This is a genomic window from Calothrix sp. CCY 0018 (genome assembly GCF_963920925.1).
Lineage (GTDB): Bacteria > Cyanobacteriota > Cyanobacteriia > Cyanobacteriales > Nostocaceae > Rivularia.
In genome coordinates, this window is sequence record NZ_CAWUDI010000024.1 from 57672 (window position 1) to 115342 (window position 57671).

A 57671-nucleotide genomic window follows, 5' to 3' on the forward strand; every position below is an offset into this window, starting at 1 on the left:
TATCCTGCATAAAAGTATTGAATGCTGAAGGATTTCTCTTTAAATCTCCAATAAATATCGGTACATTGGTTTTTTTCAATTGAATTTTGTTTTCAGCTATCCAACGGTTAGCAACTTTATCGAATTGTTCGACTCTGGAAGTATCGCGATTAATTCGGAAACGCTCGAATATTAGTTTGGAATTGCCTACACTAGGGCATCCACCGCCATGTTTTTCATGTACGATGAAATCAAAAAATGAAGTGTTCGAGTCAACCGTGACAAATGAAAGACAATTCATTTTTACGTTGCCATATTGACTGTCATTTAATATTCGTGCGGCAACAGTTTGCAAAGCAGTATTTTTATCTAGCAATCGGGATTGAGCCTTAGCTGAGATTGCTGTGGAAAGTAAAAAAGGCAGAACGAACAATGATGTTAATTGGCGATTCATATTGACTTAATATCGTTTTAAAATAATGGTAGTAAATCCAGTAGTTTTACTGATACCACATTCATTTTAATTAAACAAGTTTTACAATTAATTTATATTTAAGGCGATTATGTGAAAATTTGGTAAACTTATACTTATCTTATACTTAAAAACCAGCTTAAATCATGAACATAAAACAACATCTTTCTACGTTAACGCAATATCATTCTTGGGCTTTTCAGCGTCTTTACGAATATTTAGAATTTGTATCTGAAGCTGATTATTGTCGTGAATGCGGTTTATTTTTCAAAAGCATTCACGGTACGCTCAATCATAGTTTGTTAGCTGATAAAATTTGGTATGGGCGCTGTATAAGTCAACCATTTACTGTTTCTGGGTTAGATGAGGAATTATCTTCGGATAGAAAACAGCTTGAAACTGAAATTAAAAATCAATCAGTTAAATGGAACGAATTTGTGCTGCAAATTGATGAAAATAAATTAGAAAATCTGATCGAATATCGAACTACAGAAGGTAGTGAAAAATCTTTACAACTTGCTTATATATTGAGTCACATAGTTAATCATGGAACTCATCATCGAGGGCAAGTTTCCGCTGCTTTGACTCAATTTGGTTATCCGGCACCAGAAATTGATTTACCTTTCTTTATTGCAGCGCAGAATAAGTGAAAGTTACTGTTTTATGAATAATATTCGTTTAAAAATTCAGATAAATGGGAATCTTTGATTATTATGTCGATGTTAAGAAAAGATTATTTTGAGATAGAAGTTATGCATCCTACACATTGAGATCCCCCCAACCCCCCTTCAAAAAAAGGGGGGCTTTTTGTAAGTAATAATAAATTTAGCGTTTTTTTGTCTTGGCATGAGACAATTTTTTTATAACCATATACTTACTCAATAAAGTGACACAAAACAACTTTGGCAGACGGGAATTACTTATCGCCAGCTTGACAGCAGGATTTGCAATGGCAGTACAGCCGATTTATGCTCAAGTTATCAAAACGGAAACCTCTGGATTAATTGCTGGTGAAGTTAAAATTCCCGTTGCTGATGGAGTTATTCCTGCTTATCGTGCTATGCCCCTCTTAGGTGGTAACTTTCCAGTAGTGCTGGTAGTGCAAGAAATATTCGGCGTGCATGAATATATTCAAGATGTTTGTCGTCGTTTTGCTAAGTTGGGTTATATGGCGATTGCCCCACTATTATTTGCCCGTTATGGCGATGTTTCTAAACTAGATAATATTCAAGAAATCATCAGCAAAGTTGTTTCTAAAGTTCCCGATACACAGGTACTTTCGGATTTAGATGCAACGGTAGTTTGGGCTGATAATTCTGGTAAAGCCGATACAGAAAAACTCGGTATTACAGGCTTTTGTTGGGGAGGCAGAATCGTTTGGCTATACGCAGCACATAGCCCGCAACTGAAAGCAGGTGTGGCTTGGTATGGAAGATTGACGGGTGATAGCAATCCTTTACAGCCACAGTATCCCATCGATATCGCACCATTACTTAAAGCACCAGTACTTGGGCTTTACGGTGGAGAAGATAAGAATATTCCCGTCAGCGACGTGGAAAAAATGCGAGAAGCCTTGAAACAAACCAAAACAGCAACTCAGATAAATGTTTATCCCAAAGCACCCCACGGATTCCACGCCGATTATCGCCCCAGCTACAACGAAGAAGCGGCGGAAAATGGTTGGTTGTGGTTGCAATATTGGTTTAAAAAATATGGTGTAGTTTAAGTAGTGTAATAATATTATCTTTAAGTATCTAAAAACCCGGTTTTTTGAAAAAACCGGGTTTCTGTATTTTCACAAATTATTTATGATTGCTATATAAATAATCACAGAGAAACAGGCTCAGTAGAATTAGTCAAAATTTGCTGAGAATTATTATTTGTTTTCCTCTTAATCATCTGTTTTAATACTCCGAAAATAATACCGGGAGCAAACAATGCTGTAGGCTTTTTTATCATGTGCATGACTTCCGCAAAAACTTTATACACTTGGGGTTTATGCACCGCTAATATAATTACTTCATCCATATATTTGTGCATGAATTGAGTTATTTTATCGGGCTTTCCACCTTCAGTCGTTTCCCAGCGAAAATCATCGCTCGTTGCCATTAACCACGGCGCTTTTAACACTTTAGCTAACTCTTTTTGATAATTTTTGGTAAATCCCTTACCTATATATTGAGAATTAGTAAATGATGAAGGCAAACACTTTTGTAGAGTTAAAGCCCCTAGAGCCGCAGTTGTCATTCCTTGCCCATATATTGGATTAAAAGCACAAGCCGCATCTCCAACTATTACTAAACCTTCCGGTAAACGCGCTAATTCATAATGCAGCCAGGAATTTTCTGTACGACGATAACTGTGTACTTTGGAAATGGGTTTAGCATCTTTAATCGCATCATAAATCGCCGAATCACGTAAATTACGCGCACATTCTAGAAAACCTTCATTATCTGATGGTGGATAATCTCTAGCAATACCAGCCAAAGTTACAGCCCAACGATTACCTTCTACAGGAACTATTACTCCTCCATGTTTATTGTGAGAAGCTTTATAAAAAATCGCCATCGCTTTCCAATCTACTTCTAAATTTTCAGGGCATTCAAACCAACAGGTACTGTATCCCAAAAACGAATTAATCTCTGTCTTCTCTGGTGGTTGATAACCCATTGATTCCAACCAATTAGGCATTTGAGAATTACGCCCAGAAGCATCAACAACCAAATCTGCAACTAATTCTTCTTCAAAATATTCATCTAAATCATAAAGTTTGACTCCCGTGACTTGAGAATTTTGACTATTAGTTAATAATCCTCGCACTTGAGTTTTTTCGCGAAACTTAATATTTTTGAAATCTGAAAGACGACGGCGTACTAAGCATTCTAAAAACGCACGACTGCTAGTATGAGTAATCAAATCCGATTCAATACGTGGATGCCAACCCCAATAAGCAAACAAAGCATATTCCTTACCCCAATTTACTTTCGGCGCTCCGGCTTTGCTTAATTCTGCATCTATCCCAGGAAATAATTGTTTTAAAATTCTGTACCCTTGAGTAAGCAGTACATGAACGTGATTTGCTTGGGGAACACCCTTACGAGTTTGCGGTTGCTGCGGTAAAGCATCACGTTCAACTACAATAACTTGAGTAAAATAATCTGCTAAAACCCTTGCATTTAAAAGTCCAGCCATGCTGCTACCGATAACTACAGCAGTATGACTTTTAGTTTTGTATTGCGATGTTGATAAGTGCATTTAATCGATTAATTCAATCTATTTCACATCTTGCAATATTATTTTAACGATAATTACTTAGCTTCACAGCAATCTAAAATGAAGCTACAAATCTTACTTTTATTTCTTGATTTTTTATAGTCTTATTTACCTGACATCTTGCACCATTCTCAACAAGCCCAAAGAAACCCGGTTTCTATTCGTGAAAGCATTATTAATTCGTTATGAGACGAGCAAGAAACCGGGTTTCTAAAATTGGTGCAAGATGTGAAATTTATACAACTTTTGCTATGAGACAGGGAATAAATTTCCCCACAGTGCCGTAGAATAGTACAATATGTATGTTAAATCAACCCCTTCACGCCATAAAAAATACAGGCACCTGAACCAATTAAATATACAAACCAAGTTAGGAAAAAACCAAAAGCCCTACCAGGAGAAGGGCCATATGTTTTAATTAAACCCCATGCGTGAGCAATTCGAGCTATAGTTAAACAGCTTCCTAAAAGCCAGATTAAAAAAGAAGCTGCATTCATCAATTCCAAAGTAATAATCAACAGCAATGCTAAGGGTACATATTCTGTAAAATTGCTATGAGCGCGGACTTTACGTTGTAAAACACCATCATCTTTAGCTTTAGTTTCAACCAGCTTTTGAGTTAGATTCTCGAAAAAAGCAGCCCATGCATTCGGTTTTTCTAAATAATCAGGTTGCTCTTTTACATCAATGTTTGACTCACCATGCCAAACCCTGGTTTTTGTGCGTTCCATTGCCACAATATAAGAAAGTACAAAGGCAATAAAACCATTTATTCCGATAAAAAGTGTTGATATTGGAATTAGATTTTCGTTCATATTAAATTTGTTGATATAAATGGAGTGCAATCCTAAACTGTAAAAATCTTGTGGGATGGGCATCCTTGCCCGTCGGTTCAAATATACTTATTATAAGCGTCACACACCTTACAATAAAATATACAACTAACCTCTAACACTATGAAACCAAACTTACATTTAACCCGTCGCAAATTATTACAAATTTCTGGATTATCAAGCATTAGTTTACTTTTAGGTGGCTGCGGCACTCCCGTATTTGAAGGTGTAATAGGTGCGCTTTCCGAACCGCTAAATGAAAATTTTCAATCTTTATTATTAAAACCTCAAACGCCAGTACCGGAATTTTCTCTTAATGAAATTGAACCGGATGCTTTGATAGTAAATACATATAGATCCACACCACTTATCAACCAAGAAAAATTTCGATTAATTATTGATGGTGAGGTAGAAAATCCCGTTAGTTTGAGCATGGATGATATCAAAAATTTATCATATACTTCTACAATTATTCGTCATGTATGTGTAGAAGGATGGGCGGCAATTGTGCAGTGGGGTGGCATTCGCTTACGGGAACTTGTGGCGATCGCCCAACCCAAACCAACAGTTAAATATGCTTATTTTCAATCTGCCGATGGTTACTATTCAAGTTGGGATATCGCTTCAACTTTGCATCCTCAAACTTTATTAGCTTACGAAAAAAACGGCGAACCTTTACCAGTTGATAACGGTGCCCCTTTACGTTTAGCTTCCCCGATTAAACTTGGTTACAAGCAAAGTAAATGGGTGACGAGAGTGACTTTAACTAGTAATTTATCACGATTTCAAGGCTATTGGGAAGACCAAGGTTATGAATGGTTTGCGGGATTGTGATAATTTTCCCGACACCCGCTTATGGGTGCGGCTACACAAACGAAGCCCCAGGCTTACAGCCTGCGGGCTTTTTGCCTACATTGGGATGCTCCCAATTACTTTGAGTTAGAATTTACTATTCCCTATTCCCTAATCAAAAAATAATGCAATATAAACATCAGCATTCTAATAAGTTAATATTAATTCTGACAACTTATCTGTGCTGCTTACCTTTATTTGCTTGTAATTCTCAGCAACAAGTCAGCCAAGAAAACCAGATACTATCCGCACAATCTCAAACAGCTGAAACTCAGCCACTTCTGTTATCACAAACATCACCACAAGATGATACATATTTTCTCGACAATCAAATTTGGGGTGAAGCTGGAGATAAAGAGAATTTACTCAAAGCAATTGACTATAGTTTAAGCTATCTGCAAACACCACAAGCTCAAGCAGTTTATCAAAAATATATTGTTGCCGATATCACGCGAGAAAGAGTTGAAAAAAGCCTGAAAAGATTTCGTGAATTAGTTGTTAATTCTCAAAATGCCCAAGAATTACAAGACGCTGTTAACAAAGAATTTGTATTTTATAAATCTATCGGTTCCGACGATCGAGGTACTATTTTATTTACTGGTTATTACAAACCAATTTACCAAGCGAGTCGCAAACCAACGGCAGAATATCGCTATCCTGTTTATCGTTTACCCGACGATTTTAATACTTGGAGTAAACCCCATCCCACCCGTTTAGAATTGGAAGGTGCAGACGCTTTACAAGCAGACAAAGGCAAACTTAAAGGGTTAGAATTATTTTGGCTGAAATCCCGTATAGATGCTTTTATAGCTCAAGTGCAAGGTTCTGCCGTCTTGGAATTTTCAGATGGAACTACTACTTCAATTAACTATGCAGCAAATACCGACCACGAATATGTCAGTCTAGGTAAAGAATTAATCAAAGATGGGAAATTGGAACAAGAGGGAATTTCCTTAGAAAAAGTTATTAATTACTTAGAGCAAAATCCCCAAAGCCAAAATCAATACTTACCTAGAAACCCCCGTTTTATCTTTTTTAAAGATACTAAAAATGCTCCCGCAATCGGCAGCCTTAATGTGCCAGTCACTCCAGAAAGATCCATTGCTACAGATAAATCCTTGATGCCTCCTGGTGCATTAGCCATAATTCGCGCTCCTTTTCCATTTATCGATGGAGACAAAATCGAACAGCGTCTTGTGAGCCGGTACGTACTCGATCAAGATACAGGAGGTGCAATCAAATCTCCCGGTAGAGTTGATTACTATATCGGTGTCGGCAAACAAGCAGGCGATCGCGCTGGTGCTATTGTCAACAAGGGTGAGTTGTATTATTTATTACTGAAGGATTAATGTGTATAAAAATCCCCCAGTATCGCTACCAGGGGTTAAAAGAGTTATTACCATTTCATACACCGTTTGCCTAAGTATATTCTCTACGTTTCCCAAAGTTGTATTTTTACTTCTTCTTTTCCAGAACGGGCTGAAAACCCGTTCGCTGGAAATATAGAAGTTTCTATTTTTACAAGGGGGTCGTATCAGTATGTTACCACTAAAAATTATTTTGGTATAACTTTTAGCTGACATTGGCAAATTCTAGTTCGGATTTCTCCACTTTAACAACTTTGACTTTTCCGTCGTCGTCAACGTCAATAACTGCTGTATCGCCTGCGCCAATTTGACCTGAGAGCATTGCTTCTGCTAATGAATCTTCTAAGAGGTTCATTATTGCTCTACGTAGTGGTCTGGCACCGTAGCTGGGGTTGTATCCTTCTTGCACTACTAAGTCTTTGAAGCTTTCGCTGATTTGCAAGGTAATTTCTTTTTCAACTAAGCGAGCAGTAACTTCTTTGAGCAAGATTTCGGCGATTTCCTTGATTTCGTCTTTCTGAAGCTGAGTAAAGACAATAACTTCATCTAGACGGTTGAGGAACTCGGGACGAAAGTAATTTTTGAGTTCTTCGTTAACCAAGGTTTTGATGCGGTTGTAGTTAGCTTCTGCTTCGTCTTCTACGTTGAAGCCTAAACCACCACCACCTTTTTCAATTACTCGGGAGCCAATATTGGAAGTCAAGATAATCAAAGTATTCTTGAAGTCTACTTTCCTACCTTTAGCGTCGGTAAGATGACCTTCATCCAACATTTGCAGCAACATATTAAATATGTCGGGGTGCGCTTTTTCGATTTCGTCGAATAGCAATACCGTGTAAGGCTTGCGGCGCACTGCTTCGGTTAATTGTCCGCCTTCGTCGTATCCGACAAAACCCGGAGGTGAACCGATTAGTTTGCTGACGGTATGACGTTCCATGAATTCGGACATATCCAAGCGAATCATGTTTTCTTCAGAACCGAAGAAGTATGAAGCCAAGGATTTTGCTAATTCTGTTTTACCAACTCCCGTAGGCCCTGAGAAAATAAAGCTAGCAATTGGACGATCTGGATTCTTCAAACCGACGCGAGCGCGGCGAATTGCCTTAGATACTGCGGTAACAGCTTGCTCTTGTCCGATCAGCCTTTGGTGAAGGGTATCTTCTAAATGCAGTAACACTTCAGATTCCGATTCTGTCAGCTTGTTGACGGGTACGCCAGTCCAAGAAGCTACGATGTGAGCGATATCTTCTTCGCCAACAACGGCTCTAATCATCTGTTCGCCAGATACAGCATCTTTAAGCTGTACTTCCAACTCCATTTCTTTGTCGCGGAGTTCGGCAGCTTTGTCAAAATTCTGTAACTTAACCGCTTCGTTTTTATCTTTGCCAATTGCTGTTATTTTGCGCTTCAAATCTCGGTCAGTAGAAGCCATCGAATGATTTAAACGCACGCGAGAACCAGCTTCATCAATTAAATCGATAGCTTTATCCGGCAAAAAGCGGTCTTGGATATATCTATCGGAAAGTTGAGCGGCTGCAACTAATGCTTCGTCAGATATTGTTAAATTGTGATGCTGCTCGTAAGCACCGCGCAATCCCTGTAAAATTTCAATCGTTTCGTCTACTGAAGGTTCGCCAATCTTAATTGGCTGGAAACGACGTTCTAAGGCTGCGTCGCGCTCGATGTGCTTGCGATACTCGTCAAGAGTGGTGGCTCCAATACACTGGAGTTCTCCTCTGGCTAATGCTGGCTTCAGGATATTAGCGGCATCCATACCGCCTTCCATACCACCCGCACCAACTAAAGTATGAATTTCATCTATCACGAGGACGATATTACCCGCAGAGCGGATTTCCTCCATGATTTTCTTCAGACGTTCTTCAAAATCACCACGGAAACGAGTACCTGCTACCACTAAGCCCATATCAAGGCTGATAACCTGCTTATCCTGCAAGATATCGGGTACATCGTTATTAAAAATTCGACTAGCCAAACCTTCGGCGATCGCAGTTTTACCAACTCCCGGTTCGCCAATTAAAACGGGGTTATTTTTGGTGCGTCGTCCCAGAACTTGAACGGTACGCTCAATTTCCTTTTCACGACCAACTACAGGGTCTAATTTGCCCTCTGCTGCTAGCTTAGTAAGATTTCTACCAAATTCTTCTAAAGTTGCCATTTGGTTGCGTCTGGTGCTACCACCGCCAACGCCAGCGCCGACAGATGCGACTTCACCCAAGCGGCGGATAACGGCAGTGCGAAGCTGCTTCAAATCAACATCTAAATTTTGTAATACTTTAGCAGCAACACCTTCACCAGCTTCGGTTAAACCAAGAAGCAGGTGTTCCGTACCAATATAATTATGTCCAAGAGAGCGAGCTTCCTTAAAAGACTGCTCAAATAGAGTTTTAACTTTAGGAGTAAAAGGAATTTCTGGTGGAACAAAACCAGAACCTCTACCAATAATTTTTTCGACTTCGCGGCGTGCATCTCTAAGAGTTACACCCATGTCCGTCAGCACTTTAGCAGCAACACCCGTGTCTTCTCCCAGCAATCCCAAGAGAATTTGTTCCGTGCCTACAAAATTGTGCCCCAGGCGACGTGCCTCCTCCTGGGCGAGCATAACTACTTTAATTGCTTCGGAAGTAAAGTGTTCAAACATAATGGGTTCTTGCTCCCTCGCTGAACGGTTAACAGTGAAATTAAATTCACTTTTTTCTAAACATTTGTCTACTTTTCTTAAGGATAATGTATCTTTATTTCACACGCATCGGCAGTGGGGAGAGCCGTAAGGTATTAGGTGTAGTTGCCGTCCGTTTTTTTGGGAGGGGGAGAGGGGGAGATGGGGATGGGGAGAGGGGGAGGAGTTAGGAGTTATAAATAATCATATTTAACTAGTTATGAATACTGTTAATGCCCTATTACTAATTCCCAATTACCCATTACCAATGCCCAATTTCCAATGCTCAATGCCCAATTCCCAATGCCCATTCATATCCCAATTGCTTTGTTAAATCGCATCATTTCAAAACTGCGATCGCCATATACTGATTCTATCTGCTGGTGACAGCATTCGATGGCAAAGTCGTTTAATTCTTCGGGTTCGATATCAAATAAATCTTTAAATACTTTTGGCTCTACACGGCAAAAGCGCGGACGCTCAGCATAAATACTGCATTCTCTTTTCTCATGGTCGTAATTTATGCACCATCCATCAGCCCCTACCATACTGAGATATTTTTCTAATTCTTCCGGAGTCAAATATTCGTCTATTTCGGGACGCTCTGCTGGTTCGAGATAACAGCAGGCTCCACACCGCTTTACACATTGCCAAGTTGCCATTGTTTCCGTTTTTGTTTAAGTTAAAAAAGCTACGAGATATTTTAAAAGATATGGAAATGGGCGAATGTTAAAGAATTGATTGATTGTGTTTACCATCCACCGCGTTTCTGTAAAAAATGGTAATGCAAAATACTCATTCATCTTAAAATCATTTTGCGTTTTTTCATTTTTTATCTCTTTTTCTATAATTTTGTTAAGTAAATTAAAATTTGGCGCTAATTTTCGGATACGATCTATATCCAGGAAAGATTATTCTTTTTATTCAATTTTTTTAAGGCAACTGGGAGAATGATATGGAAGCTTTAGCCAATATCAATTGGGAAGTTATTTTACAGCTCGGCTCTGTAGCGCTAATTATGTTAGCTGGACCTGCGGTAATCGCTGTATTAGCATTTCGTGGTGGCGATATGTAACGCTTTTTAATGGAGTTATGAGTTTGCCTCGTGACTCCTTTTTAAGGTTAAAGGTTAAAAATTGTTAACTCTTCACTCCTAACTCCTAACTCCTTCTAAGGCTTTCAAAGCAGCTTGAATAATATCGCAGTAAGGTGGTTGAGATATATCAACCTTTTGGGCTTGTTCGCGACTGATTCCTAGTAAACCTGTATCCTGTCCCGATTGAACGGCTAAAATTTTGTTTTCAGGACTTTTAATTCTTAATTCTGCTGACGAACCTTTTTGATAGATGCCGCAAATATATTGGCGATCGCCGTATTCAAATGTGGTTCTAACGGGTTGATTGTCGTAAGTAAAAAAGTTAGGAGAATCTGTTGGCAGTCTAACTCCTATTACTTCTAACTCGATAGAAGTATTGCCGTTAAAGTTGTTTTCTTTAAGCTTGTAGGCAATATCTACTCGCGTCGGTAAAGGAAAATAATCGCGCCATCTCCAAGCTATACCTTTGATTTTATACTGTTGACCGTTAACCGTTTGACCAACTGCAAACTTAATATGCCCTTTGCCAACGATTTGCTGTTCGAGTACTTTAACGTTGGGAGTCCAAAAAACCGGATTCGGGTTTTCAATTCCGCAGGGTTCTAAAGCGTTAATTTGTTGGTAAAGTTCTCGATTCACTTCATTGAGATTAGCTAAAGTGTCAATTTTAAGTAAGGGTTTGAGGTGTTGGAGTTCGAGACATGAGCAGGCAAACTCGCTCAAACGTTGACGCACTGCTTCTAAGTTTTCTGCTGGTAAAGAAAATCCCCCTGCTGCTTTATGTCCTCCGTATTTACCCAGTAAGTCATCGCAATATTGCAAAGCGTCAAATACATTAAATTCGGGAATTCCCCGCGCCGAACCCCGAATATGGTTATCATCTTCATAAGTACCGATAAATACCGGCACCCCGTAACGTTCTAGCAACCGCGAGGCAACAATACCAATTACCCCATGATGCCAGTTTGGTTGAACTATAACTAATACTCTGTCATCTTTTAAAGAAGCGACGTATTCGGCTTCTACTAATGCAATAGCTTGTTTTTCAATTTCCTCGCACATCTCCCGACGACGTGCATTAGTCGCTTCACACTGCATTGCGCGTTCGAGTGCTATCCCTACATCGTCAGTAGTTAATAATTCTATAATAATTTGGGGGTCGCCAATTCTACCAATAGCATTAATTCGCGGCCCCAAACGAAAACCAATATCATCAGGTTTGAGGGATTTTAACAACGGATGCGTTTCTTTTGGATTTTGGATTTTAACAACGGATGCGTTTCTTTTAGATTTTGGATTTAGAAAGTTATTGCCTGCTTCTTGACTTCCCAAGGCTTGTACGCCAGCCATTTGAATTAATGCTTGTATTCCTGCTAATTGAGATTTGGGTAATAACCGTAAACCGCGTTTTACCCAGGTACGGTTAACCCCCACTAACGGAGCCAAATCTGCAATTGTTCCCAGGGCAAATAATTCTAACATCGTATCCGATATCTCTTCGGCTCTACCCAATTTTTCTGCTAGAGACATCGCCAAAATATAGGCTACACCGACACCAGCAACACCGCGATAAACCGACGATTCCGGTAGTAATTTAGGATTTAAAATCGCGTCAGCAGGAGGTAATTTTTGGGGAATATCGTGATGGTCTGTAATAATTGTTTTTAATCCTAATTCCTTGGCTCTAGCAATGGGTTCAAATGCGGAAATACCATTATCTACAGTCAGAATAATTCCTACACCTTCATCATGAAACTCTTCAATAATTCGCTTGTTAATCCCATAACCTTCGTGCATCCGACTGGGGATAGCATAATCGACATCAGCGCCAAAAGTCCGCAAACTCCGTAAAAGTAAAGCGGTGCTAGTCATCCCATCAGCATCGTAATCGCCACAAATAGCTATTTTTTCTTGAGTTGCGATCGCATTTTGCAGCAATTCTACACTCATTGCTAAATCTGGAAATTCATCTAACGGTTCCGGTAAACTTAACGATTGTGGATTTAAAAATATTTCTGCGGTATCGGGTAAATCAAAGCCGCGATTGATTAATAACTGATTAATTAAAGGTGACATATTATTCACCCGTGCGAGTTTTTGCGCTAATTCAATTTTTTGAGGATAAATTTGCCAACGCTGTAATGGTAAACGTCGATCGCGGGAAGATGTAGGTTTGATTTCGTCTAGCATAGGTCGATTTAGTTAGGAGTTAGGAGAAAGTAGGATATTTTAATTAACCTACGAATGCGACAACACTTTCAAGATGGTTAAAGACATTGTGATTAAAGTTATCAACTTTAAAATTCCTGTTTTAGCCTAAAATATGTTACTTGCACAAATACTTGCACAAATTAAAAATTCAAATCAAAATGTATATTCTTGCAATAAAAACCCGGTTTATCTATAGATAGCGATAAATCAATAAACCGGGGTTAGCATTAGCTAGCTAAAAGCTTGACCAACTTTACCAAACGTTACCCAACTTTACCCATGATTTAATTGTAAGTGAGGCATCATGTAGAGAGGAATGGTTGTGGCTAACATCAATAATCAAGTACCTAAAGTAGTTCGTGTTGAGAAGGTATCGAATCAGCCATTACTACCCAGCGATTGTCTTCCGATGGCGCTTAATTGTTAAAGATAATCGGAATTGGTATTCTAATTAATAATTAAATTAACTTATATTTGTTTATTTATGACCCCAACAACTTTTGTGTTCTTAATAGCAGGACTAGTATTGCTGGTAATCGGTGCTGAATTTCTGGTCAAAGGTGCATCTCGCATTGGTGCTATTTTAGGAATTCCTCCTTTAATTATAGGATTAACTGTTGTCGCTTATGGTACAAGCGCACCAGAAATGGCGGTTAGTATTATGTCGAGTTTTGCAGGACAAACAGATATTGCCATCGGTAATGTAGTCGGCAGTAATATTTTCAACGTTTTATTTATTCTTGGTATATCTGCTTTGGTTGCTCCTTTAATTGTGAGTCGGCAATTAATTAGGTCTGATGTACCAATTATGATCGGGGTGTCCTTGTTGCTCTTATTATTTAGTTTAGATGGGCAACTAGGTCGAGTTGATAGTATTATTTTGTTTGCTGGTGGGATAGCCTATACTTTGTCTTTAATCTATCAAAGTAGCAAACAAAAAAATGATCCCAATAATTCAGAAGATGATGAATTTGCTAGAGAGTACAGTAATTCAGAAGCAAGCACACGGTTAATTTGGCTCAAAAATCTAGTTTTTGTTGTTGGTGGTTTGGGGTTGTTGGTATTAGGTTCTCGCTGGTTGGTAGACTCGGCGATCGCCATAGCCAGAAGCTTGGGATTAAGTGAACTAATTATCGGCTTAACAATTGTTGCTATGGGAACATCTTTACCAGAACTTGCTACCTCTGTTGTCGCTAGCTTGCGAGGAGAAAGAGATATTGCAGTCGGCAATGTTTTAGGTAGTAATATTTTTAATATTTTAGCGGTTCTTGGAGTTTCAGGAATAGTTGCACCAGAAGGTATTCCAGTTACTATAGAAGCAATTCAATTTGATATTCCAGTGGCGATCGCCGTTGCCTTTGCCTGTCTGCCTATTTTTTATTCTGGGAGACGAATCGATCGTTGGGAGGGAGTATTATTTTTATTTTATTACGTAGCTTATACAGGATATCTTGTTTTATACTACACTAAGAATCGCGACGTTTTATCTACCTACATAGATATAATGCTTTGGTTTGTTTTACCCCTAACTGCTATTACCTTGATTGTTATTACTATTCAAGAGAAACGAGCAGCTAGAAAAAGAAGAGAAAGTTCTTCTTAATTGGGCGTTGCTGATTAAAAATATGACGTACAAAATATTAATATTATTGTGCGTAGTTAAGTAGCCAGGCAGAATTAAATAAAAAACGCTGGGTTTAAAAATTTGAATGAACTATGATGACTTCGTAAAAGTTATGTAGCGAAATTCTAGGGAGCTTTCCGGCTCCCAATACCAACTCCTAACTCCTAACTCTGTTAAAGCAACTGTACGCGCCCATCATCTTTTACATAAATACCTCTATCGCCACCGATGCGCCATTCGGGACGTAATTCGACTTGTAAGGTTGCAAAGTTGGGTTTGGAAAGGTTGGCTTTTAGAGATAATCCGTTTTCGTTCCAGAAAATTACAGATATATTTGGTTGCGTACCATCTCCTTGTTCTAATCGTACTTGCTGTCCGGGTCGTAAAGCAATTGGGTTGGTACCTTGTGGTTTCTCTATATAAATTAAATTTGGTGTTTTGTTTATTACTTCTAATCGGATGCGTCTACCTGGTGTAAATTGAAGTGGTTTTGCACCGCATTGGGAAGCACAGGTTCCGGCGATCCCACTTCTTGGGTTTTCGTTAAATCCCAATAATAGGGCTGTTGTTATTAAGCTTGCAGATAATAATTTTGACATGGCTGACTTAACTGGTAGAAGTATAATTATGTAAATTTGAATACTTCAGGGTAACATCAGCTTAATTGTTTTGGGTAGTCTTTTTGTGCTTAATAATACTTTTTCTCTGCTGAGATGAGTCATAAAGGTTTGTAGTAGCGCCGTCTAGCCTACGAACAATGATTTACCCCGCAAAATTAATGTGGTGAAGTACTACGTACTGATGTTGGGTTACGACACGATTAACTGATATCTTTGTTGCCTTGTTATTTCTATAGGTGTCTAACCCAACCTACAACCTACGTACTGATGTTGGGTTACGTAAATGAAGTAACATTTTTATTTGGAATAAATTAGAAATCATCAAGACATAGCCTAAAAAATGTCAATTTTCAGCTTTATTCTTTAGTATCTAGCAATTTTTATCGGAAAATAAAATATTTGCGTTTTGGTATTTAATAAACAATTTAGCTAAGAGTTATTTTTATAGCTTTTATATTAATAATGCTGTCAAGACTTACTGAAAAATATTTTTGATAGGTTGCAACCTATACTATTGTTGTAGTATCTTCACGATTTATTATTGTTTTTATACCTTTGATTATAATAGTTAGATACATAAGAATAAATTTTAATATAAAATTCACAATAGAACTTTTTTAAGTGAATACGACAACAAACAATAAGAAAGATGTAAAAATAATATCTACAAATATTTGGCTTTGATGATTTTTAATATCTCGTTTTCTTTGATTTTTTTATTTGTTCAAAAGATGACGCGCTAACATTGTAAAATGTATACCTGATTACGAAATAAAAAATATGTGCGGAATTACTGGTATTTGGGGTCAAACTAATCCCATCTTAGTAAAAAGCATGATGGATAGCATCGCTCATCGAGGTCCTGATGCTGAAGGATTGTATGTTTCTCCGAATCAATCTGGAAATTTGGGACATCGCCGTTTGAGCATTATGGACCCCAAAGGTGGGGATCAACCAATTTATGGGGAAGTGCCTACTCGTGCAATTATCGCGAATGGCGAAATTTATAATTTTTCTCAATTACGTTCTAATCTACAAAAGCAAAGCGATTTTGTAACTAGTAGCGATAGCGAAGCAATTCTCAGACTTTACGAAGATAGGGGAGTTTCAGCTATAAAAGAACTTGATGGAATGTACGCATTTGCTATAGCTGATGGAGATAATTTATTAGTAGCTCGCGATCCAATTGGTATCAAGCCTTTGTACTATGGGGAAATAGAGGGAGCTTGGGTGTTCGCTTCTGAATTAAAGGCAATTTCTCAACATTGCAAAAATGTCAAGGAGTTTCCCCCCGGTAGTTACTATCATTCGGATAAAGGTTTTTCTACTTTTTATAGCGTTCCCGATTTATACCCGGATACCAATATTGATGTAGAAGCTTTAATTGCCCGAGTACGCAAAACAGTAGAAGAATCTGTAATTAAGCGCTTGATGAGCGATGTACCTTTGGGGGCTTTTCTCTCTGGCGGACTTGATAGCAGTATTATTGCAGCAGTTGCCAAGCAGCATCAGCAAGAGCTACATACTTTTAGCGTTGGTATTGGTGACAGTCGCGATTTAGAAGCCGCTAGGAAGGTTAGCGCTCATTTAGGAACAATTCACCATGAATACGTAATTACACCTGAAGAAGTAAACGCCAAACTTCCCGAAATTATTTATTATTTAGAATCTTTTGACCAAGATTTGGTTCGCAGCGCCATTCCTTGTTATTTTACTTCTCGCATGGCCGCCGAGTATGTCAAAGTCATCCTAACGGGAGAAGGTGCGGACGAGTTATTTGCAGGCTATACCTATTACAAGGATATTCCCGACGAAGATGTGCTGCATAAAGAATTGCGTCGCTCGGTTTCGAGCTTGCACAATATTAATTTACAGCGAGTCGATCGCATGACAATGGCACACGCTATTGAAGGAAGAGTGCCATTTTTGGACTTAAACATGATTGAGTTAGGTCAACAAATCCCCGCTAATTTGAAATTAGTTGGAGAACCCTTAGTAGAAAAATGGATTTTACGCAAAGCTTTTGAGGATATGCTGCCCTCGGAAATCGTCTGGAGAAAGAAAGAGCAGTTTGACGAAGGAAGTGGAACTGTAGATATGCTCGAAGAACTACTTTCCCACAAAATGACCGAAGCTCAAGCAAGAGAATACCAAGCAAAACACCCCCAAATAAAATTGCGATCGCCAGAAGAATGTTTTTATCACAACATTTTTATAGATGTGTTTGAAAATTCTGAGGTTGTATCAAGTAATGTGGCTCGTTGGTCAGAACGTCCTGTATAAAAGTTCATAGCCTGATTTAATAGTTGTTTGTAATGCCGGAAAGTCTTGTCCAGCGGAACATTTAGCCGCTGGACGTAAAAAATATTTTAATGAACTAAAATACGTATAGATCAGTATCAAAACAGGTTGCAGCAACTAAGTAGATCGGTTGTAAAACGGTGAAATTACCCCCAGGAACATCTTAGAGGATTTTGTATAGGGTATAGCCTGTGAGAGAATGAGTTTGAATTCTCTCTTGATAGAAATTCTTTCTATAGGGCATATGAATCAACATACTGTATTGAACAACGTATTAAACAACTATGCAAAAGCAGTTGAAGTTGGAGCCTACGACAGCAAATTACTAGGTCTAGGTAGTAAATGCGATAGCGTGCGGCAGTATTGGGAAGACCGTTATACCCGTTATGTCCTTAGCCCTCCTATTCGGCGTTTGCTTGAAAGAAAGCGAGCCGAAGATCGTGGAATTCGCATCATGGATCTTGGATGCGGTGCGGGAGAAGGCTGGAATATTCTGACTACTTTGCCCCGTACAAGTCCGACTTTAGATGCTCAATTCAGTTCACTCATGAATGGTTCGGATATTGAATTTTACAAAGGAGTCGATATCAGCCCTGCAATGATAGGCAAAGCTGAGAGTATTCACGCTCACCACGACCAAACCCAATTCATGGTGGCAGATTTAGACGAGGGACTTCCTATCGAATCAGGCGTTGCTCCCTTCGATCTTTATTACTCATCATATGGATCTTTGTCTCACCTCTCTGACGATAGTCTCGGTCGTTTAGTTGCAGATATTTGTCAGAATATGGGCGATCGCGCTATTTTTGTCGCCGATTTGCTCGGTCGTTATTCCTATGAATGGCCCTGCTATTGGGGAGAAGTTCAAGGAAAAAGCGATATGCAGACTTACTCGATGTCTTATCTTTATCCTCCAGACAAACGAAATACTGACTCGGTTGAGAGATTTCCCATTCGTTACTGGGGTGGAGAAGAACTCGACCGCTTTTTAAGAGTAATTGCCGAAAAAATGAATGTGAAAGTCGGAGAATTCCATTTGTGCGATCGCTCTATTTTAGTAGGTCGTCATACAGATACTGCTGAATTTAACCCCGAAGCTTCCCCACTTAGAAGTGCTATCAACTCTTTACACGCTCAGGATGTACGCACTGATTTAAGCACATTAATTTTTGACTATCAGCCTCATCCCAAGCACCCTCACATCAATCGCTTTTACCAAAACTTACAATCTGCTTGGAATGCCTTAGTCTACGGCTGCATGGAAAGCTTAGATATGTGGCGAAAACCTGAAAAACTACTTTCAGAACCACCAATTGAGCATCCACCGATTGTTTTAGATAGCATTCGCATTTTACGTCGTCTGATTCATCAAGCCCCGAATTTGCACTTTGACGATCCAAGAGCTAACTTAATTGAACCCCAGCTAGCTTACCTATTGCGAAACCTAGAATGGAACTTCCAACAAGGCTTAGGAACTTCTCATGGTTTGCTCGCGATATACGAATTTCGCCGCTAAATCATAAATCGTAACAACGGAAATCGAATTACTGTTTCAAATTGGAAATAGACTTAAATAACAATCCATATCCATAGGAAACGTTTTTGTGCTTGGTGGATGGTTATTTGGTTCTATATAGTCTAAATGTTTCAAAAGCGTCATTTTATTGAATGTCGAATTATTATGGACGCTTCAATTAACAACTTAGACAAGCGTTGTAAATGATTTAAAGTCAAAAAGTGCCTTCATCGGGGGCTTAAAATGCCCCTACGGCTTCTTTTTTTTTAATAATTGATCGGGAAATTGGCAAATAGTCAAAGATAAAAAAACCTCTAATTACTTGATATAGCATAAAGTCAGTTCAATTAATGAAATTAATTAAGATATTTTAAAATTTAGATTCCACAAGAACGTTTTAACAACTTTATCATCACCTCATCGCCTTTTGCTAAAGCTAGATTTAGTGGTGTTTTTCCTTGATTATCTCGAATATTAACTTTTGCTTTTCGAGTGATTAAAAATTCAACTAGATCGTAAGGAAAGTAGTTTTCTGCGAGAACAGCAGTATGTATTGGAGTTCTACCGGCGTTATCCCTTGCGTTAATATCTGCACCTGCCGCTACTAGCAGCATTCCAGATTGTTTCATCGCGTAGTGTAAAGGGGTTCTACCCAAATTGTCCGTATTCTTGATATTTGCACCTTTAGCAATAAGTATTTTTGTTAATTCTTGGTTAAGAGCATGGTGGTGTAGGGGTGTTTTACCATCAGGAGTTTTGAAATTAACATTTGCACCCTTTGCAATCAATAATTGTAATATTTCCGGTTTCAAATCTGGGTCATTGATTACGGCTACTCCTCGATCGTTGATAATATTAAAATCGGCACCACGATTAATTAGTAGTTTAGCTACATTTGGACGTGAAGTAGCATAATGTAACGGTGTGAAATTTTGATTAGAACGAGCATTGACATCCGCACCTTTATTTATGAGTAGTTCTGCTATATCCTGCTGAAGTGCTAAATGCAAAGGTGTAAGAAGTTCTTTGCTTCTGGCATTAACATTTGCTCCTTTGGCTATTAATAATTCAGCAACTTCCTTAGTTAATTGATTGTAGAGATTATGTATAGGAGTAATATTCGCGTTATTCTTAGCATTAACATCAATACCACCATCAATTAACAGCTTTGCTAATTCTGTAGAGCCAGCAATATGATGTAATGTAGTATTTCCTTGAGAATCTCTAACTTTAATATTGGCACCTTTAGCAATTAATAATTTTGCCAAATTAACGTCATTGCTGGCAACAACAGAATGAAGTAAAGGAAACTTACGAGAACCAAAATCGCATACCTGATTTGGATTACCACCATTTTGTATAAGCTTTTTAACTTCATCTAACTTTGCGAACATTAATTGCTGGCAAATTGTTGATGATTGAGATAAAGATTTTGTAGGAGTAGATACAATTGAAATAACCGATAGCGATGTTAGGAAAATAGCAGAAATAAATTTCATGTATATTTTTTAGATAGATTCAAGGAATACATCTAAAATATAGCTTTAAAACGAATTAAATTAATAAATGAATATACACTTTTTATACTGTACGTTTCTAGGAACAAAATAATTATCAATGAACAATTATCAATGAACAATTTACTGATAATTGATAATTGATCGTTGATAACTGATTCTAAATTCCGAACCAGGAAAGAAAACTTTGCCATAACGAAATACTTGCTTCTCCATCAAGCTTCATCTTTTGGCGAATATCTTGAATATTCCAGTTAGTTAATTTAGCCAAAGTTTGCGCTTCTGTTTCCAACCGTTTTCTCAAAGTCCTTTTATATTGTCTGCCAGCGTTACAGTCAGCTTTACCAGTAAAAGCGTGTTGTAAAACGTAACGTCCTTGAAAATTGTCGCGGTTGGAAGTTTCCTGAAACATCAAATCTTCGGGGAACTTATCGCGGGTATAGCGGACGTGCAAACGAGTTACAAACACGTTGCTAGAAGGTGGACGACGGAAACCGGGAGGTGCAATTTCATTAGAAGAATTATCATCTAACCAAAATACGCCAGCATCTTTAAGTTCTTCTCGATTAAGCGGATCGGCAGAACAAGGGTCGCAATTGCCCATGTCCCAAGCGTATTCTAAGAATGCAACCTTTTTGTCTTCTTTTGTATAGGAAGTTTGGAACATCGATTTATAAAAGTCGCCAAATTCTTCTTTGACATAAACCGGAATATTAACGTTAGAGGGAATTTTTGCCGTGCGGTAGTTAGTCAGTTCCGCTTGTCCTTTTGGTGAAAGAATATAAGCAATTAAATCTTGTTCGGATGTTGAGTTAACCATTCCCAAACGAATCGGCAACATGAATTTAGGGGATTCGTAGGAAATTTGTAAAGGACGAAGTTTTTGATATCCTTTTTTGTCAAACTTTTCTAAATTAACTTTGGCAACAAAGAATTTCATCTGTTGACGAATATAAGGATTTAGTAACTGTTTGGCACCTCTAGGAATTTTATAACCGTTACCGCGCAGCCATCTTTCCAAACCTGTGGATTCCTTGGCGCTGAGGATAACAATATCGTATTCACCGACATTAAACTGCGCTTCCACCGTCACACCCAAACTGCTGCTACTTCTTTTTATTGGTTGATTTGCTGTTGGTGCTGAAGGCATAGCTCTACTTTCTAATGCTCTGTCATACATAACAGACGCACAAGGATCTTCATCAAAATATTCAACCAATCGCGGAGCGCTAAAAGCATCCAAACGTTCGATTATTTTAGGTTTGGCTACGATTACCTGTTGTTCTTTTAATACGGTAGGTACGGGAACAACCATCGCAAAATCTTTAACATCACCCTGATAATCATTCGCCATAGTTAATACTGTGCGATTATCCTTACGAGCAATTACCACCTGAGAAGCCTTGTTATACAGCTTTGAATCCGCCTTGGCAACATAAAAACCGCAAAAAGCCAAAGCTGAAGGAGTAAAGCCAATCAAGATGACAAAAGCTAACAATACTGAAATTAATGCGCGAAATAGTCTCATAAGAGTTGTTAGTTGTTAGTTGTTAGTGGTTAGTTGTCCATTGCTCCACGAAAACCGTGATGCTTTCCAAACCTGGTCAAATAGAACCGTTAACGGTGCTAGGGCAAATAATGCCCAAAATACTGCTGTGGGAAGATAAAAGTTGTTTTGCAAAATAAATGTAACTAGGGCAATGCAGGCTGCCCATGTTAATCTTCCAGTCCGGGAATTGGGGATGGAACGGGGGTCAGTTACCATGAACAAGGCAAACAGCAGTAATGAACCACTCATCAAGCGATGCAGGTAAACATCCCACGTCCAATCCAGCCATAAATTACGCACAGCCTCTAATAAAGCGTAAAACCCCAAAAATGCTGCTGTTGTGTCCCAACGTCCGATACGGTGCAAAATCATCCCGCCAGTACCTATAAATAGAAATGCATACCACCAGTCTTCTCCCCATTGTCCTGGAGAAACCCAAGCGTCAGGGGTTAGTACTAATGCAGAAATAATTCCGAAATTAGCGGGATTGAAAAAATGTTTATCCTCGAACTTGAAAACAAACTTACTGGCGATCGCCATTGCAGCAGCAAAAAACATTGTCGTGGGATAATCAGCTCGTAAAAGTAAACTGATTCCCAAGGATGTAATTAAAGGACTGCGAATATTTGTTTTATGTTCAAAATGTTCTTTATTTTCTTTGTCGTCTGCTTTTGACCAATGATTTACGATGAATGTCAAAAGTGATTGCGTAAGCAAGCTAGTAACAATCGCAACTAAAATCATCGATGGTCGCAGCGTCCAATCTCTCGTACCTATACCTAAAATAAGGAATAGAGAAAGATAAAGTATTTGATAGTCTCGTATATCTTTAAACAACATCACCCGTTTATTCCGGGATTACTCCTAAAGTTATTCCAATCTAAACGATGAATATGAAAATTGGTTAGATGGTTACAGAATTTGTTACGGAATTACGCGGCATTACTCGTTCCCAGACTCTGGCTGGGAATGCCCTTCCGGAGGCTCTGCCTCCAGTAAAATCAAGAGGCAGAGCCTGTTGTTACGCATTACAAAGCAGAGCCTTGTAACGAGGAAAAGTTCCCTATTCCCCATTCCCCATTCCCTACTCCCTACCAAAAATGCAGCTTTATCCTTTATTCCCGCTTTTATACCCAATTCTTAAATCAAGTTTTCCTAAATGTCTTTGGAGGGGTAATCCCAATTCCAAAACCATCGCTCTCACTTTTGATGATGGCCCCCATCCGCAATATACGCCGCAATTACTCAAAGTTTTAGATCGTTATCAAATCCCAGCGAGTTTTTTTTGGTTAGGTGCTTGTGTCGAACGTGCGCCGCATATAGCCAAACAAGTTTATTCTCGCGGACATTGGATTGGGTTACATGGCTATTCCCATCATAATTTTCCCCTACTTTCGCCAACCGAACTCAAGCAAAGTTTAGAAAAAACTCAAGCAGCTATTCACTACGCTTGTAATTTACCACCAGAAAAAGTACGCGATATTCGACCGCCAAATGGTTTATTTACTCCTCAAACGCTAGAATTCTTTGATCGGTGGAATTACCGTCCTGTAATGTGGAGTGTTGTACCGGAAGATTGGGTAAATCCGGGAGTACCGAAAGTTGTAGATAGAGTTATGAATAATCTAGAAAATGGCTCTTTGATCGTATTGCACGACGGCGTTTGTGGCGGACAAAACGTAGCAGAAACAGCACACATTATTATCCCTCGATTGTTAGATCGGGGATATTCATTCGTGACTATAGATACTCTATGGCAATCAGTGACCAGTGAGTAATTATCAATTAATTGTTCACTGTTGACTGCTCACTGTTCACTGATTGCTCCGCTTCTTCTTCATCGGTACCTAGTAAATTATGTATTTCTTGCAATGAAGCAGGTTTTGTTGATGCTTCTTTTGCAACCTCACTTTGGTTGAGTTCAATCAAATCTTCTACTTTGCAATCAAGAGCTTTACAGAACTTTATTATTCTTTGAATGTGATCTGTACCCGTTCTACCACTCTCCCAGTTTTGAATGGTACTTTCTGTCACGCCTACGAGACGAGACAGTTCAAGCTGGGTTAAACCAGCCTTTTCACGAAGAAAAGCTATCCTTGGTTTTGGTTTCGGTTTCACAATTACAAGCGCTGTTGTCATCTATAGCCGTACATCGTAACATCAAAAAAATTCTAACGCCCAACTTTTTTACCCAAAGACTTGACACCCTTAAGTTCTTTGGGTAAAGTATTTACATATAGAGATTTAAATGCTCTTACTGGTTAGTTGCTAGTTCTTAGTTGCTAACTGGTAACTGACAATCATAATATCTATTTCAAAAAAAAATTCGGAGAAATCCGGAATAAACAAATTCAATTCTGTAGCCCCATATATACCGCAAGAGAAAAATACAATCTTTAAAAATTCAATAAGGGTTCTTAACAAACACCCACTGAAACTTTAAAGAACGGATTTAATCTGGGTAACAACACACTCTTATTCGACACAACACACAATACTATTACACGAGGTTTATAAAATGTTGAAGAAGTATGCGGCTTTCGGTTTATTAGCTGCTGGTTTGATGGTTGCACCTGGCGCGGCTTTCGCTGATTCTCAATCTCAAAATAGCAATCAACAAACAGTTCAAGATGGCACCGCAGAATACGGCAGCACCAACGCTCAGAGTTCTGAAACCCTTAACGTGCAAGAGCAAATTCAGAAAACTCGCGACAAAGTAGGTAGTCGCGGTGGTAATTTTGGTCATGGCCGTCGTCCCATTCGTCCTAGCTATTGCGGTGGTAGCTATAATGGACAGTCCCAAAATTCGTCTCAGGGCAGCGCTCAGATTGGTCAAGCTTTCGACGGTTCAGTTAATGGACAATCCAACAGCAGCGTTAGCGACCAGAAGCAGACTGCTGCAACTAGCCGCGCTTGCCCATAATAGTTAACAGTGAGCAGTTATCAGTTATCAGTGAGCAGTTAACAATCACTGGTAATTGATAAAAAAGCTAAAACTGTTTATCTGTGCAATGCCATTTCGATTCAACAACACAACAACACACAACACAATTACAACGAGGTTAATAGAATGTTTAAGAAGTCTTTTGGTTTTGGTTTATTGGCTGCTGGTTTGATGATTGCACCTGGTGCGGCTTTGGCTGATGTGCAAACTCAGAATAGCAATCAACATACAGTTCAAAATGGTACCGCAATCAACGGTAGTGTAAACGCTCAGAGTTCTGAAACCCTCAACGTACAAGAGCAGATTCAGAAAACTCGCGAACAAGTTGGTCGTAGCGGTGGTTATCACGGTCGTTACGGTGGTTACAGTCGTCCTAGCTACTGCGGTGGTAGCAATAACGCACAAGCACAAAATTCGTCTCAGGGCAGCGCTCAAAATGGTGTGGCTGTAAACCATTCTGACAATGCTCAATCTAGTAGCAGCGTTAGCGATCAAAGACAAACTGCTTCTAACACCCGTGCTTGCAGGTAACAGTGAACAGTTATCAGTGAACAATGAACAATGAACAATGAAAAGTTTTCACCCGCTAAAGTGTGGAAGATTAATTAATTGATAATTGTTCATTGAACTGTGCAATTCCGGAATTGATTCAAGAATACAACAACACAACAACACAATTACAACGAGGTTAATAGAATGTTTAACAAGACTTTAGGTTTCGGTTTATTGGCTGCTGCTTTGATGGTTGCACCTGGTGCGGCTTTAGCTAACAATCAATCTCAAAATAGCAACCAACAAACAGTTCAAAATGGTACAGCAATTGATGGCAGTGTAAACGCTCAGAGTTCTGAATCTCTTAACGTACAAGAGCAGATTCAGAAAACTCGCGAAAAAGTTGGTCGTAGCGGCGGTTATCACGGTGGCTTCGGTCGTCCCAGTCGCCCTAGCTACTGCGGTGGTAGCTACAACGGACAATCCCAAAATTCTTCTCAAGGAACCGCTCAAAACGGTGTGGCTGTAGATTATTCTGACAATGCTCAATCTGGTAGCAGCGTTAGCGATCAAAGACAAACTGCTACTAATAGTCGTACTTGCCGGTAACAGTTAACTGTTATCAGTTGTCAGTTAACTGACAACTGATAACCAATTATAAATTTTTGAGGTTTTAAAAATGCTAAACAAATATACAGCTTTCGGTTTATTGGCTGCTGGTTTAATGATTGCTCCCGGTACGGCGTTTGCTGATTCTCAAAGACAAGAAAACGTACAAATTAATACTCAGCAAGGTAGGGCGATCGGTGGTAGTGTAAATGCTCAAAGTGGAGAAGCTTTGAGTATTCAAGAGCAAGTTAAATTACGTCAGCAGAATGCTTTCAAGCGTTTTGGTCGTAACTGTCCCGGTAGCTATAGCACTCAGTCACAAGCTTCTACTCAAGCATCGGCTCAGACTGGTGGTGCTATAGATTATTCTGACAATGCTCAAGCAACCACTAACGTCAGCGAACAAAATCAAGTCGTAGTATCTAGCACTGGTTGCTATCGTTAAGATTAAGACCTAACCCCCAACCCCTTCTCTGCAAGGGAAGGGGGGCAAGATTTCCATCTAATTACTACAACACACAACAGGCAACACTAATAAGGGTTATAAAAATGATCAAGAAAATTTCTACGCTGGGTTTACTAGCTGCTGCTTTTATCGTTGCACCAAGCGCAGCATTTGCAGGACAAGGAGCTACTCAAGAGACAAACCAAGAAGCTACTGTAATAGGTTCTGGTAGTCGAGTTATTCAAAAAGGTAAACAGGTAAGCATTCAGCGTCAAGAAAGAATAGGTCCCCGCAACCGCAGATGTGGTACAGATTCCCAGTCACAGCATTCAAATCAGCGGATTGACCAAAATGCTGTTGCTGTTGATGGTGGTTTTGTTAACCAAAATGCCGATCAAGTAAACATTCAGCGTCAACTTATTTTAGGTTCTCACTACTGTTACTAATGTTACTAAAATATCTTTTTTAGTTTCAAACAGTCTGCGGTTTGAGAACGGGTGTTACCTAATTCTGATTTTGCCGATTTTCTTAGTTACTAAAATCGGTTTTTTCTATTACTAAAGGTACACAGCCATGTCCGCTAAACAAACGATTTCAATTCTGGCATTATCCGTACTAATGATATTACCTGCTGAAATTGCGACAGCCGGAAATATTAAAGTTCAAAACGGTAATTCTAGGGTAACAATCAATCGCAACGGTGACATAAAAATCAGAAATAGTCGTAGAAGAAGATTGTACCGTCGTCGCGTTAATCGTGGTTCTGCAATTCGCATTCCTTCACGTAGCGTCTACCGCCAAACCATAAAGCAAAGAAGTAATTGCACAACTTACCGCAGCACTCGTAAAAGTGGTTCTGGTAACAATCGTTCTTACGCTCGCACCAGCACAACAACCTGTCAATAATCAAGGATGCAACTATGAAGCTGAAATTACTTTCTCTAAGTTTATTTTCGCTAACTACTGTTTCTTCAATATTTATTCCTTCTTTAAGCAATAAAGCATTAGCGGGATGTAACGCTATTGATGTTAACGTCCAAGTGTCAATCGATGATTCACCAAAAGGACAACAAAGAAACGATGTAACTCAAGAATTTGGCGAAAATTGTAAAGGTACCGTTGGCACTACTGGGGTTTCTACATCAACTCAAGTTTGCAATTCTTCTGACTGCGAACAAACACGAAGTAGCAGGCAACGACTTGATGGAGATCCAAATCGTCGTACTGGTGTTGATACTAATAATATCGGTATTAAAGTAGATGTTCCCGTACACGTGAAAAAGCCAAAAAAACCTACGCCTCCTTCTTTTAGACGGTAAGATTTTTTTGAAATAAAGCTTAATTATTGTCCCCTTAGTGGGGGACTTTTGTCTGTTTAAGAAGAATTTAGGACTTACGCAAGTTGAACGATAAAACTAGTATTTCACCTTCTTTAGATCCCCCCAACCCCCCTTAAAAAAGGGGGGCGCTATTAAGTCCTGGAATTTATAAGAATTATTTATTTTGTAGTTTGTAGGATGTATAACGGCTAAGATAAATTTCAGGGATAACGAAATCATTTGATGTTGCCGTCACGCACCAATTATTAAGGAGTAATTAAGGTAAGTAGGTAGGCATAATTAAATGTAAGATGTCATTGCGAGGAGGAACGAAGCAACCGCAGTGACTGGGATTGCTTCGTTCCTCGCAATGACCAAGCGTATTATATTTATTTGTACTCACCTACTTACTACGAACCTATAAAAATAAATTCGTTTCAATAATAGTATTGTGACTAATAATTTAAAATTGATCGTTGAAAAAATTTTATGAAAAAAATAATTTATATCATATGCACTGCGCTTGCTTTAATTTCGGTTTCCGTAGCCTTTGCAAGTAATTTTGCTAATAATCCCAACAATAACAATAATATGATGAATAGTAATTCAAATAGTTTTACCACCTTTACCAGCAATTCTTCCGGATATCAACGCGGCAAAGTTAGTTTAAATGCTGCGAATCTATCTCAACCACATATTCTTAAAATTGAAACTTCGGCAACTCAGTTAAATGGCAAAATAATTGTCAATGGAAAAGTTGTTAAAAACCTGAGCAATCAAAAAACTGAAATTGATTTATCCCGTTATTTATCGGTAGGAGAGCATAAAGTGCAAATATCTGCAAGCTATTCTCCTGGTATATCTCCGATAAAAGTTGAATTTAATGCTCCGAATAGCAATGTTACTCAGCAAACTAGCGGTAATGGTATATTAAATTACCAATTAGAGGTTTCTGTTAGGGAATAGAGAACAGGGAATAGGGAATAGGGAATAATATTAGTTATTGAAGCCTATAATCCTTATTTCTACTGAGGTAAATGCTTTCTTATTTTCTGATGTAGCGGTTTATCTAAGGATTATTCTTCAATTGGAACGAACGGAGGATCGTAAGCAGGAGAATGTCTCGTTTACTAATGTTACAGCAATTCTTGAAACTCAAAAGAAAATCATGGAGGGTAACTTAATATTGTTGCTGTCTTCAAATTGAATTCTATTCTATCCGCTTAGAGCGCTTGAAATCGTCTAATTTTTCTACTAATACCTTAGAAGAAACTATGGGCACTCGGCAGTTTGCAGTTGAGTTTCCAAATTAGCACGTATCCATAATTCTGCTATAGACCAAACCCAGAATTTATCTGCTGCTTCCGCAAAATTATCGTGTTTATGAGTGACAATTGCATCTAGTTGCTGATAGCTAGCACAGATAAATTCAACAGCAGATTCAAAATCTTTAATCGGTGATAAACGTGCTTGCTGTAAAATATCTTGGTTTACGGAACAAACTTTAATTTTTTCTTCCAACCAATTAATTACCATTTCAGTAACTTTCTTACTTTGTAAATGATTGAGATAAGTGTATATTTTTTCCCATCCAACATCTGTTATATACATTTGAATCCAAGGGTTTACTTTATCTAACAATTCTCTAACATCTGTTACGGTATTACGATTCATTAAAGCTTCCAAAATTAGGTCAGCATCAACTAAAATCCTAATCACTTTTAATCTCCCCGATAAAGCGTTATATATTGCTGTAAGTGAGACTTTAAACTTTATATTCTCATGTTTTACAGCATGAATAGTTGTATATACAAATTGCTCTCACAGTTTTTCTGATTTCTACAAATTATTTAACTAAAAATATTTTCTTATCTTTAAAATAAATAGCAATATAAATCTATTGACAAAACTAATAGATTATGGTCTGTCAATAAACACTTTTTATTTGACGACAAATAAAATAAGTAGTTCCATATTTTTTATTCAATACAACTGATAAAAATCACGACTCAATTAACTATTATTAATTTAATAATATCTATCTCAAAGTAGATGATTTATAATGATTTATCCTTAAGTAGCAGATAATAAAGCTGTCCATTGGTGACTGTTACCCCAGCGCGATCGCCTGCAATTTTTCCGGTTCCCAGGAAGTAATCAACTCTACCCGCAGTTTTGATCGCACCACCTGCATCTTGGTCTAAAACATAACGGCTGACAGTACGGTGTTTCAGATCGCCGTTGTCTGCGGCAAAGGGAAAATGACCGCGTATCAAGGCTAATGCTCCGGGAGGCATCAAGGATTTATCTGTAGCAATTGAACGTTCGGGGCTTAATCCCACTTGGATAGAACCTTGTGCTGGGGCACCTTTATTTTCCTGGAAAAATACAAAACTGGGGTCGCGAGGAATGTAAACGTCTAATTTTTTCGGGTCTTTTTCAAAGTATTCTAAAATTGTCGGCATGGTGACACCACTCGATGGTAATTCACCGTCATCAATTAAAGCTTTTCCGATGCTTTGGTAGTTATGAGCGACATTTCCCGCAAAACCTACGCTGGTTTGAGTACCATCGAGCAGTCGCAGTTTAGCTGAACCTTGAATTTGCATCAGGTATGGTTCGAGACGGGATTTAAACCAAAATAATTCTAAACCCTTTAATTTTCCTTCTCCACCTTGCAAACCATCAGCACCTTCTAAATCCAAACGTGTGGGATGAGGTCTTTGCCACTCTTTTAGATCGGGTGGTATAGCATAAATAGGATAGCGGTATTCTGCTGTTTGTTCGCGACTAGCTATATAAAGCGGCTCAAAATAAGCGGTAAATAAGACTTTTCCTTTTTGATCGTTGCCTACCGACTGATAAAAAACAAACTCTTCGGCAACAGCTTGATTTAATTCTGCTGCGGATTTTGATGACAGCAGCAATTGACGAAACCTTTGTAAACTCTGGATTACTCTTTCTCTACTGATTCCGGGTACTTTATCTTTGTTATATCTTTCATACGTCTTCTTGGCAGAATTGGTTTGTAAATATCGCAAACTATTATCTATAGAATTAATAAGAATTTTTTTATCCGCTTGCTGACTACTTTCTCCCCAGATTTGCTCATCAAAGCAAGAAGTATCACCTTCACAACACGGGAAAGGCGGTTTTTTTGTTGCAATTAATGGCGGTATTTCTGGTTTTGGAGTTTTAATCGATACTGGTAATTGCCATCTCTTTAATTGACACTCTAAAGGACTAAGTAATAAACGTCCGAGAGGGCTAACGGTTATTAATAAAGCGAGTACTGGTAAAGCGACTGGAATTATCGCAAGTGACTTTTTCATTTGTAAATCTCAAAATCAAACTTATTCTAAACCACAGTTGCAAGAATCTATGATTTAATAAGATTTTGAAACGCTTTTTATGCTGTCGCTCTTGACGAGGTTATTGAGTGTTTAACAAAAAATTTTTCCATGAAAACTCAAGGTATCTGTGACTTCATTCTGGAACAGCTTAAACAACAGATAGGCTTGAATACACATAGTCAAGTTTCTGTCAATGCGTTAGTCCTGTCTTAGCTTGATTGTGTAATTTGATTTGACGATGTTAAGATTCAGACTAAGCCTTGAATCCTACAGCAAATAAAAAGCATTTAAATCGCAATGAATCAGCAAATAAAGAGCAAGGACGTAGCGCCTTCTTCGTCCTCACGTTCTAACCCAGTCCTCCTTGAATACACAATCAACGATAATATTCAACCCATTAAAAAAGAATGTGAATTACTTGTCATAGCTTGTGACCCCAGAAACTTGTATAACATTTGTGATTACACGACTGAAGAACTCGCTATATTTAACAAGTTGAAAAATTTTACATTCCATACCTCGCTACTTAAAGTCCAAATCAATAATCCACCTTCCCAGCCAGTAACATATCCTGGTATCTTTGCTCCGAAAGTATTGGAGCAAATGGATGGAAGTGTCTATGCATATCGTAATGAATCCGCCAAGCAATTTGGATCTAAGCTTGCGAATGAGATGGCGTATAACTTGGTAACTGTCTATCAATTGCAAGGCGAAGCAGAGACAGCATTGTCCCCCAGCGAGTTTGAGAAAATACTTAAACAGCAATTGACAGACAGCAACTGGTGGCCATTCTCTACCGAATACGAAGTACTGAAAACCTTTACTACGCCTTACTTTGATCACTTCTCTAATGAAGGCTTGTTCGAGGAAAAGTTACCTTGGAAGATTCTGAATTTGCAGGGTAAAAATAAGACCTTGTATGTGCATGGATTCACTTGTTTTGAATCGGTCTTGCATTGCTGGGATTACGCCGAATTAGTGCTGAATTTTGTGGGCAGTGCAGAAAAACCCTTACCAATTGAGTTAAATGCGCCTATTGTAATCCTGGGCGCTGGTGTTAGCGGTCTTTTGTTTGCCACTAGGCTAAAGAGGTTGGGATACACGAATATAGAAATTTTGGAATCAACCGACCGATACTGTGGAAAAAGTGGAAAAACCTATACCATCACTAAAAACGAACCTTATCCACCCAAATCACCAGAGGATACGGTTTGTGAGTTAGGCACATGTTATTTATCGCCAGCCTACGATCATCTGATTGAGGATCTCAAGGAATTTTTTGTGGACAACGCTCGAATTAATTTCGGTGAAGGTGAACCGAATTTTAGAGGAATTGTCATCAAAGGGGAATTTGAAGAGCCTTATATTCCTGAAAACGCGATTATTTCACAACAAGAGTATATCCTTTTGAAGGCTAAAGCCTTACTAAATCTCGATCCAGATGTTGCGCCAGAGGTTGTAATGTCTAAAATTGCTTTGGCACTCGCCAAGTACAGTGTTCTTCATTGGAAAATCATGGGTTCACAAACGCCGATGCCACTGAACCCACCAGAGGAACTGCGGAATAAAACCTTTTATGAGTTCTTGGATGAAAACGGACTACTTTCCCTTGTGGGCATGATGCAGTATATCTATTCTGTGCAGGGGTATGGTGTGATGACAAATATCCCCGCTTATTATGGCTTAACCTGGATCACACCTATCGTGATCCAAACGATTCTGCTCGATAATTTCGACCCTGAAGAAATACCCGTTGTGACTGCATTGGAAAAGGGTTGGGCCGCTCTTTGGGATCAAATAGTAACACAAGGAGAACTTAATATTACCTATTTGGCGAAGGCTACATCCATTAGACGATAAGTAGTTAGGAGTTACCAATTACCAATTACCAATGCCCAATCCCCCATGCCCATCAAATTATTCATTCATATTACGATAAGTTGCGACGGCAGAAGGAGAAATGCGGTTGAGGTAGCGGAAAATCCAGTATTTGAAAATAGTATCTAGAATAACTGGGAATGTGGCAATAAATAAGAAGATGAAATCGTGATTTGCTGGTAAACCCCAATGATGGGATACACTTTCTAAAATTACTTCCCAACCGTGAGGAGAGTGGAAACCAACAAATATGTCGGTAAATAGAATAATAATAAATGCCTTGGCGCTATCGCTTAAACCATATACGACATAATCAAAAAATTCTTTCAGAACGGCAATTTGTGGCTTACTAAATACCAAAAAACATATAAATACAACTACGGAAATCATATCTGCAAAAACATTTTTAATCGCATTTCCGCTCATTCTGCGATATTCTTCTGCAATCTCAGATGCTTTTTCTTTAACTTCTTGTTCTATTTCTTCTTCTGTCTCTCGTGGAGAAAGCGAAGGTACACTATTAATTAAAGCTTGAAATTTAATTTTTTCTTCAAACCTCTGTAATTCTTCCAGCGCTTCTTCTTCCATTTCATAATTAATAAATAATTGCGTTTCTTCGCTACCTCTAAAATGTTCGACGATTGGACCGACAAAAAGTGCTTTTGATAATTGATGACTTAATATAGGTACTATAATTAGTAATAATAAAAATCTAACCGAAATAATAGTTCTTCTTTGAGACTTGCGGAATTTGTCCACAATATCTTGTTCTGCGTTTGGATCTAATTCAACTTGCAACCGATTGAATGTATTGAAAATAGAACGAGGTAATACTCCTGTGGTATTTACCTTACCTCTTGGCTGGTTAGGCGATCTATTTTTTGCTGCATCTTCACTTTTTGCTTGAACTATTTCCGATTCGATTCTTGGTATAATCTTGGAATATTGATTAGAAGTTCGATCGGAAGCTTGATTAGAAATTTGTTCGGGAAATTCAACTACATCAGTTCGAGGTGAAATTTCTTCTAAAAATGGTGTAGTATATTTAGCAACTATTTCATCGATCAATCTTAACTTTTCTAAAATTAGTTCAGAACTAGGATATTCAACATCAAACTTATTAGATCGTTTTTTATTTAATTCGCTTAGTAAATAACGAGTAGCTTTAAACTCCGTCAACCTCATTCTGACAATTCTTAAAAGTTTTTTGAGGTCTAACTCAAAATAATCCATTACACTGCTGCTATAAGCGACAGAATTAATATCTATTTTTTTACCATTAAAACGTTCATCTTCGATTGCCTTAATTTGTAATGCTGCATTATAAGCTTCATCCAAAGAGCGTTCCTGGGTTCGCAAGTACCACTGGTAAACTGTTACTAAATATGAGTAAATTTTTTGGCTAACGGCAAAGTTTTTCATTTTAATTCATTTAAACTAATTATCTAGCTTTTTAGTGGTTCTTAAAAGAGGCGTTAACGCTGTAAGATATCTTAACAAAATCATCGGAAGACAGATTGTGCTAAATCATTCTCTTTGGATTGTAGGTCCTAGCCGTAGTGGTAAAACGGAACGTTTGGTGCAGCAATTTTGTATTTGGGTAGACGATCGCAATAATCCTAAAGATAGATTTTATACCGATAACCCATCACAAAAAAATACGATACGCATACCAAAAAGCCTTTATCCGCAACATAACGAACTCGGAGTTTTAGTGTTTGCTGCCAATGGGGATAATCGCCGAGAGTTAGCAGATAAAATTGTTACCGCTACCTGGGGGAAATATCCGGTGATAGCGAAAACTCCTTTAGGTTTTTTTCAAGATGAGGTGATATTATTTTGGCCCCTTTTGACAGAATCCTTGAAAATAAAAGCGCAATTTCCGGTAAGATTGCGTCCAGAAACCGAACAGGAATTGGCAACTAAGCTGTGGCATTCTCGATTGGATGAAGAAATTTTGCGTAGTGTCGGGATGAATCAGTATCGTTTAGTACGCCGTATCCTTGATTTAATGCAATTAGCAGCTTTAAGTGGAACACCATGCGAAGATATTGCTCAAGTTTTGACAAAAGTAGTATCGCAACAAGATAATTTTACTAATTTAGAACCAGATTTTGTTGGTTCTTTGTTGTTGGATTGGCGTAAATGGTGTTTGGATAAGGGTTTTTTAACTTACGGAATTATAACGGAACTTTACGGTCAATATTTATTATCGGATAATAATTACGTTAAGCGACTCAAAAAACGCTATCAAGCAGTTTTAGCGGATGACGTACAGGATTATCCGGCGCTGATGCGTCAATTATTTGAGTTAATTCTTGATGGTGGTGTGGGAGCTTTCAGCTATAACCCTGACGGTATAGTGCGTTTGGGATTGGGAGCAGATCCAGATTACATGGAAGGGTTAGCAGAAAATTGTCAGACGGAAACTTTGACTCAAACGCCGATTTTATCATTGTCAGATATGCTTTCAAACTCGATGACGCAACTGGTAAGGGAGCCAATGACGCTTTTGAGTTTACCTTCTGCGGTGCAGTCAATTCAAACCACTTCCCGTGCTTCATTATTGCAAGAAACCGCAGAAACCATAATTCAAACAGTCAAATCCGGGATAGTGCAGCCCAGAGAAATAGCCATAATTGCCCCTGGTTTAGATGCGATCGCGCGTTATTCGTTGATAGGAATTTTGAGTAAAGCCGGGATTCCGGTTGATTCGCTGCAAGACAAACGCCCTTTAATTGGTTCCCCGCTTGTTCGTGCTTTACTAACTTTGATAACCATTATTTATCCGGGTTTGGGGCGTTTGGTAGATAGAGATGCGATCGCAGAAATGTTGGTAGTATTAAGCAACAAATCCGATAATAACTATTGTATCGATCCGGTACGCGCTGGATTAATTGCAGATTATTGTTTTCAACCCCATCCAGAAAATCCTAATTTGCTAGATGTCGATTTATACGATAGGTGGGATAGATTGGGTTACGGAGCCACAACCGCTTATAGAAAGATATTAGAGTGGCTGGAAAGACAGCGTTTAAAATACGAAAAGCGTCAAATTCCCAACCCAGTTTTCTTTTTATATGACGCAATTGAATATTTCATGTCTGATGTGAGCGATTCTAGCTACGAACAACTCGCCATTTTGCGGCAATTACTAGAAACCGCTCAGCATTATTGGGAAATTGATACTAGATTAAGTCAGTATAATTCTAGTCAAATTGACTTTGATTCCTTGCAGTCTGCGGTAGAGGGAGAAGGTAAAGTAGTAACACAGCAACAAAGTAAAACAAAAACCATCACCGAATTTATCACGTTACTACGACAGGGAACCGTCACCGCCAGCCCTTATCCCATACGTCCCATCGGTAACTTAGCGAACGCGGTAACATTAGCGACAATATTTCAATACCGTTCCTTGCGTCGTTTTCATCGCTGGCATTTTTGGTTAGATGCAGGTTCCCCACTGTGGAATAAAGGAGGTGCAGCAACCTTATTTGGTTCGATGTTCTTTCTACAAGATAGATTTGCTCAACCTTGGGATGCTGAAGATGAGAAATTAGCAGAAGACGAGCGATTAGAAAGGATTATCGCGGATTTATTAGCTCGCGTTTCCGATAAGATTTACTTGTGTCACAGCGAATTAGCAGTAAACGGGCAAGAGCAGCTTGGTTCGCTGCTGCCTTTGGTGAATGCTTGTGTCGGAGCAGACAATGAACAATGAACAATTATCAATTATCAAATTGTAGGGGGTGTGACGTGAATAGTAATTATCAAGTTAAAGCAATATTTTTGTAGCGTCACGCATTATTAAGTTTACGAAGATTATCAATTGACTGAAATATTTACTCGCTTCGAGTCACATGATTTTTAAATACAATTTATTTTAAGTTCTCCTATCAACTACTGACTACCATTTTTCTAACATCAGCCCATCAACATAGCTAAAGTCCGAATCATCCGTTACCAAAAGCCAACTATGTTCTAAACATTGGGCTGCAATCCAAACATCGTTCATGGGTATTGGTCGCCCTTTTCGCTTCAATGATAATCTAGTTCGAGCATACACTGCTGCCGTTTCTCTACCTAACGATACAGTCTCGCATATTTCAATAAACTCCAAATAACGTGGCAGATTTTTCAAAGAACGATTTGAATTTTCTGCTCCAAACAATAATTCACCCATAACAACAGTTGGTAAAATTACTTTTGGCAATGCTAATACGTTAGCTACAACAGTTTTATCACCATTTAAGAAACGTACTGCAACAGAAGTATCTAAAGCGACATTACCATTCATTTGTATCTACCTGCTCAAACTCTGTGGCGATCGCCTGGTGTAATTCTCCAGCTTCAGAATCGCTTAAAATTCCAGCAAACTTAGCTAAAGGATGTTCCTCTTGGGATATTGCATTCGCTTCTGGTAACTGACGTAGAAAACCGGAAATCACATCTGAAAGGGAGAGTTGTTGTTGCTGTGCCCAACGTTCTGCTTTCTGAAGCAAAGATTCATCAATATCTAATGTAATTTTAGTGGTCATAACGGTGCATAGTTTTAACTTATTTCATTTTATCGTTTGAGATTACGTAAGTGCTACAAATATCTGCTCTTTGTAATATATTTAGAGATATGAAATTACGTTAAGCTTACGCGAGAACAAAGTCTAACCGATTAAGAGCTAATAAAATTTTGTTGATTTAATAAATAATGTCATAAATATGCAACGCCTTAACCTTAATTTTACGATATTACGATGGATGTTTGATAATTTAATTGCTTTAATATTTATTGGCAATAAAGTAGATTTAGAATTGGGATTGCCACCGGAGCTAAAAGAAATTAGTGTAAAAAAATATCCAGAAGTTAGAGGACGTGTAATAGCTTTTAATACAGCCGTTCGTTTTGATAGAAGCGTCGAATTAGTTTTATCAGCGGATGATATCAACGTACTTTATGCAGAAGTTTATCTAGAATATTTAAGAAGACCTATAAAACATAAAGCTTTTGAGTCGTTAGATTGCTTTGATATTAAAAATAATGAAGTTCTTATTTCCGAAATATCGCCTTTTTTATTTTTTACATCTAATAAATCTCTAATTAATAGACGAGCAGTGAAATTTGCAATAGAAAACGGTAAACTAATTGAATATCGTAGATTCATTACCGTATTCAGCAAAAATATTGACAATTCTGAATATCAGCTTGTTAAAAAAGGTTTTTCATCAGGTCTGATTCATTTTATTATTGGTTCACAAACGACCGATAGTAGAAATTCATTACAATCAATAAGGAAAAAGATCGGAAAAGAACCAAGTCCTATTATCAAAAATTTAAAGTCAATTCGAGCAATAGATAATAAATTGATATTACAATCATGATTATAATCTACAAATTCGCTGCTTTTTATCTTTAAGATAATACAACGGCAATATTGGGGAGGAAAATTTACACTGCAATTTACCTCCCCTACTTACCACTAACTTTTTCAGAGCGATAAATCGCTTACTACTAACTAAAATCTAGGTACTGATTTTCGGTTTCTGATAATAACCTAAAACTTTTTTCACATAATCAGCAGTAAAACCACTATTACAGCCTTCGTATTTACCAGTCATCCACCAACAGGCTGTACGACTCACGGCTTGTGTTTCATTATTATTTGTCGCTTCTAATTGCCCTTTTAACTCTCGTTGTACGACACAATTAACAACTTGACGTGCTATTTGAGGATTATTTTCAAACTCTGCTGGTGAAACTTCTTTTTTCAAACAAAATTTTGACCAGCTTTTCAAAGTTTCTGGTTTAACTTGCCATTCGCTGTAATATCCATCATTTACTTTTCCTGTTTTTGGTGCAGCCATTCGCAATGCTTCTACCATTGCTGCAACTTGAGTATTTAAGGATGGCTGTTGTGCTTGTACAGTCATTGGTAACAGCCCTAAAGTAACAATTACACCACTAAGTAGAAATTTCATCGCATTCACCTGGTTACAAACAGGGATAAGGATACAACATTATCCTAAAAATTCCATCTACCGAAAATAGTAGGTGATGTTTGTAGATGATGCTTTACCCTGTTGCTGTGGTGACTTCCAACCCGCTCTAAAATTACCTATAAAAATTCCTTTTTTCTACCTTCTCTTCCCACTCTTCCCCCTCCCCCCTCTCTTCCAGCATGCCTTCTTATTCCCCTACAGCATCCAAATTAACAACCTCCGCACCAAGGTTTTTTAAATCTATGTCAGCTAAAGGTGTTTTACTACGGTTAATAGTAAAAACTGCTCCTTCTGATTTACCGTCATTTTTATTCTTAAATTGAACTACATAGGTCATTTTCTTCTTTTTAAAGGCTAATGGTAATAAACCTAAAGGACCAAATACAAGTGTAGTCCAGATTGCTGTATTACCAAGACGCTTAGCGGATTTGCTTCGTTCAACTTTTTCAATCGCGCTTGCTGAAATTACTTGATTAGCTGTTTGGTTGCTAGCCTTTTTCATGGTTATGTTAATCTTGCCACTCTCAATAGTTACATGACATTTATCCATATCCCCTTGAACCTTGTTAAAACACTTTCCCTCATAGCTTCCAGCCAAGGCGACAGTGGGAAGCATTGAAGCAAGAGTTGTCAGTGTTATTAGAGTAAAAGCGGTAATTGATTTATTCATTCTGTGTAGTAAAGATACTGTGAAAAGAATATGCTTATAGTCGGTTAAATTACTTAATCAAATCAAGTGTTTAAAGTGTCAATTGTAATGATGTTTTCGGCAATATTAATAGCTGTAAACTGACTTGTTATGCGGCATTAAATACTTGTACGGAAGAAAGTAGGAATTGGGGAGTAGGGTAAAATATTTTAAATATGCAAAACCCCTCTCGAAAACCAGAGAGGGGTTAAAGTTAATCTTTACTAATTATTGAACGGTTTCTCTAATTCCACATTTGCAGGTTGAGAAATAATTCAAATTATAAACAGCGTTAAATTACATAGTAATTCAAGAAATTTGGAACAAGAAACTTACCAAATCCCCTTTACCCATACTTATTCTGTCTCCAGGTCGCAAGCGGTGACGATTCCCTGGCAGCAAGGACATTCCATTGACGTAGGTGCCGTTAGAACTGCCGACATCTTCTATGTAATAAGCATCACCTTCAACTCGAATATCGGAATGAATCCGCGACACAACTTCCGAGTTTTCAAATCCAGAAATATCAATGTCGGGGGGAACGCGATCGTTTGCTTTACCGATATGAATTACAGAAAGGTTTTGCGGCAATTCGATTTGCGTATCACTTTTAATGTGAACCAAGCGAGCGCTTACCTGCTGTAATTGAGTTCTTGAAGGAGAAGGGTTTGCTGCCGGTGCCGGTGCAGGTGCGGGAACGGGAACGGGAGCGGGTTCGGGAACGGGAACGGGTTCGGGTTCGGGTGCTGTTGCAGTTTCCGGTTCTGTTGCAGTTTCCGGCTCTATTGTTAAATCTGGTAATGCTTCAAAGAAAGAAGCTTCTTCCTCTTCTTCTGAAGCAGGTGCAGGTTCGGCAACGTTTACGGGAGGTGGTGTAACTGCTCTTTGTGGAGTTGCGATTTCTTGTTCTCCACTTACAGGTTCGGAGGGTACCGTTGGTGGAGGGCTACCTTCGGTGGAAGGAGTTCCTAATCCTTGGGGCATTGCTACTGCTGTTGGTGGTAAAGACGAAGCTTCTACGGGGTTTAGGTTAGCAGTTGCTGGATCGCCAGTATGCGTTACTTCTACTGGAGTATCTGGAGCAACGGTTGGCTCTACCCCGGAATTGGTCGTGCGTAAATTATAGCCACACTGTCCGCAAAAAGACGCATCAGCCTGTACGGTTGCCCCGCAGCCCGGACAGCTAGTAGTTGCCGGGAGGGGTGTATAGCAAGCTTCGCATTGGACAGCGCCATCTGGGTTGGGATGATTGCAGTTAGGGCAAACAATCATGGAATTAAACCTTTTTTCAAGTTCATCGTAAAAGAGTGCTGGCAAGCAGACGAGCATCTGTCAATTAATTTTGGATTTTGGATTTTGGATTTTGGATTGTCCTCATCAATTGCAGGATTGGGGCTTAAAGATTTTAGATTAACGATTTTAGATTTATCACCTAGTGGCTCGAAACCATTCGTAATTCAATCCAAAATCTGTCGATGCTTAGTTTGGGGGAAGAACATCTACACCCCCAACTTTCTGCAAAACAAAAGCATCCGTTGTTAAAATCTAAAATCTAAAATTTTTCAGTCGCTTTTGATTTTAACAATTACTTACAATTTCGCAGTTAAACTTTGATTTCCGCACCAGCGGCTTCATCTAAAAGCCACCAAAGTTCTTTTTGGGGTTGAATCAAACGAGAAGGGTAAGTAGTAACGGAAGCTTCTGGTGCGAAAACTTGAGCTAGGGCTGGCCTTTTATTTTCACCTGCAACCAAAAATATCACGCATTCAGCAGCGTTAATAAATGGATAAGTGAAGGTTAGACGCACCGAACTATCTTTGTTGCCTACTGTAACTAGCTTATCGGTAACTTTCAATGCCTCTGTGTTAGGAAACAAAGACGCGGTATGAGCATCATCGCCCATTCCCAACAAAATAACGTCAATTGCCGGAAATTCGCCTTTCTTAGCATCAAACAATTTCTGTAAATCTTGTTCGTACAAAGCGACTGCTTCGGAGGGGTTAGGTGCATCAGTAGGCATTGCGTGGATATTTTCTGCTGGAATATCAACTTTATCCAACCATGCAGTACGCGCCATCAGCTGATTGCTATCAGCATGATCTGCTGCAACATAACGCTCGTCACCCCACAGCACATGAATTTTATCCCAAGGCAGTTGTTGTTTACCCAACGCTTCATACAAAGGTTTGGGAGTGCTACCACCAGACAACGCAATAGTGAAACGTCCGCGTTGTTGAATGCATGGTTCTACTTTCGACAAAATTAGAGAAAGCGCCCGCTCTACCAACGCCTTCTTATCCGCTAATACTTCAACTTTTTTATTCATCAGCTTCCTTCACAACCTTGCTCACTTCTGGGATAACAATACCGTTGATATCAAAATTTTGCTTCTTACTTGTGAAACTTTTAAGAACTGTTAGTTGTTAGTGGTTAGTGGTTAGTGGTTAGTAGTTAGTTGTGTTCAAACATCTCCCCATCTCCCCATCTCCCCGTCTCCTTGTCCCCCCATCCCCCTACTTTCCTACAAATATCTCTCCCCATTCCGGAATGGCTTCTCGCTGTGCGGCTTGTAGTTGCTTAATTCCTTTTTCGGCGCAATCTAATAAGTTATTTAATTGAGTGCGGCTGAAGCTACCTTCTTCTGCTGTTCCTTGAACTTCGATAATTCCGCTGTGTTGATTCATTACCACATTGAAGTCTACCTCAGCAGCTACGTCTTCGGGATAGTTTAAATCTAAAAATGCTTCTCCTTCCAATAAGCCTACGGAAACGGCAGCGATTTGTCCAATTAATGGCGATCGCTCTAAAACACCTTCTTGGATCAATTTAGAAATGGCGATCGCTAATGCCACAAATCCACCAGTAATTGCTGTGGTACGAGTTCCAGCGTCGGCTTGCAGTACGTCTGCATCTACCGTTAATGTACGTTCACCCAAGGCTTCAAAATCTAAAGCTGCTCGTAAACTGCGTCCGATCAAACGCTGAATTTCTTGGGTTCTTCCAGATAATTTAAAGGTTTCTCTTTGGTGTCGCTGTTGGGTTGCTCCGGGTAACATTCGATACTCGGCAGTTAACCACCCTTTACCGCTATCCATCAGAAATCTTGGAACACCTTCATTGACGCTAACGGTACAAAGTACTTGAGTTTCACCGCACTTTGCCAGAACCGAACCAGCAGCATAGCGGGTAAAATCTTTTACAAAAATAACTGGACGCAGTTCATTAGCCTTTCTACCATCCGGACGCTGCCACACCATTGCGATTGCCTCAATTTTCCCATAATGTTACCAGGGAATGGGGAATGGGGAGATGGGGAGATGGGGAGATAGGGGGACAAGGGGACAAGGAGACAAGAACAATTTTAACCTTTGACCTTTGACCTTTGACCTTTAACCTAATCTATGTCATCGTCTCCACCAGAAATAATCACAAATAGAAATAAGTAAGATTCCCATGCCCAAAAATATCCAGTAGGGCATATTCGCTGGATTGAACAGCATAATTTTTCGCAATCAATTATATTTAGATGGCAATTATAGCGCTTTTCATTTGAGTGCAATACACTTGGCGAACGTCACCCCGCCGTATTGCTTTCCTCTCCTTAACAAGGAGAGGGGAAAGGGGTGAGGTAAAAATGTATTCTATCCAACTGAAAACCGCTATATAACTGTAAATAGAAGATACCGTAACGCACCATCTTAATGATGTTATTATCCGCGAATACCATTTACGTAAGCAGCAGTTAAAGAGTGCTGCGGTGCGGTAAAAATCTGCTCAACATTACCATATTCAATTAATTGTCCCACTTCTGCTTGTACCCAAAACAGGGCAGCGTAATCGCCAATTCGTTTAGCTTGAGCGAGGTTGTGGGTGACAATTACCACTGTGTAACGTCCTCGCAGACTGGCAATTAAATCTTCAACTACGCCACTAGAAATGGGATCGAGGGCACTACAGGGTTCATCTAAAAGTAAAACTTCTGGTTGCAAAACCAAAGCACGGGCAATACATAAACGCTGCTTTTGTCCGCCAGATAAAGATAAAGCAGAAGTATGAAGTCGATCTTTGACTTCGTTCCATAATCCGACATCTTGAAGCGTGCTTTCAATCAGTAATGCCAGTTGTTCGCGATTTTTGATTCCATGTTCCTGTAGCGGAAATGCTAGATTCTTCCAAATTGAAAATGGGAAAGGATTGGGCTTTTGAAAGATTGTACCAACACGCCGACGTAGTGCGATCGCATCTATTTGCTCCGATAAAATTTCCACAGAATCTAAGCGAATGCTTCCCGAAACTTTGGTTTGGGGTATCAAATCAGTTAAGCGATTCAGACAACTTAAAAAACTGCTTTTGCCACAGCCAGAAGGACCTACTAATGCGGTAATTTTACCTGCCTCAATTGGCATGGTGATATCTGTAAAAGCAGCTTTTTTACCGTAATACAAACTCAGTTGCTCAGTTTGCATTGCAGGTAAAGATGAACAAGAATGTCGGCGTTGAAATTTATTCACGAACGGGTAATTCTCCGAGCTAACCAAAACTGGGTTGTCCAAGTTGCCATACCATTCACCAATATCAATAAAATTAATAGCACCAAAGCAGAAGCGTAGGCATTATTATCCCCCCCAGCCACATTCATTGATAAATCGAAAATGTGAATCGATAGCGATCGCCCGGAATCTAGTAATGATTCTGGCATTCGATCTACATAACCACTGGTAAAAATTAATGCTGCTGTCTCGGCGATCGCTCGTCCAATTCCCAGCACCAAACCCACAATTAACCCTGGTGTTGCTGCTGGTAATAGCAGTTTCCTAATGGTAGTAGTGCGTGATAATCCCAAAGCGGCAGCCCCCAATCGATAATCAGCCGGAACAGCCCGAAACCCGGCTTCTGTGGAGCGAATTAGTATAGGTAAAACCATACAAGCCAAAGTCAAACCACCCGACAAAATCGAAAAGCCCAATCCCAGCTTAATCGAGAAAAAGGCGTTGCCAAACAAACCAAAGACAATAGAAGGTACTCCTGCCAATACATCCAAACTGCGACGCACCAAGCGCCCGAACAAACTTTCAGCGTTTGTAAACTCGGATAATAGTATAGCAGTACCAACACCAAGGGGGAGAGAAACCGCCATACAAACCCCCAATATCAGACAAGTAGAAACCAGAATCGGCGCAATTCCGCCTTCACGTCCTGCATTTCGAGGTGCAGCTGTCAAGAACTCCCAAGATATTTGCCCTACACCGTGCCAGACGATATCGCTTAAAATCCAGCAGAAAACGGCAGTCACAAATAAAGCGATCGCCCAAAAAATCAGGCTAGGTAGTAGCAACTGAATTTTTGATTTACCCATAATTTTTAACCATAAATATCTCTCCGACTTATACCTTCGGCAACGGCTACCAGTAAAACGATGGCTATCATCAGCAACAAACCGCTAACAAAAAGTGCCGAACGGTGATTTCCTGTAGCATAAGCCATCTCTAAAGCGATATTGGCAGTAAGAGTACGCACGGGATCGAATAAGCTGCTGGGTGTTTGCACAACATTGCCACAAACCATCAACACTGCCATTGTTTCTCCAATAGCGCGTCCCGTTCCCAGAATCAAACCAGTAAATAAACCAGATTTAGTCGCAGGTAAAACAACACCCCGGATTGTTGCCCAGCGAGACAATCCCAAGGCTGCTGCACCCCGGACATATTCAGTGGGGACTTCAGAAAAACTTGCCTCTGCTGTCAAGGCGATCGTTGGCAATATCATTAATGTCAAAATAGCGATTCCTGCCAAAAGGCTGGTTCCCGGTGGTTGGAGTTTGCCAATTAGTGGCACAAGCACGACTAAACCCCAGAAACCGTAAACTACAGAAGGAATGCCTGCTAGTAATTCAATTAACTGCCGATAAAATTTAGCTATGAAAGGAGGTGCATAATATTGACAAAATATTGCCGAGCCAATTCCTAAAGGTGCAGCAAATACTACGGAACCGAGTGTTACCAAGAAACTTCCCCACAGCATCGGCATCAAGTTATAGAATCCTTGAATTGGATTCCAAGATGGATCGTTGACAAAACGCAACCATCCTACCTGTTGCAGTATTGGCAATGCTTCAAGTAATAAAAATCCCGTAATTAAGATAACAATAATACCTGTGACTAAAGCTAATAGCCGTAATATCAACAGTAAAACGAAATCACTTTGAGATGGGGACAAAATCCTGGTTTTTAATAATGTCATGGACTTGTGGCGACTGTGCAAACTCGATAAATTCTCGATCTAATCCTTGCGGCTGGGTTTTAGTAACCAAATTCAGAGGACGGGAAAGGGGAAACGTCCCATTTTGGATATTCTCTGTAGTAGCCTCGACTTGATTCAAGGGCAATAACTCGATCGGAAGATTGTTGTTGATACTAACTTCAGCCGTGCCAATTGATACGTAACCAATCGCGTTAGGATTACCTGCGACTGTCTTAATCCCCTGTTGATTGTCCCCAATAACAACCGATGATTTGATATCGCTATTTTTGAGTTTGAAGTAATCAAGAAACAATTCTAGAGTAGAACGTCCCTCAGCTTTATTGACAACTGTAATCGGTGCATTTGTACCATTAACCTGTTGCCAATTGTTAATCTTACCAGTATAAATATCAATAACTTGCTGATTTGACAGGGATTTTACTGGATTTTCTTGATGCAAAATAATCCCAATTCCATCACGGGCTATAGAAAAAGCTTGTAAATCTTTTTCTTCATCTTTGAGGTTACGAGATACCATACCAATATTGGCAACTCCTGTACGAGCATCGGCAATACCCCGAGATGAACCTCCTGTTTGCACATCTACTCGTACATCAGGATGCTTAGATTCAAATTTTTTTCCAATTTCTGCTGCCAAGGGTGCGACTGTACTAGAGCCTGTTAAAATTAATTTTCCCTGTAATCGATCGTTTGGTAGATTAGATGTTTGTGAAGGTTGGGTACAAGCTTGCAGCCCCAAGCAAATTGCAGAACCGATAGCAATAAATGCTATGGTTTTGAGTTGTTTGATTGAGAAATTCATTTAATAATATAGACTTCTCCGAAATTTATATGATTTTAATTTTACACACATACCGAACCCCCTACACCTTATCTATAAGTGAAGGGGGATAAAAAAGCTTCTCTGCGAGTGAGGAAAAGGTTTGTATACAACCATCGGATTGCGATGAGTTTGGCGATCGCTGCTTTGAATGCATCCGGTTCAACTAGCATTAATCGTGCGGAAGCTGCGTCGGTTTCTTATCCCAATTGCGCTAAGGTTCCTAAACTAAACTAGGACTTACGCAACTTCAACGATAAAATTAGTATTTCACCTTCTTTAGATCCCCCCAACCCCCCTTAAAAAAGGGGGGCTTACGTAAGTCCTGTAAACCTAAAAACTATATTTTAAATGAGATTTAATATTGTATTTATTTAAAAACATTAAAGCTTAATATTTAATTAATCATTTAATTAATCATAAAATTTTCTATACAGCCGCACACACCTTCAAAGTTTTTTAAAACTTCTTCATTTGTGAATCTAATTACTTTAAGTCCATAACTTTCTAATATCAATGTTCTTTGTCCATCATAAATTTTTGCTTCATTTGTAAAATGGCTTTCTCCATCGATTTCAATTACTAAATTTAATTTGGCGCAATAAAAGTCTACTATAAAATTATCAATTGGTCTTTGTCGTAAAAATCTAATTTTTAATGATCTTAAATAGTTATTCCACAGCTTTTTCACTGCTGGGGTCATCTTTTTTCGTAGTTCTTTTGCTTTTTCTATAAGTTTTGGATTGTAAGGTAGATGATAAGCTGTTTTTATAAATTTTGGTTGATTAGTCATTCTCAATTGTCGGTAAGAGATCCCCCCTAACCCCCCTTCTTAAGGGGGGGAAATGGAAGTTTTTTATAACTACAATATAAATATGTATTTTTTTCATAACCACAGTAAATTTACTATTTATAAAAAAGCCCCCCTTCAATAAGGGGGGTTGGGGGGATCTGAAATTGAGGGGATCTAACGATAATCCTGTTGCTGAATATCTCTTAACTTCGCTGCATCTCTCATCCCATAATCGGCACGAATAAACCGATCTAACTGCATTTCAAAAAAGTCCCGATTTGCTTGTAAATGTTCGGGGTTTTCATCATCTAAAGGATACAAAAGAGCCGTGCGTAAAGCTTGAATTACTGCGGATGTAACGTTGTACATTGAACGTTGAAAAGTAACTCCCAACTGAATCAACATATCATCTTCACCGCGACAATGTTCTTGATAATAATCAATTAAATATTGTGGTAAGAAATGCAGCATATCCTGCATTAGTAATGTGGGGGGAATTCCTGCGGTACCTACAGGAAATACATCAGCGTAAAGAATTCCATAATGAAAGTCTTTTTGCTCTGAAGGTATTTGCTTTGCTTGAGCATTATAAGATTTTGTACCCCGGAAAGGAAAAGTACGGTAAAAAATTGCTTCTACATAAGGTAGTGCAGCTTCATATAACCATACAAAACCTTTTGATTTGGGAATCACTTCGTAACACTCTTTCCCAACATAAACATGATGATAAATTGGACGACCTGCTATTGCGAAAATACCGTTAACTAAAAAATCCATTGCTTCCGGTACGGTTGTCATTGTTCCTTCATCATACATATCTGACATTTCAAAGAAAACTGGTGCCATTACTTCCCAAAATAATCCTAAATTGGAATAATAAGAAGCTTGACGACACTGTTCTAAAAACATATCTGGAAACAGTTTATAGAGCAACTGCATCGCAGGATTACCTTTAAAATAAGCTTTGATAGCTCTATCGGCATTTTGCTTGTATTCTTCGGTGTCTAGATAATCATCAAACTTGCCTAAACCCATATCTTTACCGTGCCAAAGCATCGATCGCATACAGGCTTCGGCGAATTCCATGTTAATTCTGTCATGGAATAAATGATGCCAAAACTTTGGCATTTTACTAGTTTCGCCTTTTTCAATAAATTCTAAAAGCTCGGGGTGTGCTGTAGCTTCACCGCGCCAAACTCGTAAGTCAGCATCATCACCTGCATAGTGATTGTGTCTTTTTAAATACTCTTTGGGCAAGAAATATTTGAAAAAGGGAAAAGGATTTAAAAATTCTCTTTCGGCAATATAAAGTAAATCGCGCCAATAAAAATCCATCGGTACGGCATATGCTTTATAAATACCGATAATTTGCATCAAGTTGTCTGGGTTATCCGGTAACATCGAGCCACCTGCTTCTAAGCGGTGAATTACTTCTGCAAATTCGTGAGTTGATGGCGGTAGTTTTGCTGTTGTTTTATCGGGTGTTTGTACCATTTTTTTAGTTAATTTTATCAAAAGTAGGGAGTAGGAAGTGGGGAGTGGGGAGTAGAAAGTCTATTAAGTTTTTATCAAAATATGCGGATCTTAAGTCTCAGAATTAATTTTGAAATTAACTCGAATTATTCCACACGTTTAGATCCCCCCAACCCCCCTTATAAAAGGGGGCTAAGAAAGCGTAAATGCTAATTTTTATTTAACGCGAGTTTTGGAGTTATTATCTTTTCAATAGCAGGAATATGGGCAACTATTGCGGTGGTTGTGGGTTCGCTCCAACGCACCAACCAACTGGGTTGTAATCCCAAGAATAGAATTAAACCTGCTAAAATTATCGCTGGCATTTTCTCGTTCCACAATACTTTCGGGTAATAAGCTAAATCGTTGTCGAGTTTGCCAAAACAGGTACGATTAAGCAGAATTACAAAATAAACTGCTGTTAAAGCTGTGGCGACGATGCACAATAATGTTTCAAGGGGAAATACAGCAAAGCTACCCTGAAATGCGAGGAATTCCGCGATAAATCCTGTCATACCGGGAATACCAGCACTAGCCATTCCGCTCAATACAAGTAAAGCGCTAATTATTGGTAAACCTCGTACCGGACTCAATAAACCGTTAAGCTTATCTAACTCGCGAGTTCCAACTTTGCTTTCTACAACTCCCACCAATTGGAATAAGATGGCTAAAATTATACCATGACTGAACATTTGAGCAACCGCACCCACTAACGATAAAGGTGTACTCGCTGCGGCTGCTATCAGTACGTAGCCCATGTGAGCAATGGAACTATATGCTACCATCCGCTTGATATCTTTTTGCGCGATCGCCGTTATTGCTCCATAAATAGCGCTGAGCGCTCCCCAAATTGCTAAAGTCGGTGCAAAGGTACTCCAAGTTTCGGGAAATAAGCTCATTCCAAACCTTAAAATACCGTAGGTTCCTAACTTCGCCAACACTCCACCCAAAAGAATCGCGATCGGTGTGTTTGCTTCTACATAGGCATCAGGCAACCACGTATGTAAAGGTACTAAAGGTATTTTAATCCCAAAGCCTAGTACTATTCCTCCGAGTAAAATTATTTGCAGCGTCGCAGATAAATTTTGGGTAGAAATAGCATTGTAATCGAAACTAGAAGAACCACTCAGCCAAACTAGACCCAAGAAACTAGCTAAAATCAAAATTCCAGAAACAGAAGTGTAAATCAGGAATTTGATAGCCGCATAACTCCGTTTTTGTCCACCCCAAATCGAAATTAATAGATAAAAGGGAATTAATTCAAGTTCGTAAAATAGGAAAAATAGCAGTAGATTCTGGGCTGCAAATGCACCAGCAACGCCACCACTGACTAGTAGAATTAGAGAATAAAAAAGTCGGGGACGTTTGGTATCTTTATTGCTGCTGTAAATAGCAATCCAGGTAAGAAGACTATTTAACACCAACATTAATATTGAAAGTCCATCAACTCCCAACTTATAGCTTAAACCGAGAGTTTCATTCCAAGGAAGATATTCCTGCAACTGAATGCTGGGATTGCTAATATCAAATTTGAATAATAAAAGCAGATTCCAAACAAAAGTAATTACCGCAACCAATCCAGCACCCAAACGAATTCGATTGCTAGGAATTTTAGCCGGTAACAAAGCGATTATCACCGCTCCCCAAATTGGTATCCAAATTAAAGCGCTGATCATATTAGTTGTTAGTGGTTAGTTGTTAGTTGTAATTGGGCATTGAGAATTGTGTTTCCTATTCCCTACTCCCTACTCCCTTTTAAAACACCATTTGCAAGAACTGATTTCCCCAATATTGCCAAGTAACAAATATTCCTAAGATACCGACTCCTAAAAGTACGGTAAACATATAAAATTGCGTTTGTCCGCTGTTGCTGTACTTTAAATTTTCGCCACCACCAAGGGATACTAATCCAACTAAATTAACAATGCCATCAACCACGGTACGATCGAGCATATCTGTTAATTTGGAAAGTGAATCGACACCTAAAACAATGCTATTTTTATATAATTTAGGCGTGTAAAAATCATAGGCAAATACATTTTGTAACCCTTTCCAAGGAAAGCGTACAGGTTTAGGAATATTCCCTAAGTAAATCACTGCGCTGATACTACAACCGAAAATACTTGACCAAATTAATAACAGCGCGACATCTTTATTCAAAGTTGCCCAAGTTGGTAAAAGGGATAAATTTTGTAATAGCAAAGGCAGATGCAGTACAAAACCAAATAAAATCATCATTGGTAGAGTCATCTGCCAGCTAACTTCGGGGGAACGTGCGCTCATTGGTTTACTTTTACCACCCCAAACTAAACCAAATTCCCTAGTTAAACTAACCGCTGTTAAAGTATTGACGGTGATGATTACCCCTACTAACCAAGGTTGCGTTGTCCACAACTCCGAACCTAATTTCAGTAATGCCCAAAAACTACCTAAAGGTGGGAATCCAATCAAACCCAAAAAACCTGCTATATAGGCGATTCCCGATATGGGACGACGCGACCACAATCCACCCAACTGGGTGATATCTTGAGTAATGCTGTTCCAAACGATTGTTCCCGTACTCATGACTAATAAAGCCGAACTACAAGCATGAGTAAGCACCAATAACAGCGCTGCTCGATCATGTTGCGTCCCTACAGCGATGAACACCAAACCCATATACGTACTGACTGAATAAGATAAACAGCGTTTGATGTCAATTTGCGCGATCGCAATCAACGAACCACCCACCGCACTGATTACACCAATCGCAACCATTACGCTAGAAGCGATTGGCGACAAACTGAAAACTGGTTGCAGTTCAATTAATACCCAAGCACCACTCGCGACTACTACCGAATTCCGCAAAATTGTACTGGGAACTGGCCCTTCCATCGCTTCATCTAACCACAAATGCAGGGGAAACTGAGCGCATTTACCCATTGGGCCGGCAATTAATGCTAAACATACTAATGTCATTAGTGTCGGATCGACATTAGCTGTCGCAGCCCAATCTGCTAAGTCGAAATAGTTCCAAGTTCCAGCCAGAGGATATATTGCCAATACCCCCATCAGTAGAAATAAATCTCCTACCCTTTTGGTTAAAAAAGCATCTCTAGCACCCGTTACCACCAAGGGTTGACTGAACCACAAACCTACTAATAAGTAAGTTCCTAAAGTGAGAACTTCCAGAATTACATAACTGAAAAACAAATTGTTACATAGAACCAAGGCACATAAACCAGCTTCAAATAATCCCAATAGAGAATAGAAGCGTCCCCAGCCCCAATCCATTTCCATGTAGCCGATCGCATAAATCTGAGCGAGCAAATTCAACCCAGAAATTACAGTCATCGCAGCAATGCTAGTTGCAGATATTTCTAATTCAATGGTTAAACTTAAACCAGCAGTGTTTAACCAAGGTATAACTACTTCATATGCCGGTTGATTCCAACTCATTGACAGTGCAAGCAAACTGTGCATAAATGCCAAAAACGTCATGATCGAATTAACATAGCCAGCAGGTCTTGGCCCTGTTTTCCTAATTATTCCTGGCGACCAAGGAACAGCTAAAAGACCGCCAATTAAAGCATATATAGGCACTAACCAAACTGTTCCTAGCAGATATTGCGCCATTAATCCACCTCTAAAGTAAGCAGCATAATACACGGTTATACAGTTACAACCGTCTTGTGAAAATAATACTTAATAAATTTTCATAAGATTGAAATAATTAATCTTAAGTATATATAGAATAGCTTTATATCCAGCAAAAAGGAATGAGTTTGCTAGATAATTAAGCGATATTAAGTCTAAGTTCTTCTTATATTTAATATTTTCATTGAATCTATAGAGCTTTATCTATGTAAAGATTTGTTAAATAGATTTAGTAGTAAACTGGGTTTTACTGCGTGTAACTCAACTTACTGCTATATGTTCAGGGAGCGAGACGCTCCCACTACGATATGTTTTTTTAATTTTTTTTTAATTTACAGATTATCCGATCTTAAAGCATCATCTTTGCTGAAGCAGGCCGTACATAATTTATATTTTAGGATATCTACTAAAATCAAATCTTATTAGCTAGTAGGTTGGGTGGAACGGAGTGTAACCCAACAATTAATTTTTATTAATACAATTAATAGTAAGACTAAAGTTTTTTAAACCAATTAGCATCAACCTCAACAGATTCAATCATTTCTATTTTCACACCAAGTCCTAAATCTTTGAGACGTTGCACCAATTCCTCACCATCTATTAAATCAATCGGAGGGGCACCATCTCTGGTTGCTTCTTTGATAGCATTTCTGGTGAATGTGCCAGTAGTAAGAAACAAACCTTTATCAGTGCGCCCCTGCATAGCACCGCGAAAGTCTCGAATTTGGCTAGATGTAACTGACTTTTGATAACGCTTGCATTGAAATAGAACATGAAAACTTAAAAAACCATTAATTCGCGCAATTCCAACTCCATCAATACCACCGTCTCCAGATTTACCCGTTACTTCTACCTGAATAAATCCAGATTCACGAAGCAACCGCTGTGTTAAACGTTCAAATGCAGAAGGTTCAAGAGTTGACAGAATGTTGTGAAGTTGTTGGTGCCATGAAATTTCTTCTAAAGTTTCTGGATAATCAACTATTTCATCACTTGTCTCAACAGATGTAAGATTATTTTTGTGAGACTCCCGAACAACTTTAACTATTTCCTTGATATCTAAATCATTAGCATTCACTGATGTAGATGTCAAAGACCATACACCACGCGCTGAATTTTCCAAAAGCCCATATTTTTTGAGATAAGTACGACTCCAACCAAGTCGGTATTCTACTTCGCTTCGTGAAGAATTACCATGAAGAATTTCCAGCACTTCATCAGATAAGTTAAGAATTTGCGTTACTTTCTCGTAAATTTCTTCATTAGTACCCGAACCATCTAAAATCTGAAGAGCTTTGATAGTAGGTAGTAGCATTGCATCAAATGTAGGCACTGGGGAAAAATCTTTTGTCATGGTAAAACTGTGTATCAATCGATAAAAATATAGCATCAATTGATCTAAGTGTTATACGCAATAACCAGGACTATGGTGCGTTACGGCTTTCACAATTTCTGCTTTTATCGGACAAATTTCGTGCCGTAACACACCCTACAAACTCCCCTACAAGATAACTAACTACCAACTATTACTTCGCCATTTAATTCAGATTTTATATAATTAACAATTTCCTCTACATTTTCCAAACCTTTACCATAATCCATCACGGCAGTTGGTATAAATGGCGAAGTCTTGATTTCAATCAACGTCTCATTATCTCCTACACTTTGAGTTGATATTTTGATGATTTCCCCAAAACTTTTCCATGACATTTTTGTTTTAGCTTTGATAGTTCCAGTTTGCAAATCTTTCTGTTTTATAACAGCCTTATTTAGAGAAAGAATTGCTTGTTCGCAAATTGGTATTACTTCGCTGATTGTGCGATCGACGCTGACTTTACGAGACTGACGAGGGTTAGTATTACTTGTATCAATTCCTTTCTTCTTTAATCTTTGATCTGAAAAATAGCTAAAGACTGCCATAATGAATCCGAAAACAATACCCGCAATAGAAGCACTTGTTAAGGCAATGTAAACGTTACTGAATTGAAAACTATAAACAATACCCATCCAAACGCCGAAAAATAGTGCTGATAAGAAAAATATTCTAATGTATTTCATCTGCTATATTTCCAACCTTTTTGTCCAAGTTAAAACAGAGCTTGCGTAACCGACTGGAATATGAATATTTTCTAAATGACCGATTGAATGCAACCCAGTTCCTGATGTTCATCACTTATTTGATTGAAACGGGGAAATCCATTATAGAAAATACTAATGATTAACATTTTGTAATGGTATCATAAAGCCCTCACTCTGGAAGGTGGGGCTACAATTACAAAGCCTGCCTCCGCAGGTTAAAAATATTATTAGCAATTAATATTATTTATATTCCTATCTCTTATTTCCTCTCACCATGAACAACCCACTCCAAAACTACAACCCCAGCGATGTCGGACAAATCAACGGTAATATCTTCGGTTTACCCTTTGATTACGATTCAGCAAATTTAATCATCATCCCCGTACCTTGGGAAGTAACGGTTTCTTATGGTGCGGGTACAGCTAATGCACCACAACGAATTCTCGATGCTTCACCACAGTTAGATTTATTTGATTTCGATAACCCTGATGGATGGAAGCAGGGAATTTTTATGATGGAAATTCCTCAAGATATGTTAGATAAAAATAAATATTACCGACAGCAAGCAGCAACAATTATCGAACGATTGGAACAAGGTAAATCGTTAACGGATGCACCAGATTTAACATCACTACTTACGGAAATTAACCAAGTTTGCGGAAATGTAAATCAGTGGTTATTCGATAAATCTCAGCAAGCAATTAACGATAATAAAAGCGTTGCAGTCATTGGTGGCGACCATAGTTCACCGTTAGGTTATATGCAAGCTTTAGCTAATAATTATTCCAGCTATGGTATTTTACACATCGATGCTCATGCTGATTTACGTAATGCTTATGAAGGCTTTGAGTTTTCCCATGCTTCAATTATGTACAACGTCATGAAATTAGCGCAAATAACTAAATTAGTTCAAGTTGGTTTGCGGGATATTTGTCACGATGAAGTAGAAATTATTAACCAATCCAATAATAGAATAGTTGCTTATTACGACCCAATTATTAAACAAAAACTTTATTCTGGAACTACTTGGATCGATTTATGTAAGGAAATTGTTGGTCATTTACCCGAACAGGTTTATATTAGCTTCGATGCGGATGGTTTAGACCCCAAACTTTGTTCAAATACGGGAACTCCGGTTCCTGGAGGTTTGGAATTAGAACAAGCTTATTGTTTGATTCGAGAAGTTGTAAACAGCGGTAGAAAAATTATTGGTTTTGATGTTTGTGAAGTTGGTGATGCAGAATGGGATGGTAATGTTGGTGCGAGGGTGGTTTTGAAATTGGCGTATTTGATGGGTTTGTCTAATAGTTAGTTAATAAAGTAGATGTTATCAGACTTAAAGTCAGTTCGGACGGGCAGGGATGCCCATCCCACAAGAATTTTATTAAGTGCTTGTAATTATGAAAATTACCTTAGTTTTGAGCTTACTTTAATTAAGCTTATTTAACCAAAAATATTTGGTAAATTAACTAGAATAGTATCATAACACTATCAATCTCAAAAGCCGTTTATTAAAGCTTTAGGGGTAAACATATGATTGCACAAGCACAAGAGAAAAAACTTTACACGCCGGAAGAATACCTCGAATTTGAGGTAAACTCAGAGGAACGCCATGAATACATTAATGGTGAGGTTATTTGCGTGGCTGGTGGAACCCCAAATCATAATCGAATTGGTCTTAACTTTGGTGGTGCGCTTAATTTTGGACTTAAGCGTCAACCTTATGATGTCTTTGTCACAGACCAAAGAGTTTGGATTCCTAAAAAACGAATTTATACTTATCCCGATGTGATGGTTGTTCAAGGTAAATTGCAATTACAAGAAGGTAGAAAAGATACAATCACCAATCCGTTAATGATTGTTGAGGTGTTATCTAAATCTACTAGAAATTATGATAAGGATAAAAAGTTCTCGGCTTACCGTACAATTCCTACTTTTCAAGAATATATTTTAATTGACCAGTATACAACGCAAGTTGAGCAATATTTTAAGACTGGTAAAAATAGCTGGACTTTTTCTGAGTATTTTGATGCTAATGAAACCGTTTCTTTAAATTCAATTAATTTTGAAATTAGCCTTGAAGATATTTACGATAAGGTTGAATTTGATGCTTTATCTGGCGATTAAAATCGCGGCTACACAGGCAAAGTCCACCTGCGTGGACTAATAAACCCACGCAGGTGGGTTTTGTTTGTGTAGCTGCGGTTTCAACCGCCGAATACTTTTAAAACTATTTAATCATCTTTAATATCCCACTGCACGGGGTCTAATTTATAATAATTCTGCAATAATTCGTAAAGCGCTAGATGCTTTTTTTGTAACTGCTGAGGTTTTTCAAAAAAGCTTTCGGTTGCTACGGAGAAAAATTCAGCGGGACGAGTTGCACCATAACTATACATTACGGTTTTTCTTTGTTGTTCTACATCGTTACACAACTGTTTATATTCTTGTGTCATCACTTTTGACCAATTAGAATAATCCGAATTGTTTTGTAAAATCGGAACTCCTTCAACCTTTCCCTCTTCTTGATCTAATTGGTGAGCAAATTCATGTAAAACAACATTTTGTCCATCTTTCCAATTACAAGTATCTTGTTTCACCTGTTGCCAAGATAATATTAGTAAGTCTTTACTCCAGGATTCTCCTAATCTGACAACGGGCTTTTCTTCAACTACATATTTTCCGCTGACGGTGGTTTCTTTTGTAAAATAAGCTGTTGGATAAATTAAAATAGAACGTAATTTAGGAAAGTATTTTCCTCGTTCGTTGAGCAGAAGCAAGCAAGCAACAGCAGCAATAATTACTTTTATTTCTTCTGTTACTTGTAATCCATTACAACCGATAAATTGCTTTTCCGCTAAGAATACTTGAATGTGTCCCTGAAGTCTTCGTCTTTCGGTGGGGGAAAGATGGGGATAAATGGGGAGATTATTTTCAATGATGGAATTCCAAAGTGGCGGA

The 57671-nt window shown here is 38.7% G+C and carries 54 protein-coding genes and 1 pseudogene (2 of these 55 cut by a window edge); 23 read left to right on the forward strand and 32 right to left on the reverse strand.

The genetic code is table 11. The features are described 5' to 3' along the window. Positions 1-433, reverse strand: the 5' portion of a protein-coding gene (locus ACM03V_RS18085; RefSeq protein WP_414622191.1) for a hypothetical protein. Its footprint begins 287 nt before the window's first position; only the first 433 of its 720 coding nucleotides appear in the window; it begins with the start codon at positions 431-433; its stop codon lies off the left edge, out of view. A 164-nt stretch (positions 434-597) separates the two neighbouring features. Between ACM03V_RS18085 and ACM03V_RS18090 the strand changes: the two genes are divergently transcribed. Both ACM03V_RS18090 and ACM03V_RS18095 read left to right on the forward strand, forming a co-directional pair. Next, positions 598-1101: a DinB family protein gene (locus ACM03V_RS18090; RefSeq protein WP_414622192.1), complete on the forward strand. Its 504-nt coding sequence runs from the start codon at positions 598-600 to the stop codon at positions 1099-1101. A 236-nt stretch (positions 1102-1337) separates the two neighbouring features. Then, positions 1338-2177 (forward strand): dienelactone hydrolase family protein, encoded by an 840-nt coding sequence (locus ACM03V_RS18095; protein ID WP_414622193.1) that lies wholly within the window; start codon positions 1338-1340, stop codon positions 2175-2177. Between the two features lie 101 nt (positions 2178-2278). Here the strand turns inward: ACM03V_RS18095 and ACM03V_RS18100 are convergent, their stop codons facing one another. Continuing rightward, positions 2279-3706 carry an FAD-dependent oxidoreductase gene (locus tag ACM03V_RS18100; protein ID WP_414622194.1) on the reverse strand — a complete coding sequence of 476 codons (1428 nt, stop codon included), beginning with the start codon at positions 3704-3706 and terminating at the stop codon, positions 2279-2281. 323 nt (positions 3707-4029) lie between these two features. Continuing rightward, positions 4030-4539, reverse strand: a complete 510-nt coding sequence (locus ACM03V_RS18105; RefSeq protein WP_414622195.1) for an MAPEG family protein — start codon at positions 4537-4539, stop codon at positions 4030-4032. Between the two features lie 141 nt (positions 4540-4680). On the opposite strand from ACM03V_RS18105, the gene ACM03V_RS18110 reads away from it, so the two are divergent. Then, positions 4681-5391, forward strand: a complete 711-nt coding sequence (locus ACM03V_RS18110) for a molybdopterin-dependent oxidoreductase (protein ID WP_414622196.1) — start codon at positions 4681-4683, stop codon at positions 5389-5391. Between the two features lie 143 nt (positions 5392-5534). Further along, positions 5535-6758, forward strand: coding sequence for a murein transglycosylase A (locus tag ACM03V_RS18115; RefSeq protein WP_414622197.1), 1224 nt, complete (start codon positions 5535-5537; stop codon positions 6756-6758). 223 nt (positions 6759-6981) lie between these two features. Here the strand turns inward: ACM03V_RS18115 and ACM03V_RS18120 are convergent, their stop codons facing one another. Both ACM03V_RS18120 and ACM03V_RS18125 read right to left on the reverse strand, forming a co-directional pair. Beyond that, complete coding sequence (locus ACM03V_RS18120; protein WP_414622198.1) at positions 6982-9435, reverse strand: ATP-dependent Clp protease ATP-binding subunit; 2454 nt, start codon at positions 9433-9435, stop codon at positions 6982-6984. 329 nt (positions 9436-9764) lie between these two features. After that, complete coding sequence (locus tag ACM03V_RS18125) at positions 9765-10115, reverse strand: YkgJ family cysteine cluster protein (protein ID WP_414622199.1); 351 nt, start codon at positions 10113-10115, stop codon at positions 9765-9767. A 293-nt stretch (positions 10116-10408) separates the two neighbouring features. Here ACM03V_RS18125 and psb30 point away from each other — a divergent pair, with 293 nt between their 5' ends. Then, complete coding sequence (gene psb30, locus ACM03V_RS18130) at positions 10409-10528, forward strand: photosystem II reaction center protein Ycf12/Psb30 (protein WP_414622200.1); 120 nt, start codon at positions 10409-10411, stop codon at positions 10526-10528. Positions 10529-10606: 78 nt separating this feature from the next. On the opposite strand, the gene ACM03V_RS18135 is transcribed toward psb30, so the two are convergent. Then, entirely contained in the window at positions 10607-12739 is a 2133-nt protein-coding gene (locus ACM03V_RS18135) for a single-stranded-DNA-specific exonuclease RecJ (protein ID WP_414622201.1), read from the reverse strand. Positions 12740-13262: 523 nt separating this feature from the next. On the opposite strand from ACM03V_RS18135, the gene ACM03V_RS18140 reads away from it, so the two are divergent. Then, complete coding sequence (locus ACM03V_RS18140) at positions 13263-14363, forward strand: calcium/sodium antiporter (RefSeq protein WP_414622202.1); 1101 nt, start codon at positions 13263-13265, stop codon at positions 14361-14363. 194 nt (positions 14364-14557) lie between these two features. Here the strand turns inward: ACM03V_RS18140 and ACM03V_RS18145 are convergent, their stop codons facing one another. Further along, the gene (locus ACM03V_RS18145) at positions 14558-14983 is read right to left on the reverse strand and encodes a hypothetical protein (protein WP_414622203.1); all 426 of its coding nucleotides are present in this window, start codon (positions 14981-14983) and stop codon (positions 14558-14560) included. Positions 14984-15784: 801 nt separating this feature from the next. On the opposite strand from ACM03V_RS18145, the gene asnB reads away from it, so the two are divergent. Beyond that, positions 15785-17287, forward strand: a complete 1503-nt coding sequence (gene asnB, locus ACM03V_RS18150; RefSeq protein ID WP_414622204.1) for an asparagine synthase B — start codon at positions 15785-15787, stop codon at positions 17285-17287. 262 nt (positions 17288-17549) lie between these two features. Further along, a complete protein-coding gene (locus tag ACM03V_RS18155; protein ID WP_414622205.1) occupies positions 17550-18821 on the forward strand; it encodes a class I SAM-dependent methyltransferase in 1272 nt (423 codons plus the stop codon). A 377-nt stretch (positions 18822-19198) separates the two neighbouring features. On the opposite strand, the gene ACM03V_RS18160 is transcribed toward ACM03V_RS18155, so the two are convergent. The 3 genes from ACM03V_RS18160 to ACM03V_RS18170 form a co-directional block, all read right to left on the reverse strand. Beyond that, a complete protein-coding gene (locus ACM03V_RS18160; RefSeq protein ID WP_414622206.1) occupies positions 19199-20320 on the reverse strand; it encodes an ankyrin repeat domain-containing protein in 1122 nt (373 codons plus the stop codon). A 178-nt stretch (positions 20321-20498) separates the two neighbouring features. Then, positions 20499-21866: a DUF2330 domain-containing protein gene (locus tag ACM03V_RS18165; protein WP_414622207.1), complete on the reverse strand. Its 1368-nt coding sequence runs from the start codon at positions 21864-21866 to the stop codon at positions 20499-20501. Between the two features lie 15 nt (positions 21867-21881). Next, a complete protein-coding gene (locus tag ACM03V_RS18170) occupies positions 21882-22727 on the reverse strand; it encodes an RnfABCDGE type electron transport complex subunit D (RefSeq protein ID WP_414622208.1) in 846 nt (281 codons plus the stop codon). Positions 22728-22987: 260 nt separating this feature from the next. Between ACM03V_RS18170 and ACM03V_RS18175 the strand changes: the two genes are divergently transcribed. Continuing rightward, a complete protein-coding gene (locus tag ACM03V_RS18175; RefSeq protein ID WP_414622209.1) occupies positions 22988-23665 on the forward strand; it encodes a polysaccharide deacetylase family protein in 678 nt (225 codons plus the stop codon). Positions 23666-23672: 7 nt separating this feature from the next. Here the strand turns inward: ACM03V_RS18175 and ACM03V_RS18180 are convergent, their stop codons facing one another. Continuing rightward, on the reverse strand, positions 23673-24005 hold the full coding sequence (locus tag ACM03V_RS18180) for a helix-turn-helix transcriptional regulator (protein ID WP_414622250.1): 333 nt from the start codon (positions 24003-24005) through the stop codon (positions 23673-23675). 400 nt (positions 24006-24405) lie between these two features. Between ACM03V_RS18180 and ACM03V_RS18185 the strand changes: the two genes are divergently transcribed. The 8 genes from ACM03V_RS18185 to ACM03V_RS18220 all read left to right on the forward strand — a co-directional run bounded on the left by ACM03V_RS18185 (position 24406) and on the right by ACM03V_RS18220 (position 28662). Beyond that, positions 24406-24810 (forward strand): hypothetical protein, encoded by a 405-nt coding sequence (locus ACM03V_RS18185; RefSeq protein WP_414622210.1) that lies wholly within the window; start codon positions 24406-24408, stop codon positions 24808-24810. Positions 24811-24957: 147 nt separating this feature from the next. Continuing rightward, entirely contained in the window at positions 24958-25362 is a 405-nt protein-coding gene (locus ACM03V_RS18190; RefSeq protein ID WP_414622211.1) for a hypothetical protein, read from the forward strand. Between the two features lie 165 nt (positions 25363-25527). Continuing rightward, positions 25528-25932, forward strand: coding sequence for a hypothetical protein (locus tag ACM03V_RS18195; RefSeq protein WP_414622212.1), 405 nt, complete (start codon positions 25528-25530; stop codon positions 25930-25932). 70 nt (positions 25933-26002) lie between these two features. Next, positions 26003-26377 carry a hypothetical protein gene (locus ACM03V_RS18200; protein WP_414622213.1) on the forward strand — a complete coding sequence of 125 codons (375 nt, stop codon included), beginning with the start codon at positions 26003-26005 and terminating at the stop codon, positions 26375-26377. A 104-nt stretch (positions 26378-26481) separates the two neighbouring features. Beyond that, on the forward strand, positions 26482-26823 hold the full coding sequence (locus ACM03V_RS18205) for a hypothetical protein (protein ID WP_414622214.1): 342 nt from the start codon (positions 26482-26484) through the stop codon (positions 26821-26823). A gap of 127 nt (positions 26824-26950) precedes the next feature. After that, positions 26951-27283 (forward strand): hypothetical protein, encoded by a 333-nt coding sequence (locus ACM03V_RS18210; RefSeq protein ID WP_414622215.1) that lies wholly within the window; start codon positions 26951-26953, stop codon positions 27281-27283. 14 nt (positions 27284-27297) lie between these two features. Next, positions 27298-27696 carry a hypothetical protein gene (locus ACM03V_RS18215; protein ID WP_414622216.1) on the forward strand — a complete coding sequence of 133 codons (399 nt, stop codon included), beginning with the start codon at positions 27298-27300 and terminating at the stop codon, positions 27694-27696. 489 nt (positions 27697-28185) lie between these two features. Next, a complete protein-coding gene (locus ACM03V_RS18220) occupies positions 28186-28662 on the forward strand; it encodes a hypothetical protein (protein ID WP_414622217.1) in 477 nt (158 codons plus the stop codon). A 306-nt stretch (positions 28663-28968) separates the two neighbouring features. Here the strand turns inward: ACM03V_RS18220 and ACM03V_RS18225 are convergent, their stop codons facing one another. Continuing rightward, positions 28969-29415, reverse strand: a complete 447-nt coding sequence (locus ACM03V_RS18225; RefSeq protein ID WP_414622218.1) for a PIN domain-containing protein — start codon at positions 29413-29415, stop codon at positions 28969-28971. Between the two features lie 338 nt (positions 29416-29753). Further along, entirely contained in the window at positions 29754-31028 is a 1275-nt protein-coding gene (locus tag ACM03V_RS18230) for a murein transglycosylase A (protein WP_414622219.1), read from the reverse strand. A gap of 318 nt (positions 31029-31346) precedes the next feature. Between ACM03V_RS18230 and ACM03V_RS18235 the strand changes: the two genes are divergently transcribed. After that, positions 31347-32909 (forward strand): NAD(P)-binding protein, encoded by a 1563-nt coding sequence (locus tag ACM03V_RS18235; protein ID WP_414622220.1) that lies wholly within the window; start codon positions 31347-31349, stop codon positions 32907-32909. Between the two features lie 57 nt (positions 32910-32966). On the opposite strand, the gene ACM03V_RS18240 is transcribed toward ACM03V_RS18235, so the two are convergent. Then, positions 32967-34349 (reverse strand): proton extrusion protein PcxA, encoded by a 1383-nt coding sequence (locus ACM03V_RS18240; RefSeq protein ID WP_414622221.1) that lies wholly within the window; start codon positions 34347-34349, stop codon positions 32967-32969. A gap of 97 nt (positions 34350-34446) precedes the next feature. Between ACM03V_RS18240 and ACM03V_RS18245 the strand changes: the two genes are divergently transcribed. After that, positions 34447-36648 (forward strand): recombinase family protein, encoded by a 2202-nt coding sequence (locus ACM03V_RS18245; protein ID WP_414622222.1) that lies wholly within the window; start codon positions 34447-34449, stop codon positions 36646-36648. A 186-nt stretch (positions 36649-36834) separates the two neighbouring features. Here the strand turns inward: ACM03V_RS18245 and ACM03V_RS18250 are convergent, their stop codons facing one another. Both ACM03V_RS18250 and ACM03V_RS18255 read right to left on the reverse strand, forming a co-directional pair. Beyond that, a complete protein-coding gene (locus ACM03V_RS18250; protein ID WP_414622223.1) occupies positions 36835-37224 on the reverse strand; it encodes a type II toxin-antitoxin system VapC family toxin in 390 nt (129 codons plus the stop codon). Next, entirely contained in the window at positions 37214-37465 is a 252-nt protein-coding gene (locus tag ACM03V_RS18255; RefSeq protein ID WP_414622224.1) for a DUF6364 family protein, read from the reverse strand. The genes ACM03V_RS18250 and ACM03V_RS18255 overlap by 11 nt, the downstream gene beginning before the upstream one ends. 217 nt (positions 37466-37682) lie before the next feature. On the opposite strand from ACM03V_RS18255, the gene ACM03V_RS18260 reads away from it, so the two are divergent. Next, positions 37683-38303 carry a hypothetical protein gene (locus ACM03V_RS18260; protein WP_414622225.1) on the forward strand — a complete coding sequence of 207 codons (621 nt, stop codon included), beginning with the start codon at positions 37683-37685 and terminating at the stop codon, positions 38301-38303. Positions 38304-38444: 141 nt separating this feature from the next. On the opposite strand, the gene ACM03V_RS18265 is transcribed toward ACM03V_RS18260, so the two are convergent. From ACM03V_RS18265 to ACM03V_RS18305, 9 genes are all read right to left on the reverse strand, one after another. Next, complete coding sequence (locus tag ACM03V_RS18265) at positions 38445-38900, reverse strand: hypothetical protein (protein WP_414622226.1); 456 nt, start codon at positions 38898-38900, stop codon at positions 38445-38447. A gap of 208 nt (positions 38901-39108) precedes the next feature. After that, positions 39109-39591: a hypothetical protein gene (locus ACM03V_RS18270; RefSeq protein WP_414622227.1), complete on the reverse strand. Its 483-nt coding sequence runs from the start codon at positions 39589-39591 to the stop codon at positions 39109-39111. 327 nt (positions 39592-39918) lie between these two features. Then, positions 39919-40881: an FHA domain-containing protein gene (locus ACM03V_RS18275; protein WP_414622251.1), complete on the reverse strand. Its 963-nt coding sequence runs from the start codon at positions 40879-40881 to the stop codon at positions 39919-39921. 331 nt (positions 40882-41212) lie between these two features. Further along, positions 41213-41935 (reverse strand): 6-phosphogluconolactonase, encoded by a 723-nt coding sequence (gene pgl / locus ACM03V_RS18280; protein WP_414622228.1) that lies wholly within the window; start codon positions 41933-41935, stop codon positions 41213-41215. A gap of 187 nt (positions 41936-42122) precedes the next feature. After that, positions 42123-42866 carry a ribonuclease PH gene (gene rph / locus ACM03V_RS18285; protein WP_414622229.1) on the reverse strand — a complete coding sequence of 248 codons (744 nt, stop codon included), beginning with the start codon at positions 42864-42866 and terminating at the stop codon, positions 42123-42125. A 453-nt stretch (positions 42867-43319) separates the two neighbouring features. Continuing rightward, positions 43320-44120, reverse strand: a complete 801-nt coding sequence (locus ACM03V_RS18290; RefSeq protein ID WP_414622230.1) for a phosphate ABC transporter ATP-binding protein — start codon at positions 44118-44120, stop codon at positions 43320-43322. Then, entirely contained in the window at positions 44117-44965 is an 849-nt protein-coding gene (gene pstA, locus ACM03V_RS18295; protein WP_414622231.1) for a phosphate ABC transporter permease PstA, read from the reverse strand. Before pstA ends, ACM03V_RS18290 begins: the two co-directional genes overlap by 4 nt. Before the next feature lie 5 nt (positions 44966-44970). Next, positions 44971-45849: a phosphate ABC transporter permease subunit PstC gene (pstC, locus tag ACM03V_RS18300; RefSeq protein WP_414622232.1), complete on the reverse strand. Its 879-nt coding sequence runs from the start codon at positions 45847-45849 to the stop codon at positions 44971-44973. Beyond that, entirely contained in the window at positions 45806-46672 is an 867-nt protein-coding gene (locus ACM03V_RS18305; protein WP_414622233.1) for a substrate-binding domain-containing protein, read from the reverse strand. Before ACM03V_RS18305 ends, pstC begins: the two co-directional genes overlap by 44 nt. Before the next feature lie 129 nt (positions 46673-46801). Between ACM03V_RS18305 and ACM03V_RS18310 the strand changes: the two are divergent. Then, positions 46802-46927 (forward strand): annotated as a pseudogene (locus ACM03V_RS18310) (hypothetical protein); the annotation flags it as partial. A gap of 172 nt (positions 46928-47099) precedes the next feature. Here the strand turns inward: ACM03V_RS18310 and ACM03V_RS18315 are convergent. From ACM03V_RS18315 to ACM03V_RS18340, 6 genes are all read right to left on the reverse strand, one after another. Next, entirely contained in the window at positions 47100-47483 is a 384-nt protein-coding gene (locus ACM03V_RS18315) for an endonuclease domain-containing protein (protein WP_414622234.1), read from the reverse strand. A 174-nt stretch (positions 47484-47657) separates the two neighbouring features. Beyond that, on the reverse strand, positions 47658-48977 hold the full coding sequence (locus ACM03V_RS18320) for a CO2 hydration protein (RefSeq protein WP_414622235.1): 1320 nt from the start codon (positions 48975-48977) through the stop codon (positions 47658-47660). 188 nt (positions 48978-49165) lie between these two features. Continuing rightward, positions 49166-50671 (reverse strand): NADH-quinone oxidoreductase subunit M, encoded by a 1506-nt coding sequence (locus ACM03V_RS18325; protein WP_414622236.1) that lies wholly within the window; start codon positions 50669-50671, stop codon positions 49166-49168. Between the two features lie 79 nt (positions 50672-50750). After that, a complete protein-coding gene (locus ACM03V_RS18330) occupies positions 50751-52610 on the reverse strand; it encodes an NAD(P)H-quinone oxidoreductase subunit F (protein ID WP_414622237.1) in 1860 nt (619 codons plus the stop codon). A gap of 514 nt (positions 52611-53124) precedes the next feature. After that, a complete protein-coding gene (locus ACM03V_RS18335; RefSeq protein WP_414622238.1) occupies positions 53125-53985 on the reverse strand; it encodes a restriction endonuclease in 861 nt (286 codons plus the stop codon). Between the two features lie 158 nt (positions 53986-54143). Then, the gene (locus tag ACM03V_RS18340) at positions 54144-54689 is read right to left on the reverse strand and encodes a hypothetical protein (RefSeq protein ID WP_414622239.1); all 546 of its coding nucleotides are present in this window, start codon (positions 54687-54689) and stop codon (positions 54144-54146) included. A 295-nt stretch (positions 54690-54984) separates the two neighbouring features. Here ACM03V_RS18340 and ACM03V_RS18345 point away from each other — a divergent pair, with 295 nt between their 5' ends. Then, the gene (locus ACM03V_RS18345) at positions 54985-56022 is read left to right on the forward strand and encodes an agmatinase family protein (RefSeq protein ID WP_414622240.1); all 1038 of its coding nucleotides are present in this window, start codon (positions 54985-54987) and stop codon (positions 56020-56022) included. Positions 56023-56243: 221 nt separating this feature from the next. After that, positions 56244-56837 (forward strand): Uma2 family endonuclease, encoded by a 594-nt coding sequence (locus ACM03V_RS18350; RefSeq protein ID WP_414622241.1) that lies wholly within the window; start codon positions 56244-56246, stop codon positions 56835-56837. 107 nt (positions 56838-56944) lie between these two features. Here the strand turns inward: ACM03V_RS18350 and ACM03V_RS18355 are convergent, their stop codons facing one another. Beyond that, on the reverse strand, positions 56945-57671 hold the 3' portion of the coding sequence (locus tag ACM03V_RS18355) for a M90 family metallopeptidase (RefSeq protein ID WP_414622242.1). It continues 110 nt past the right edge of the window; the window shows 727 of its 837 coding nt (coding positions 111-837); its start codon lies off the right edge, out of view; its stop codon occupies positions 56945-56947.

Excerpts from the sequence above, each read along its gene's own strand:
- ACM03V_RS18090 (WP_414622192.1), top strand. The coding sequence starts at position 598 with ATGAACATAAAACAACATCTTTCTACGTTAACGCAATATCATTCTTGG.
- ACM03V_RS18100 (WP_414622194.1), bottom strand. The coding sequence starts at position 3,706 with ATGCACTTATCAACATCGCAATACAAAACTAAAAGTCATACTGCTGTA.
- ACM03V_RS18105 (WP_414622195.1), bottom strand. The coding sequence starts at position 4,539 with ATGAACGAAAATCTAATTCCAATATCAACACTTTTTATCGGAATAAAT.
- ACM03V_RS18110 (WP_414622196.1), top strand. The coding sequence starts at position 4,681 with ATGAAACCAAACTTACATTTAACCCGTCGCAAATTATTACAAATTTCT.
- ACM03V_RS18115 (WP_414622197.1), top strand. The coding sequence starts at position 5,535 with ATGCAATATAAACATCAGCATTCTAATAAGTTAATATTAATTCTGACA.
- ACM03V_RS18120 (WP_414622198.1), bottom strand. The coding sequence starts at position 9,435 with ATGTTTGAACACTTTACTTCCGAAGCAATTAAAGTAGTTATGCTCGCC.
- ACM03V_RS18125 (WP_414622199.1), bottom strand. The coding sequence starts at position 10,115 with ATGGCAACTTGGCAATGTGTAAAGCGGTGTGGAGCCTGCTGTTATCTC.
- psb30 (WP_414622200.1), top strand. The coding sequence starts at position 10,409 with ATGGAAGCTTTAGCCAATATCAATTGGGAAGTTATTTTACAGCTCGGC.
- ACM03V_RS18135 (WP_414622201.1), bottom strand. The coding sequence starts at position 12,739 with ATGCTAGACGAAATCAAACCTACATCTTCCCGCGATCGACGTTTACCA.
- ACM03V_RS18145 (WP_414622203.1), bottom strand. The coding sequence starts at position 14,983 with ATGTCAAAATTATTATCTGCAAGCTTAATAACAACAGCCCTATTATTG.
- asnB (WP_414622204.1), top strand. The coding sequence starts at position 15,785 with ATGTGCGGAATTACTGGTATTTGGGGTCAAACTAATCCCATCTTAGTA.
- ACM03V_RS18155 (WP_414622205.1), top strand. The coding sequence starts at position 17,550 with ATGAATCAACATACTGTATTGAACAACGTATTAAACAACTATGCAAAA.
- ACM03V_RS18160 (WP_414622206.1), bottom strand. The coding sequence starts at position 20,320 with ATGAAATTTATTTCTGCTATTTTCCTAACATCGCTATCGGTTATTTCA.
- ACM03V_RS18165 (WP_414622207.1), bottom strand. The coding sequence starts at position 21,866 with ATGAGACTATTTCGCGCATTAATTTCAGTATTGTTAGCTTTTGTCATC.
- ACM03V_RS18170 (WP_414622208.1), bottom strand. The coding sequence starts at position 22,727 with ATGTTGTTTAAAGATATACGAGACTATCAAATACTTTATCTTTCTCTA.
- ACM03V_RS18175 (WP_414622209.1), top strand. The coding sequence starts at position 22,988 with ATGCAGCTTTATCCTTTATTCCCGCTTTTATACCCAATTCTTAAATCA.
- ACM03V_RS18185 (WP_414622210.1), top strand. The coding sequence starts at position 24,406 with ATGTTGAAGAAGTATGCGGCTTTCGGTTTATTAGCTGCTGGTTTGATG.
- ACM03V_RS18190 (WP_414622211.1), top strand. The coding sequence starts at position 24,958 with ATGTTTAAGAAGTCTTTTGGTTTTGGTTTATTGGCTGCTGGTTTGATG.
- ACM03V_RS18195 (WP_414622212.1), top strand. The coding sequence starts at position 25,528 with ATGTTTAACAAGACTTTAGGTTTCGGTTTATTGGCTGCTGCTTTGATG.
- ACM03V_RS18200 (WP_414622213.1), top strand. The coding sequence starts at position 26,003 with ATGCTAAACAAATATACAGCTTTCGGTTTATTGGCTGCTGGTTTAATG.
- ACM03V_RS18205 (WP_414622214.1), top strand. The coding sequence starts at position 26,482 with ATGATCAAGAAAATTTCTACGCTGGGTTTACTAGCTGCTGCTTTTATC.
- ACM03V_RS18210 (WP_414622215.1), top strand. The coding sequence starts at position 26,951 with ATGTCCGCTAAACAAACGATTTCAATTCTGGCATTATCCGTACTAATG.
- ACM03V_RS18215 (WP_414622216.1), top strand. The coding sequence starts at position 27,298 with ATGAAGCTGAAATTACTTTCTCTAAGTTTATTTTCGCTAACTACTGTT.
- ACM03V_RS18220 (WP_414622217.1), top strand. The coding sequence starts at position 28,186 with ATGAAAAAAATAATTTATATCATATGCACTGCGCTTGCTTTAATTTCG.
- ACM03V_RS18230 (WP_414622219.1), bottom strand. The coding sequence starts at position 31,028 with ATGAAAAAGTCACTTGCGATAATTCCAGTCGCTTTACCAGTACTCGCT.
- ACM03V_RS18235 (WP_414622220.1), top strand. The coding sequence starts at position 31,347 with ATGAATCAGCAAATAAAGAGCAAGGACGTAGCGCCTTCTTCGTCCTCA.
- ACM03V_RS18240 (WP_414622221.1), bottom strand. The coding sequence starts at position 34,349 with ATGAAAAACTTTGCCGTTAGCCAAAAAATTTACTCATATTTAGTAACA.
- ACM03V_RS18250 (WP_414622223.1), bottom strand. The coding sequence starts at position 37,224 with ATGAATGGTAATGTCGCTTTAGATACTTCTGTTGCAGTACGTTTCTTA.
- ACM03V_RS18255 (WP_414622224.1), bottom strand. The coding sequence starts at position 37,465 with ATGACCACTAAAATTACATTAGATATTGATGAATCTTTGCTTCAGAAA.
- ACM03V_RS18260 (WP_414622225.1), top strand. The coding sequence starts at position 37,683 with ATGTTTGATAATTTAATTGCTTTAATATTTATTGGCAATAAAGTAGAT.
- ACM03V_RS18265 (WP_414622226.1), bottom strand. The coding sequence starts at position 38,900 with ATGAAATTTCTACTTAGTGGTGTAATTGTTACTTTAGGGCTGTTACCA.
- ACM03V_RS18270 (WP_414622227.1), bottom strand. The coding sequence starts at position 39,591 with ATGAATAAATCAATTACCGCTTTTACTCTAATAACACTGACAACTCTT.
- ACM03V_RS18275 (WP_414622251.1), bottom strand. The coding sequence starts at position 40,881 with ATGATTGTTTGCCCTAACTGCAATCATCCCAACCCAGATGGCGCTGTC.
- pgl (WP_414622228.1), bottom strand. The coding sequence starts at position 41,935 with ATGAATAAAAAAGTTGAAGTATTAGCGGATAAGAAGGCGTTGGTAGAG.
- rph (WP_414622229.1), bottom strand. The coding sequence starts at position 42,866 with ATGGTGTGGCAGCGTCCGGATGGTAGAAAGGCTAATGAACTGCGTCCA.
- pstA (WP_414622231.1), bottom strand. The coding sequence starts at position 44,965 with ATGGGTAAATCAAAAATTCAGTTGCTACTACCTAGCCTGATTTTTTGG.
- pstC (WP_414622232.1), bottom strand. The coding sequence starts at position 45,849 with ATGACATTATTAAAAACCAGGATTTTGTCCCCATCTCAAAGTGATTTC.
- ACM03V_RS18305 (WP_414622233.1), bottom strand. The coding sequence starts at position 46,672 with ATGAATTTCTCAATCAAACAACTCAAAACCATAGCATTTATTGCTATC.
- ACM03V_RS18315 (WP_414622234.1), bottom strand. The coding sequence starts at position 47,483 with ATGACTAATCAACCAAAATTTATAAAAACAGCTTATCATCTACCTTAC.
- ACM03V_RS18320 (WP_414622235.1), bottom strand. The coding sequence starts at position 48,977 with ATGGTACAAACACCCGATAAAACAACAGCAAAACTACCGCCATCAACT.
- ACM03V_RS18325 (WP_414622236.1), bottom strand. The coding sequence starts at position 50,671 with ATGATCAGCGCTTTAATTTGGATACCAATTTGGGGAGCGGTGATAATC.
- ACM03V_RS18330 (WP_414622237.1), bottom strand. The coding sequence starts at position 52,610 with ATGGCGCAATATCTGCTAGGAACAGTTTGGTTAGTGCCTATATATGCT.
- ACM03V_RS18335 (WP_414622238.1), bottom strand. The coding sequence starts at position 53,985 with ATGACAAAAGATTTTTCCCCAGTGCCTACATTTGATGCAATGCTACTA.
- ACM03V_RS18340 (WP_414622239.1), bottom strand. The coding sequence starts at position 54,689 with ATGAAATACATTAGAATATTTTTCTTATCAGCACTATTTTTCGGCGTT.
- ACM03V_RS18345 (WP_414622240.1), top strand. The coding sequence starts at position 54,985 with ATGAACAACCCACTCCAAAACTACAACCCCAGCGATGTCGGACAAATC.
- ACM03V_RS18350 (WP_414622241.1), top strand. The coding sequence starts at position 56,244 with ATGATTGCACAAGCACAAGAGAAAAAACTTTACACGCCGGAAGAATAC.